The organism is Paenibacillus sp. LRG-1 (assembly GCF_057220305.1).
Window position 1 is genome coordinate 57,672 of sequence record NZ_CM170126.1, and the last position, 57,671, is coordinate 115,342.

Genomic DNA, 57,671 nt, shown 5'->3' on the forward strand with positions numbered 1-57,671 from the left:
ATCAGGCAGGATGGGTGTTTGGCGACCTGAAGCCGCAGAATATTTTGGTCAATGCCTATGGAGAGGCTGAATTAATTGACTACGGTGGGGTGTCTCTTGCTGGTCGGAGTGTTAAACAATTTACAGAATGGTATGACAGGGGATTCTGGAATGCTGGCAGCCGAAATGCCGATTCCCAGTATGACCTGTTTGCCTTCGCTCTTCTAACGATTCATATATTGGAGAGTGAATCGTTAAAGGCGGCTGCGAGCAGGCTGCCACAGTTGCGTAATACGGCAGAATTGACGGTCATCATTCGCCGCAGCCGTGTATTACGCCCCTATGCCGAATGGCTACTGGGTGCAGTGCGTGGAGAATATTCCGATACTCGTGCAGCGGCCCGATCTTGGTCACGTTTGGCTTCCGCACATGTCAGGCAATCGTCGGTCAAAAGAGGGAACCCACGCTGGCTGGGATATGCTTTCACGGTATCGCTTTTGCTGCTTGCCGGAGCGCTCTGGATTGCGTTAAGGTAGCAGCATGACTTACATAAGATAACAGATGATCATCATTTTTACGGTCGGGAGAAAAGAGGGTCGTGAATGGGAACAACAAAACCGACCGGTGTTGTACAGGAAGTGCTCGCCTTGGCGCGAGATCATTCACTGTGGAGCCCCGGAGACCGCATTGTGGTTGCTGTATCCGGTGGGCCGGATTCGGTGGCCCTTTTGCACATTTTACATGAAATATCCGTTATACATATGCCTTTACAACTCGTTTGCGCTCACGTTCATCATGGCTTCAGACCAGAGGAATCGGATGCGGAGGCTGAAGAGGTACGCAATATTGCCCGAAAGCTTGAACTTCCATTTGAAATGACTCGGGTGGATGTACCCGCTTATATGAAGGAGAGCGGGAAGGGACCACAGGAAGCAGCTCGCGAGCTGCGCTACAGCTTTTTACATGATATGGCTACAAAGTGGGAAGCACAGCATATTGCAATGGCCCACCACGGCGACGATCAAGCCGAAACGGTTCTCTTGCACTTGCTGCGTGGTAGCGGCCCAGCAGGTTTGGCGGGTATGCGTTTGGCGCGCAGGGAAAAAAATGTGCAACTCATTCGCCCGCTGCTACGTATGTACAAGGCTGACCTGATTGAGTTTTGTAACTTTTATGGTCTTTCCTATGTGATAGACAGCACTAATTTATCATCCAAATACCGTCGTAACGCCATTCGCATGGATGTGCTTCCTTTTTTGGGGCAATATAATGAGCGACTGACACCGTCCCTAAACCGGCTGGCCGAAACGATGGCTGACGAAAATGACTTTATGGAGGCATCCACACTGTCGGCATACGAGAAAATGGTGCGCTTGGATAATGGCAGGTACATGTTTCCCATCGCTTCATACCGTAAGCTATCCGTTGCTTTACAACGGAGGTTGATTAAACTAATATTAAATTATCTGCCTTCGGACAGTGAAAATTTTGATTTTCGTAAAATTGAGACCGTTCGACTAAGACTTCTCCAAGAGGCATCGTCTACATGGAGTTTGGATTTGGGAGGCGGTGCGGTTGGAGTCCGCGAATATGACCAGGCGGTTTTGTTTGACCGTACGCAAGTCGTTATGGGCGAATGGTGCTATGGACTAAGTGTATTGCCTATTTCCGGTGAGCTAGAGTTGCCTGAGGCAGGTGGTATACTTCGGTGGCGAAGGGCTTCCTATTCGGATGCGGACCATCCGGTGAATAAGGAGGAAGCGTGGTTCGACGCAGATCAATTGAGTCTGCCTTTGACTGTACGCTCGCGATTACCTGGAGATACCATGTATGTAATGGGATTAAACGGAAGAAAAAAGGTTAAAGATATTTTTATTGATGAAAAAATACCTCCTTCAATGCGTTCCGTTATTCCCATCGTCTGCGACCACTCTGGGGCTATTCTCTGGATTCCGGGCGTACGACGTTCTGTACATGCCGCGGTGCAAAAGCACACGTCTTCGGTTATATATATGTCATGGCAAAGACGAGAGAGTCCGGGGCACCGGTAATTGCGCAGGAACGGCTTTCATAGTATAAACTTAGGAGGTTTACACCGTTGCAGAATGATATTCAGGAAATATTGATCAGCGAAGAAGAAATTCAGAGTAAAATTAAGGAATTGGGTGCACAGCTCAGCGTAAAATATGAAGGGAAAAATCCATTGGTGATTTGCGTGCTGAAAGGTGCGTTTATCTTTATGGCTGATTTGGTTAAATCCATTACAGTGCCGTTGGAGCTTGATTTCATGGCTGTATCAAGTTATGGAGCATCCACAAAATCCTCAGGTATCATCAAAATCATTAAAGATTTGGACGCATCTGTGGAAGGACGCGACGTTCTGATTGTCGAAGATATTATCGACAGCGGCCTGACGCTGACGCATTTGATTGAATTGCTTAAAAACCGTAATGCCAATTCGGTATGTGTCGTAACCTTGTTCGACAAGCCTGCACGCCGGACAGTTAATCTTGAAGCAGATTATACTGGATTTACGCTTCCAGATGCGTTTGTTGTCGGCTACGGTCTGGACTATGCCGAGCACTACCGGAACCTCCCATACATAGGGATTTTAAAGCCGGAAATCTACACCAGCTAATCTCAGCCTCCAGTCCTAGGACTAAATAAGGCCCTTTGTTGAGAAGGACTTACAGGCTATGGTAAAATAACTTAAGTGTCTCGAGAGGAGGTAGGGGATGAATCGGTTCATCCGGAATTCTGGTTTTTATTTGATTCTTTTTTTAGTTGTGGTGGGTATCGTTCAGTTTGTTAGCAACAGTAACGAAGCCTCCGATCTCCCTAGATATGACCAATTACGGCAAGAGGTTAAAGCTAATAACATCTCTAAAGTAACGGTCCAATTTGACGGTTACGCCTATCTTGTAACCGGTGCATATAAGAAGCAGCCGGCTAATGCTAAATCGACCAATTTTTCCGTATATGTTCCACCAACGGATCAAGCACTAAGTGAACTGGTGAATGCCAGCGAAACGAACGGGTTTGAATACGTGCAGAAGAAAATGGAAGGCGAAAGCATTTGGCTGACGTTTTTGACTTCTATCATTCCTTTGGTGATCATGTTCCTGTTGTTCTTCTTCCTGTTTAATCAGGCACAGGGCGGTGGCGGCAAAGTTATGAACTTCGGCAAGAGCAAAGCCCGTCTGTATAACGAAGAGAAGAAGAAGGTTACGTTCGAGGACGTGGCAGGGGCTGACGAAGAGAAGCAGGAGCTTGTCGAAGTCGTAGAATTCTTGAAGGACCCACGCAAGTTTGCAGCTGTGGGCGCTCGTATTCCAAAAGGTGTTCTGTTAGTGGGCCCTCCAGGTACGGGTAAAACACTCTTGGCGAGAGCTGTTGCAGGCGAGGCCGGAGTACCGTTTTTCAGCATCTCGGGTTCTGATTTTGTAGAAATGTTTGTCGGGGTCGGTGCTTCCCGTGTTCGTGATTTGTTCGAGAACGCGAAGAAGAACGCACCTTGTATCATTTTCATTGATGAGATTGATGCCGTTGGACGTCAACGTGGCGCCGGATTGGGTGGCGGACATGATGAACGTGAGCAGACGCTCAACCAATTGCTCGTAGAGATGGATGGATTCGGCGCAAACGAAGGTATCATCATCGTAGCCGCTACAAACCGTCCGGATATTTTGGACCCGGCGTTGCTTCGTCCAGGACGTTTTGACCGTCAAATTACGGTTGACCGTCCAGATGTTAAAGGCCGTGAAGCAGTTTTGTATGTACATGCTCGCAACAAGCCATTAACGAAGGATGTTAAATTGGACGTAATTGCGAAACGTACAACAGGCTTTACAGGCGCTGATCTGGAAAATCTGTTGAACGAAGCTGCCTTGTTGGCGGCTCGTCGTAACCGCAGAGATATTTCGATGCGAGAAGTAGATGAAGCCATCGACCGTGTTATCGTAGGTACAGAAAAACGCAGCCGCGTAATCAGTGACCGCGAGAAACGAATTGTTGCTTATCATGAAGCAGGCCATACGATTATTGGTTTCTTCTTGGAAAATGCCGACATGGTTCACAAGGTAACGATTATTCCACGTGGACGTGCAGGCGGATATGTCATCATGCTTCCGAAGGAAGACCGTATGCTGACTACCAAGCAGGAATTGCTGGACAAAATCACTGGATTGTTGGGTGGACGCGTATCCGAGGAACTGTTCATTGGTGAGATCGGAACGGGAGCTTATAGCGACTTCCAGCAAGCGACAAGCATTGCACGCAGCATGATTGTAGAATATGGTATGAGTGAGAAGCTTGGTCCGATGCAGTTCGGTACTTCGCAAGGCCAAGTATTCCTTGGACGCGATATCGGTCATGAGCAGAACTACAGTGATCAGATCGCTTATCAGATTGACCAGGAGATGAATCGCTTCATCACTGAATCTTATGAGCGTGCTAGAGAACTCCTGACCAAGTATTCCAAAGAGGTTCATTTGATTGCTCAAACCTTGCTGGTAGAAGAAACCTTGGAACTTGAACAAATCAAACGTTTGATCGAGACAGGTTCTTTGGATGGTGGCACGACTGAGGGAGAAGGAACACCGGAAAATGGTGAGCCTGTGATCGACAACATTGGAGACGTCCGTGTACGTATTCAAGGTAAGGATGACGAGCCTAAGAATACAACGGATCAACCGAATGATATCCCTAATCTGCAAAAGCCAGAGGATGATAACAATTCGGGCAACTCCGGTGGTACTCCACCGACAACAACCTAATCATCCGATGGATAGTTGAATAAGCGTATATGTAAGCTCCGGGGAACCAGGTATTATGGGTTTTCCGGAGCTTTTTAAATGGAAGATTATTGCTAACGTGATTTGACAGACACCGGAACGTTGTGTACATTTATTGTTAAATAAACGGCTGTCGTCTTCTTAGCTTATAAAAGCCAACAGCCGCTGCAATCGACTTTCTATCATTTTGAACATATACGTGAGCGCATACTGTAGAACCTATGGTGTGCGCTATTCTTCTGTGAAATCAGGTGAAGGCATGATTCCAAGGTATCTAGTTGATTTTGATGTAGCGGAATTGACCCGATTGGAGGCCGACGTGTTAATAATCGGCTCGGGCATTGCGGGCTTATATACGGCGATTAAGGCTGCGGAGAATCGGAAAGTGTTGCTGATTACCAAGAAGACTTTGATGGAAAGCAACACGCGTTATGCTCAAGGCGGCATCGCTGCTGTCACATCGGACGAGGATACACCAGCTTATCATATGGAAGATACCCTGATTGCTGGTGCAGGTCTGTGTGAATCTGAGGCGGTCAGTACGCTTGTCCATGAAGGTCCAGTTGGCATTCAGGAGTTAATACGTTTGGGAACGGCTTTTGATCGTGTGGATGGTGAACTAGCGTTGACACGGGAAGGAGCGCATAGTCATCGGCGTATTTTGCATGCAAATGGAGATGCTACGGGTTATGAAATTGTTCGTGCGTTGTCAAAGCAGGTTGCTGCCCATCCCGGTATCGAAGTATGGGAAGAGTGCATGGTAATTGATCTGCTGACGGAGCATGGTGAGTGTATTGGGGCCCTCGTCCAAAAGCCAGGTGGGGAAAGGTCGTATATAACCGCTAATGCAACGATTTTGTGCTCAGGAGGTAGCGGGCAATTATACCGGTATACGACCAATCCGGATATTGCAACCGGGGATGGTATCGCTATGGCATATCGTGCCGGGGCGATTGTACGGGATATGGAATTCATACAGTTTCATCCTACGGCGTTGTGCCATCCGGGCGCTCCAAGGTTTCTAATTTCCGAAGCCGTACGGGGAGAAGGAGCCGTGTTACGCAATATTCACGGAGAACGCTTCATGGACAAGTATGATTCCCGGCAGGAGCTTGCACCCAGAGACATCGTAGCTCGTGCTATCATTCATGAGATGGAACGCACCCAAGCTGCGTTTGTATACCTGGATATTACACACGAGCCGCCAGAGCGGGTGAAGCAACGTTTTCCAACAATTTATCGGACATGTCTGTCATTTGGTTTGGATATGACGACAGACTGGATCCCCATTGCGCCTGCTGCCCATTATATGATGGGTGGTGTCCAGACCAATTTACACGGGGAAAGCTCCATTGCGCGTTTGTTCGCCTGCGGGGAAACCTCTTCTACAGGAGTTCACGGAGCTAATCGTCTGGCGAGCAATTCGTTATCTGAAGCTATTGTATTTGCCAGCAGGATTATTGAGCGACTGCATTCATTGCCACCGCTGGTCGGCCATACATTGATATCTTATAGCGATAACCGTACAGAGTTCCCGGCTTCATCCGTCACGGAGCAGCGGCATAAGCTGCAAGAAGCAATGGTTCGTTATGCTGGAGTTCGTCGGCACGGCGAGGGGCTGAAAGCAGCATTAGACGAGATGCAAGGGCAAATGCCTATTTTTGAGGCTGTGATCGCTAGCCGGGAAGAGATCGAATTTGCCAATTTGCTCACCTGTGCTTTATTAGTAACAGATGGTGCGCTGCTGCGTGAGGAGAGCCGGGGAGCGCATTATCGCGAGGATTTTCCTGAGACAGATGATAGCGTCTGGCGAAAGCATGTTCAGCAGAGACGTGAGCAAGGGATAACGGAGGAGTACGTTCATGACATCTAACAGCGAGCTTTATGGAGAGTTTAGTGGATATCAGGAAGAACTGACAGCACAAATTCGCAGCTGGCTGCGAGAAGATACGGGCTCTGGCGATGTGACCACGCGCTGGACGATTGAGCAGGGCCACCAATCCAAGGCTGTCATTCATGCCAAGGAGAGCGGCGTGGTTGCCGGTTTACCCGTGGCTGCCCTTGTATTTCAGGTAGTGGACCCTTCCTTGTCGTTCACTCCGCTGGTGACGGACGGACAGTGGATTGAAAAGGGAAGCGTTTTGGCGGAAGTGAATGGAAGTACTCATGCAATTCTGACCGGAGAACGACTGGCGTTAAATTTGCTCCAACGGATGTCTGGCATTGCCACGCGGACTCGGGCTTTTATAGATCAATTGCATGGTTTGTCCACTCGCTTGGTGGATACACGTAAAACAACACCGGGACATCGGTTGCTGGAGAAGTATGCTGTGCGTGTAGGCGGTGGCTCGAATCATCGCTTTGGCCTGTACGATGCTGTTATGATTAAGGATAATCATATTAAGGGTGCAGGTGGGATTGAACAGGCTGTAAGTCGAGCGCGCGCTAATATACCGCATACGATGACGATTGAAGTAGAGACGGAAAACATGAAACAAGTTCAGGAAGCCCTGGAAGCTGGGGCGGATATCATTATGCTGGATAACATGTCTGCCCCAGATATGAAGGAAGCCGTTCGGTTCATTCGGGAACGGGCACCACATGTCAAAACAGAAGCCTCGGGCAATGTATCGCTGGATACAGTGCGTGAGATGGCTGAGAGTGGCGTAGATGTGATCTCTGTAGGCAGGCTGACATACTCTTTTCATAACCTGGATATCAGCCTTGACCTTAACGCAAAGAAAGATAGGTGACACCCATTGATTCTTGTAGTGGATGTAGGTAATACCAATATTGTTCTGGGGATATACGAAGGGCGGGAGCTGTTACACCATTACCGGATCAGTACCTCCAGACAGGCAACCGCAGATGAATACGGCGTACTCATACATAATCTTTTTAGTATGGGTGGCGTATTAAAGGATGACATCCAGGGAGTTATTATTTCCTCTGTCGTTCCGCCGTTGGTCCGTGTATTAGAAGAAATGTGCGATAAATACATAGGCAAAACGCCGTTAATCGTCGGACCGGGAATCAAGACTGGTCTTAACCTGCGTTATGAGAATCCGCGTGAAGTAGGTGCGGATCGGATCGTGAACGCTGTTGCGGCTGTCGAACGGTTCGGCGGGCCGCTGGTTGTGGTGGATTTTGGGACAGCGACGACGTTTGATTGTATTGACGATAAGGGAAACTACTTGGGCGGTGTCATTGTGCCGGGTATCGGGATTTCGACGGAGGCATTGTATCAACGGGCTTCCAAGCTACCCCGCATCGAGTTGGAGAAACCCAAAAAGGTTATTGGTCGTAATACGGTTCATGCCATGCAAGCTGGGATTATCTTCGGTTATGCTGGGCAAGTGGATGGCATTGTGCGGCGCATTAAGGAAGAAATGCAGGCGGAGCCTACAGTTATTGCTACCGGAGGTCTTGCAGAGCTAATCGCATCAGAGGCGGAGAGCATTCAAAAAGTGTTGCCGATGTTGACGCTCGAAGGATTGCGCATCATTTACCAACGTAACGCCGAATAAAAAAGTGGGTATAAGCTGCCGCTGAGTCCAACCGAATGATTTTATCGGTTTGGATTAGCGGCGTTTTTCGTCTATACTGAAATATGTTACGTTTTTGAACAATTCGCGTGATCTGTCGATGCAGGTTGTTTATATAATAGGAAATTATGCTTCAATGATGAGCAATACTAACGAAAATAAGCAGCATAGCTGTCCTGGTGAATAGGGAGGATATCAATATGGAAAATAAGCAGGATCGACTTATTCGTGGCACAGCCATGGATGGGAGGGTTAGAGCTTTTGCTGTTCGGACAACTCAATTGGTAGAGGAATTGCGGAGAAGACACGATACGTATCCAACGGCTACCGCTGCTTTGGGGCGAACCCTCACAGCAGGTGCTATTATGGGTTCTATGCTAAAAGGAAAAGAGCGATTGACCATTCAAGTTAAAGGTGATGGACCGATTGGGCAAATCGTCGTTGATGCCAATGCTGTAGGGGAAGTGCGAGGTTATGTTACTGAACCGCATGTGCATTTGCCAAGCAATAGTATGGGCAAACTGGATGTAGCGGGTGCCGTAGGTACAGAGGGGTTCATTCATATCATCAAGGATTTGGGGTTAAAAGAACCGTATCGCGGCAGTACTCCGATTATTTCCGGTGAACTGGGTGAGGATTTTACCTATTATTTTGCCAAATCGGAACAGACCCCGTCAGCGGTGGGCTTGGGTGTGCTGGTAGATACGGATAACACGGTTATTGTGGCCGGTGGATTTATCATTCAGTTGCTTCCAGGCTTGAATGATGATGAGATTACTGCGATCGAAAATGCAGTCAGCTCCATTCCACCCGTTACTGCTTTGCTGGATCAAGGGTTGGAACTTGATGAAATGCTGCGCTGGATGCTGCCGGACGTTCGGATTCTCGATGAATTGGATATCCATTTTCAATGTGAGTGTTCACGTGAGCGCGTGGAAAAAACATTGATCAGTTTGGGAGAAAGCGAATTAGAGCAGTTAATTGAGGAAGAAGGACAGGCTGAGGTCGTATGTCACTTTTGTAATGAGGCTTATCAGTTTAATAAGGATGAATTGCAAAATCTGTTAGATCAAGCCAAATCCTAACCGGATGGGCGGTGCAAGCGATGATTACACGGGAAAAAGGATTATGGACAGCTGTCATTATTCTGACCGTTAGCGTCGCCGCCTTGGGTGGTCTTATCATGCTTCGGGGGCTGTCAAAGCCGGGTGATGTAAGCAAGGATGACGGCGATCATACTGTGGCGGAGATGGGTCAGGAAGGCATATCGGAGGAACAGTGGGTAGCGGAACTGAAAAAGCGATATGGAACCAATACGCTGTTGCAAATGTTGAATCGTAAAGCCGTGCAGGCTGAAACCAAGCGTCTCGGTATCAAGATCACCCAAGAGGATTTACAGCAGGTGCTGGAGCAGGATAGTAAAGGGTATGACTCAGATCAAGCCTACTTTGATGAAATGCAGCGACAGTTTGGCTTAGATCCGGTTGACTTGCGGAATGAAGCGGAATACCGGATTGGTTTGGAGAAAATAGCCACGCAGGGTATTCAAGTTCAGGAAGCTGAGATTGACGAGTATTGGGAACAGCACCCTGAGGAATTTGCCGTCGGTAAGCAGATCCAATTGGCAGCTCTTTATGTGGATAATGCGGAGGAAGCAGAAGCGTTGCTAGATCGGGTCAAGCAGGGGGAGAGCTTCGATGTGCTGATTCAAGAGTATTCAGGTAAGCCTTTTGGCAAGGATAGCAGCGGGCATTTGGGATGGGTGGATGAATATGATCCATTGCAACCGGAGGCGATCATGAAGGCGGCGAGAGAGCTAAGCTCCGGGGATGTTGCAGGTCCGATCTCTGTTAACGATGGCTATGCTGTCATTTATGTACAGGATGTCCGGTTGAAGAATTCTCCGGATAAGCAGCAGATCCGGCAGCAAATTCGCCGATCTCTTGCGCTTGCACAGGCCGCTCCTTTGGAAGAGGTCGAGAAGAGTCTACGTGATAAATATGGAGCGCGTATTTTATCTGGAAAAGATGCATCCTCCGCTGCTCTGTAACGTAGTGAAAGAATATTGGTTTGAAGGAAGCACGATGCTGATAACGCGTGTTGACAGCATCGCGGCTTACTCACTCGTATTGACATTGGAATTGAAGATTGTTATGATTAGCGTATAAAACCCACTATTTTTATCGGAAATTAAATGAACGGTACAGAATTAAAGTGATTGACTAAGAATGATCTACAAAATGATTTCGCAATTTTTAATACATCATCTACAGTCAGGGAGGAATTATCATGGCTAAAGTTGTTAATAACATCACCGAACTTATCGGGGAAACTCCCCTCGTTCGGCTCAACCGGATCGTACCGGAAGATAGCGCCGAAATTTATTTGAAACTGGAATATCAGAACCCAGGCTCCAGTGTAAAAGATCGTATTGCGATTAGCATGGTAGAAGAAGCTGAACGTGAAGGTCTGCTTAAGCCAGGCGGTACGATTATTGAAGCAACTAGCGGTAACACAGGAATCGGCTTGGCTATGGTTGCTGCTGCGAAGGGCTATAAGGCAGTAATCGTTATGCCAGAAACGATGAGCATAGAGCGTCGTAATTTGTTGCGTGCTTATGGAGCCGAACTTGTGCTAACACCAGGATCAGAAGGCATGAACGGGTCCGTTAAGAAAATGGAAGAATTGCTGAGTGAAAATCCAGAATATTTTGCTGCTGAGCAGTTCAAGAACAAAGCTAATATCAAAATTCACCGTGAAACGACCGGTCCTGAGATTGTGGAAGCCATTCGTTCCATTGGCGGAACTCTGGACGCTTTTATAGCTGGAATAGGTACTGGCGGAACCATTTCTGGTGCCGGAGAAGTGCTTAAGAAAGAATTCCCTGATATTAAAGTTGTGGCTGTAGAGCCTGCCTCTTCCCCACTGTTAGCAGGCGGTAAGCCAGGACCCCACAAAATTCAAGGACTTGGTGCCAACTTTATTCCTGAAATTTTAAACCGCGATATCTATGATGAAATTATTCATGTAGAAAACGATGAAGCTTTCGAGGTAGCACGTAGAGTGGCCAAGGAAGAGGGCATTTTGTCCGGTATTTCATCTGGCGCGGCTGTTCATGCGGCTTTGAAACTTGCTAAGCAATTGGGCAAGGGTAAACGGATCGTTGTCATTGTTCCAAGTAATGGAGAACGTTACCTGAGCACACCACTATACAATTTCGAGCTGTAATTATGTCGTAATTGTGTATACTATACGTAAGGATTCCCTCATTTCCCTGTTGCAGGGGGGTGGGGGTTTCTTTTTAAGGAGAGAATATAGACTTATTGAAAAGTAGGGAAGGGGAAGCACACACGGATGAAATCGACAGCTAGAGTGACGGAGACGCAGTGGCAGGTTTGGCAGGAGGAAGGCTGGAGCATACTTCCCTATATTGCTGAGTACCCATTACCCGTGGGGGGGCTACCGTCATCGTGGCGGAAGGCTTGGGAGGATTCGTCTCCATATGCCTTTTTGCTGGAGAGCGCTAAAGGTGGGAGGTACACCTATCTGGCCTTAAATCCGGTTGCTATATTGGAGGGCAAGGGAGAACATGCAGTTTGGACTGATTTGCAAAGCGGGAAACATGGAGATATGCATGGTCAACCTTTGAAAGTCATGAGCAACTGGATCGCTCCTTACCGTGCGCCGCGTGTACCTGGCATGCCTTTTTTCTCTGGAGGATTTGCGGGTTATCTTGGCTACGATGTAGCTCGCTCGTTGGAGCGTTTGCCATCTCAAGCTGCAGACGATACAGACATACCTGATTATGTATGGATGAGGGTGGATGAGCTATGGATTTACGATCACGAAAAATCCTCCATATATTGTGCTGTTCATATGCCCGCTCCTGCGCATTCCGATAAAGTCAGCAGTGATACCGATTTGACCAATCGCGTTATGCTGGATGGGCCGAATCCTATACTTTGCGAGCATTACGCGGAAGCTGCCCAACGTGCAGAACGTATGCTGACTCAGTGGAATAACATCATAAATGCAGGAGAGATTGATCCTGCGTACCCTCGTCGTTGTGCTAGGCTCGCCGAAGAAGGGTTAGAGGCTGCTCATCTTGAATCTGAAGGCTGGACAGCGGCATTCAACCAACAAGATTTTGAACAAGCCGTGAAACGTGTGCAGGAATACATTGCCCAAGGGGATGTATTCCAGGTCAACTTATCGATTCGTCAGCAACGTGCGCTTACAGCCCTCCCTGAAAATATATATGAATGGCTTCGTCTGCTGAATCCTTCCCCTTATATGGGTATGCTGCGTATGCCAGATTTACGGATCGTTAGTGGCTCGCCGGAATTGTTGGTGAAGCTGGAGGATGGACGTGTGAGCGCCAGACCAATTGCAGGTACGAGAAGAAGAGGGCTAACACCGGATGAAGATGCCGCTATGGCAGCAGAGCTTCTATCAAGCGAAAAAGAACGCGCCGAGCATATTATGCTCGTCGATCTGGAGCGTAACGATATCGGACGGATTGCCGAATACGGATCGGTGCATGTGCCTGAACTGCTGACGGTCGAATACTATTCGCACGTTATGCACCTGGTTTCTCAGGTTGAAGGAAAATTAGCCTCGGGTCGTACAGCTATAGATGTAATTGCTGCTACCTTTCCAGGCGGAACCATTACCGGGGCACCCAAGGTGCGCACCATGGAAATTATTGAAGAATTAGAGCCCGTTCGTCGGGGGCCTTATACAGGGTCCCTTGGATGGATTGACTATAACGGCAATATGGAATTAAATATTATAATAAGAACACTAGCTGTTAAAGGCAGCACTGCCTATTTACAGACAGGTGCGGGGATCGTCATTGATTCAGACCCGTACAGGGAATATCGGGAATGTCGGAACAAGGCTAGAGCTGTCATGAAGGCGGTACAATGTGGTGAAGAAGAAGCCGCTTTGAGCAGAAGCGGTATCACAGGAGGGTGAGTCGTATGATTTTGGTGATTGATAATTATGATTCGTTTACGTACAATCTTGTTCAATATTTAGGTGAACTTGGCGAAGAAGTAACCGTAAAACGGAACGATGAGATTGATGTGAAAGGCATAGAAGAGCTGGCACCAGAGCATATTTTGATCTCGCCGGGTCCATGCACGCCGAATGAGGCAGGGATATCACTGGATGTGATCAGCCATTTTAAAGGTCGCATTCCGATTTTTGGCGTTTGCCTCGGCCACCAGGCCATCGGACAGGCTTTTGGCGGTAAGGTTATCCGGGCTGAACGACTCATGCACGGTAAAACATCACCGATTCTTCATCACAATACGTCAGTATTTGAAGGCTTGCCTTCTCCGTTCACAGCAACCCGGTATCACTCATTGCTGGTGGAGCGCGAGAGTCTGCCTGAGTGTCTAGAGATTACCGCGGAAACCGCAGAAGGTGAAATTATGGGTTTGCGGCATAAAGAATTTGCCGTAGAAGGAGTTCAGTTCCATCCAGAATCCATTATTACGGATTATGGGCATCAACTGTTACGCAATTTCCTAAAACGCAAGGTAGGCGTCTGATTCATGAAATATATCGGAGTCAACGGCGTCCTCACGGAAGCCGCAAAAGCCGTGATTCACGTAAGTGATCACGGCTTTTTATACGGAATGGGCTTGTTTGAAACATTCCGCACCTACAAGGGTGTCCCATTCTTGCTGGATCGGCATCTACATCGACTGCAGGAAGGTTGCCGAATGCTCGGCATTCCTTTTCAACCGGATGAGGAGCAACTTACGAGACACATCCAACATCTGATGGTGGCGAATGGACTGGATGAAGCCTATATCCGTTACACCGTATCAGCTGGCGAAGAGGTGCTAGGATTGCCGACAGGGGACTATACGCGTCCTAATTATATTCTGTTCGCTAAACCGTTGCCCTCTACCAATACACAAACCGGGCAATCCACTTCCCCATCGGCGCTTCAGTTGTTGCGAACTCCCAGAAATACTCCAGAGGGTGAGGTTCGCTTAAAGTCGCTCCATTATATGAATAATATTCTTGCAAAGCGGGAACTTCAGCAGTATGCCGAGGCTGTCCGTTATAAGGCTGAAGGAATGATGCTTACGGCGGATGGTTTTCTGGCAGAAGGAATGGTCAGCAATCTGTTCTTTGTGCGGAACAATACGTTGTATACCCCTGACTTGTCTACAGGGATTCTGCCAGGCATTACGCGTGAATTCATTTTAGAGCTGGCGGATCTGCGAGACATTCCTTGTGAGCAAGGCCTGTACCGCTGGGACGAGCTGAAACAGGCTGATGAAATTTTTATGACCAACTCTATACAAGAAATACGGCCCGTGGATTTGTTGTTGGAGCCGGGAGGAGCAACGAACCATTTATCGGTTCCCTTGACGCAGCCCAGGTCCATAACAGCTTTGCTGTTGCACGATTATAGACAGAAAGCAGGGATCAAGTGAACATACCGACCCTTTATCAACGTAGTTACCGAATGGGGGATGCCGAGCTTACGCTCGGACATTCCACACAGATCATGGGTATACTGAATGTGACCCCGGATTCATTTTCCGATGGAGGATTACATTATAGTCCCGAGATTGCTGTTTTACATGCATTGAAGCTGGTGGAAGATGGAGCGGATATCATTGACATTGGTGGGGAGTCTACTCGCCCGGGTCATGATCCAGTAGGTGTGGAAGAGGAGCTGGCTCGGGTCATTCCGGTCGTTCAGGCCATCCATCGTATCGCACCGCACATTCCGTTATCTGTAGATACTTACAAAGCCGAGGTAGCCAGGCAGGCACTTGAGGCTGGCGCACATATCATTAATGATGTGTGGGGGTTTAAGGCAGACCCCGATATGGCACGTGTAGCTTCGGAATTCGATTGCCCGGTCATTTTGATGCATAATCGTCATGACCGTAACTATAGTGATTTAGTTTCTGATATGCTGTCCGATTTAAAAGAAAGTATCCGATTAGCGCTGGATGCGGGGGTACGTGAGGAACAGATCATTTTAGACCCAGGTATCGGTTTTGCCAAGGATTACGATGAAAATATTCATGCCATGACTTCTCTCGATACATTGAGTCAGCTGGGCTTTCCGCTGTTATTGGCTACGTCGCGCAAAAGGTTTATTCGTACAGCACTGGATTTGCCTGTGAATGATGTGGTGGAGGGCACGGCGGCTACCGTTGCCTTTGGCATTGCTCAAGGGTGCCAGATTGTGCGTGTACACGATGTGGCGCAAATCAAGCGCACCGTACGTATGTGTGATGCGATGGTGTACGGGTCTAAAAATGCACTGAGTTATGGTGGTTAGAAGACGCTTCATGAATGATTTGATCCTGCGATCGCTGTTGCAACGGGATTCTTTTGAATTGGTAAACATATGACTGTTAGAATCCCGTTGCAAAGGCGAGCGCTTCGCTTCTCCGGATTCAAATCCTTCATTCCGCTACAACGCGCCATAAAGTCACTGTATTTTTAGGGAGTTATTTATTGTGTAAGGTGAACAGAAGAATAGATCAAGTAGAACGAGAACGGAGTAGGCGGAATGGTGCTGTACAAGCAAAGCGGTCGCTTTAAAAGCTTTCCGTAGGAAAGCTCGCTTCGGAAGCATCACTTCCCCGAATTTCTACTTTTATTATAGGTTTTATTCAAGAAATCTGGGGCAGTGGCGATGGGGAGCACCATCCGACTGCGCAGTGGCACGATACGAAACTTTTAAGTTGAGCTTATTGAGAAAATCTAATAAAAAACAGGGGGGGATACCCACGATGGATAAAATGGTTTTGCATCGTATGGAGTATTACGGATATCATGGCGTTTTTCCAGAGGAGCGCAAGCTGGGACAACGTTTCTATATTGATTTGGAACTGGAGCTTGATCTGCGTGAAGCGGGTGAGCAGGATGCTTTGGACAAAACGGTTAATTACGCCGAGGTGCATTACACCGTTAAAGATATTGTAGAAAAGGAATCTTACCAATTGATTGAAGCTTTGGGCGAACGTATTGCATCTTCCCTACTGGACACTTATACTAGTGTCAATGCACTGACTGTCAAAGTCACAAAGCCGCATCCGCCGTTTGATATTCATTTTCAAGGCGTGACGGTTGAGCTTTATCGCGCAAGAAAGTAGGAACGATACATGAATGCACATTCGACCTCTGAGGCATCAGAGGCTTATATTGCTTTAGGGGCTAATTTGGGGGAGCGCGAGCATACCCTGTATGAAGCCATTACGGTGCTGGACGAACATCCGGGTATACGGGTGCTTCGGTGCTCCAGCCTGTACGAAACAGAGCCTGTTGGGTATCTGGATCAACCTTCTTTTTTGAACATGACGGTAGCCGTATCTACAACACTTGCTCCAGAGGAGCTTCTGGTATATATGCTGGAGGTGGAGAGTCGTCTGGGGAGAGTAAGACACATTCCTAATGGGCCACGAACCATTGATCTGGATTTGTTATGGATGGAAGCGGCGCAACTGGCTACACCGGATTTGGAGCTTCCTCACCCTCGTATGTTGGAGCGTGCTTTTGTGCTGGTTCCTTTGGCTGATATCGTTCCGAACCAAGATCCGTCCGGTCTGTACAGTATCGTGCATACTGCATTGAATTCTGTGGATGGAAAGGACGGCATACAGCTTTGGAAAACATGCAGCTGGCGCAACGACTCCGCGCCTTTCGGAAGCTAAAAGGGTTCACACAGCAGGAGTTGGCAGAACGTACTGGTATATCTTTGACTGTATTAGGTGCTGTGGAGCGAGGCAATCGTAGAGTAGACCCAGACATGCTGAACATCATCGCCCAAACGCTAGAAATTGAAGTCCGGGAACTGACGGAATGACGATAAGTATACGATATAAAAGAAGGAATAAAGGGGTGAACAGATATGTTGAAAATCGGCGATATTGAAATGAAAAACCAAGTCGTCTTGGCACCCATGGCAGGCGTGTGCAATCCTGCTTTTCGCTTGATCGCCAAGGAGTTCGGTACAGGCTTGGTATGTGCAGAGATGGTTAGTGATAAGGCCATCATTCACGGCAACAAGCGTACACGTGAGATGCTGTTTGTAGATGAGCGCGAGAAGCCGCTTAGCTTGCAAATTTTTGGAGGCGACCGCGAATCTTTGGTGGAAGCAGCGAAGGTGGTAGATCAGGAAACGAATGCAGATATTATTGATATCAATATGGGCTGCCCGGTTCCCAAAGTGACCAAATGTGATGCAGGTGCTCGTTGGCTGCTCGATCCAAACAAGATTTATGAAATGGTATCGGCGGTAGTGGAATCGGTAAGCAAGCCGGTTACCGTGAAAATGCGTATTGGTTGGGATAGCGAGCATATTTATGCCGTAGAGAACGCTCGCGCTGTTGAACGTGCCGGAGGTCAGGCCGTTAGCGTACATGGCCGTACACGGGAGCAACTGTATACGGGACATGCGAATTGGGATATTATAAAAGAAGTTAAAGAAGCAGTTTCCATTCCTGTAATTGGGAACGGTGATGTGGCATCACCGGAAGATGCCCGCCGCATGCTGGATCTGACCAATTGTGATGGCGTTATGATCGGACGCGGTGCTCTGGGGAATCCGTGGATGCTCTACCGTACGATTGAGTACTTGCAATCAGGTGAGCTGTTGCCCGATCCTTCACCGGAAGAAAAAATCCGCATTGCCATTCTGCATATGGATCGTCTGGTTGCATTGAAGGGTGAAGCGGTAGCTGTCCGTGAAATGCGCAAGCATCTGGCTTGGTACCTCAAGGGGTTTAAAGGTTCTGCACGTATTAAGGATGTCATTATGGAAGAAACAAAGCGCGACGATATGGTACGTATTTTGGATCAATTTGTATCTCAATTGCACATGGTAGAAAACGATGAGCCTTCTACAAGTGCTGCTTCTCCTGCTGCTGTTGCGCAATAAGGAAGCTGTTCCGGCCTGCGCACGCGATTGACTTTTCCAATTGCTTGCCCTATAATCGTTCAGTATAAAATCTTGATGTATGCTACAAATTGTGTGCAGCTCTCAAGACAACAGCAGGAAATGTTCTCATTCCCTCAGAGTGGCATATTATGTTTTGAAAGCGTGCATTCCGATGCACTTTTAAACTTTTCCCATGACAGGAGAATCGGTTAAGATGAGCGATAAAGAAGTCATTCTGACACAGGAAGGTCTTAGAAAGCTCGAAGATGAGCTTGAGAACTTAAAGTCTGTCAAACGCCGCGAAGTGGCTGAACGGATTAAGGTAGCCATCGGGTACGGAGATATTAGTGAAAACTCCGAATATGAGGATGCGAAGAATGAGCAGGCCTTTATTGAAGGCCGTGTAATTACGTTGGAAAAGATGCTACGCAATGCCCGCATTATCAATAGTGATGAAATTGACACCGATGTTGTGGGAGTAGGTGCAACTGTGACCGTTGAAGATTTGGAATTCGGAGATATTACAGAGTATGCTATCGTAGGTTCCGCCGAATCCGACCCGCTACAGAATAAGATTTCGAATGAAAGTCCGGTTGGCAAGGCAATTCTCGGTAAGAAAAAGGGAACTGTTGTGGATGTCACCGTTCCAGCAGGCGTTATTCAATATAAAATCGTGGATATCAAGAAATAAGACACGGACTTTGGAATTTAATGTAAAAGCTTCCTTGTGGAAGCTTTTTTTCTCTACACCCGGACGGACCCCGGCCCGTCTATTCATATTGAAGGAGCTGATTTAGCACCATGTCGGATGAAACTACTAACCAGGAAACACAAGAAAATCGCGAGGAATTAAGTGAACTATTACAAATTCGTCGTGCCAAATTGGACGAGCTTCGCGCATTGGGCATTGATCCTTTTGGACGCAAATACATACGCACGGCTGAAGCGGGCGTACTACTGAGCAAGTATGACAGTTTGACTAAGGAAGAACTGGAAGAAAAGAATATTGAAGTTAGCATAGCAGGCCGTATTATGGCTAAACGTGTTATGGGAAAAGCCAGCTTTGCTCATATACAGGATCTTAGCGGACGTATTCAAATTTATGTTCGTCAAGACACGGTACCTGAATCCAAATATAAAGCATTTGGTATTTTGGATCTGGGTGATATTGTTGGTGTTAAGGGTGTGCTCTTCAAGACCAAAACGGGCGAAACGACAATCAAAGTGCTGGATATTGAGGTCTTGTCCAAATCCTTGTATCCATTACCAGAGAAATATCATGGCCTGAAGGATGTTGAATTGCGTTACCGTCAGCGGTATGTCGATTTGGTTATGAACCCTGAAGTACAAAAAACGTTCATTACACGGTCCCGTATTATTCAATCCATGCGTCGTTATCTCGATTCGCTCGGCTATTTGGAAGTTGAAACCCCAACATTACATTCCATTGCTGGCGGGGCGGCGGCGAAGCCATTTGTTACGCACCATAATGCATTGGACATGCAGCTTTATATGCGTATTGCTATTGAACTCCATTTGAAACGACTAATTGTCGGCGGAATGGAGAAAGTATATGAGATCGGTCGTGTTTACCGTAATGAAGGTATTTCGACCCGCCATAACCCTGAGTTTACGATGATTGAGCTGTATGAAGCGTATGCTGATTATAAAGATATCATGCAATTGACGGAAAACATGGTTGCACATATTGCGCAGGAAGTACTGGGCACACAGCATATTCAATATCAAGGCCAGGAAGTGGATCTGACGCCGCAATGGCGCAGAGTCTCCATGGTTGATGCTGTTAAAGAAGTAACAGGCGTAGACTTTAGCGTGCAGATGAGTAATGAAGAAGCTCATCGCCTTGCGAAAGAGCATAAAGTTTCGGTTGAACCGCATATGACATTTGGCCATATCCTGAATGCATTCTTTGAGCAGTTCGTAGAGGAAACGCTTATTCAACCTACCTTTATTACTGGACATCCGGTTGAAATTTCGCCGTTGGCCAAGAAAAACGAACAAGATCCGCGGTTTACGGATCGCTTCGAGCTGTTCGTGGTTGCTCGTGAGCATGCGAATGCGTTCACTGAGCTGAATGATCCAATCGACCAGCGCCAACGTTTTGAAGCACAATTGCTGGAACGTGAGCACGGTAACGACGAGGCGCATGAAATGGATGATGACTTTATCCGCGCCTTGGAATACGGGATGCCACCAACAGGTGGACTGGGCATCGGCATCGATCGTTTGGTTATGTTGCTGACAGATGCGCCTTCCATTCGCGATGTGCTGCTTTTCCCGCATATGCGTAACCAACAGTAGAATAACATAACATTATGAATATAGAGGATCAGCCGGGCTTCCCGTGTCTTGTTCCTCTTTTTCATAAGAACGGATGGAGAGAATACTCTAATGAAACGCAGCGTCAAGCTTAGTCGGTTCGCATCGCCTCCTTTTATATTGGTCATCGGATATTTATTGATTATTGCATTGGGTACTTTGCTACTGATGCTTCCTGTTGCCAATCATAGTGGTCATGCTCCGCATTGGATTGATTCGCTTTTTACGTCCGTCTCAGCCGCTTGCGTCACAGGACTGGTCGTTGTTGACGTCGATTCAACGTATACGATGTTTGGCGAAACCGTCATTTTGGTGCTGATGCAGCTAGGCGGGCTGGGGTTTATGACCTTAGCGACCTTGTTTGCGCTGTTGTTGGGGCGGCGATTATCGTTAAAGGATCGGTTGCTGCTTAAGGAGGCTATTAATGCCGATAGCATGGAAGGGATCGTGCGTATTATTCGCAAGGTGCTGATCTTTTCCTTTACCATTGAGGCGATAGCTGCCGTCGTCTTAGCTTTGCGGTGGATGCGAGAGATGCCTGTCGGACAAGCGATATATTATGGAATATTCCATTCCGTATCCCTCTTTAATAACGGGGGATTCGATCTGTTCGGGACTAGCTTCCAACAGTACGCTGGAGATTTTGTTTTCAATATGATTGCATCTGTGCTCGTTATATCAGGAGGCTTGGGTTTCCTTGTACTTAGCGATCTGTTCGATTTTCGCCGTACCCGGAGACTGTCTCTACACTCCAAAATGGTGCTTAGCGTGTCGGGAGTGCTCATTGTGGTTGGTGCGCTGGTTTTATTTGTTTTTGAGTTTACCAATGCACGAACCTTGGGTGCGCTGAACTGGGAAGGCAAAGTATATGGAGCTGTCTTTCAATCGGTCTCCACGAGATCATCAGGTACGAGCACAGTCGATATCAGCGGGTTAAGGCAGGCAAGTCAGTTTTTTATTATGTTGCTGATGATTATCGGTGCTTCTCCGGGCTCCACGGGAGGAGGAATTAAAACGACTACGTTTCTGCTTATGGTAGGTGCGCTAATCGCCGTCATGCGAGGACAGAAGGAAATTGTGTTTTTCCGTCATAGGGTCCCCAAAGATATCATGATGCGGGCGCTGACCATTATTGTACTGGCCCTATTTATATTCTCGATTGTGGTTATACTGCTCTTAATGACAGAGGATGCGCCATTTCTCTCCCTTGCATTTGAGGCTGCTTCCGCAATCGGAACGGTAGGGTTGTCTGTAGGAGTGACGCCAGGATTGTCTGACGCAGGCAAGCTGATTATTTGTGTGACTATGTTTATTGGTCGGATTGGTCCTCTTACGATTGCCTATGCCATTCGTCCACGCTCGACCAAGACATTGTACCGTCGTCCCGAAGGTCATATTGTAATTGGATAGTGTATCTGTAAAAAAAGATGTACCCGTGCTGATTAGCATAGGTACATCTTTTTTCATTTCAGATTATCATAATTCTTTATGGGTAGCATATCATGTAAAATGCCCATTTTGAGAACAAGACGAAATGGGCTGAACAGATACTGATTTTCGCAGAAAAAAACGGCTATTTGTTTCCTTTTATGTAATTATAGACAAAATACTAGGAATATTATGTATAATATTGTATGATAGTGGGCATGAAAGGGGGATAGTTGAGGTGAATACCAATTTCTAATTTGAAAGGAATCATCTATTATGTATTTATTTATCATTAGTGCAGAAGTTTTATTTTGGGTTTTTGTTGTTGCAGGGTTAATCGCAAGGTATATGTTTGGCTTGAAGAAATTAGGCGGTCTTCTTTTACTATTTACCCCCATTATTGATATCCTGTTACTGATTGCGGTGTTCATCACGGTGAAAAGTGGCATGGAGATTACGACTGCTACTGGCTTGGCGGCCTGTTATTTTGGTATTACAGTAGCATTTGGTCATAGGTTAATTAAGTGGGCGGATGTACGGTTCTCCCATTGGTTTGGTAAGGGACCCAAGCCTGAACGTAAGTATGGTGCTGCTCATGCAAAAGAGGAACGGATAGGTTGGTTGCTTCACCTTTTGGGCTGGGCTATAGGTAATGCTTTGTTGCTCGCCATCATTGTGTATGTTGATGATCCGCAGCGTACGGTGTCTTTGGAGGGCATTATGCAAACATGGGCGATCGTTCTGGCAATCGACTTTGTTGTCTCCTTTAGCTATACTTTAGCTCCCAAAAAACAAAAGCGTAGTCTATAGAGGTTAAGGCTTTACACTTAGATTAGATAAAATCTGGCTGGTCACTCAGGATGTTCAAATCGGAAGACTCATTGTTGTTGAAAATGAAGTGGTTACTTCCGGTAGTGGGGTGAGTCCGTCGTCGAAATGTAAATATTTACAAAAATATGAGGATTTTATGTTTAACTCACTTTGACAGTCACCTTATTTTTGCCTCGCTATCTTTTTTCACACACATGTATCCCTTTCGATTTGAACACAGACCACCAGAAGCAACACAACTATTTTTTGTGAGATGACAGACAGCATGCAAGATGTGTTACACAAATTTTAAAATAAATTTTGTGATTTGCCTAAAACGTCGCCTATCCAAGTTTGGCAATTAACGCGATAATATTCCAGGAAAGATTACATATGTCTATAAATGTAGACATACGCAGTTAAGTTGTTATTTTGTTTAAAAATGTAAAAAAAGAAAGGTGGTTTCTGTGGCAGTACTACTGAGCGGTAAGAACATTTTGATTATGGGCGTGGCTAATAACAGGAGTATTGCCTGGGGGACAGCTCAATCTTTAGCTGCTGAAGGAGCACAGCTCATTTTTACTTACGAAAATGAGAGGGTTGCAGAGCGGGTACTAAAGCTCGTTGAAACCATTCCAGGAGCACTGGTCTGTCCTTGTAATGTTCAAAGCAATGAAGAGCTTGATGCATTGGCGGATTTTCTAAAAGAAAAAGTAGGCGTATTACATGGTTATTTTCACAGTGTCGCCTATGCTAAGGCTGAGGATTTGGATGGCTTGTTCGTTGACACTTCTCGTGAGGGATTCGCCGTTGCACAAGAAATCAGTGCCTATTCTCTGGCTGCTGTCTCCCGTCGAGTATACCCACTGATGACAGAGGGTGGAAGTATCGTCACCATGACGTATATTGGCGCAGAACGAGCGATCAAAAATTACAACGTTATGGGTGTGGCGAAGGCTTCACTGGAAGCCAGCATGCGCTATCTGTCGAATGATCTGGGCACATATGGCATTCGCGTAAATGCGATTTCCGCTGGTCCGATACGGACCTTGGCTGCCTATGGCATTAAAGATTTTAACACAATGCTCAAACATATTGAAGAAACTACGCCCCTACGCAAGACGGTTGATACGTCGGAAGTCGGAGATACGGCGTTATTCCTATTTTCCCATTTATCGAGAGGCATTACGGGTGAAGTTATCCATGTAGATGCTGGATACCATATTACGGGGATGTAAGGAGGGAACGTTGTGCTTATTACGCATACGGATTGCCGTATTATCTCACCTGAAGGAGTTATGACTAGGGAGCGTCTGGAGCGAGACGTTACGATCTTCTCCCGGATGTTGACGCTCAGAGGAATTCCCGAAGACGGTAGAGTGATTCTGAAAGCGGCCAATTCCTATTGGTTTGTTGTGTCTCTGTTCTCCCTGTGCAATATTGCTGTTTCGGTGACTGTGGTGGACGAGCAGACTGTGCTCGATGAGGTGGCCCAAATCTATGATGAAGCGGGTGCCTGTTGCATCCTTACGGATTCCGATTTAGAACTTCCTCATGCTCTCGTTATTCTGATTCAAGATCTGATTCAAGAAGAAGCAGTACACCCGGATTGGGTGGGAGAGCCAAAGCTTGAAGCCCTCGACTTTAGCAAGTGGTGCGAGAGGTCAGATGCGCTCATTCTGTATTCTTCAGGTACGACGGGCAAACCCAAGGGAATCGTGAAAGCTGGTTCAGCTTTTATGGAGAATATCAGGCATTCCATACACGCCATGAACTACCTACCGTCTGACCATATGCTCCCCGTTGTGCCTTTTTCTCATTTTTATGGAATCTCACTTATCTTCTCCTGGTGGTTAACTTCATGTTCTCTCATCATCTGCAATCCAAAAAACCTCTGGAGCGTCATTGCAAGTATTACGAAAGACCGGGCGACGGTCGTAGACGCTAACCCCTCTGCTTTTTACACCTTGTTGCGTATGCTAAACCGAAAACCCGAACAACTGGAAATGGTCAAGGAAGCTCCGGTGCGCATGTGGTGCGTAGGCGGTTCCCCACTTACCCAGGACCTTGAAGAGAAATTTAACAACATATTTGGACAGCCCCTGCTGAATGGTTACGGCCTTTCTGAACTGGGCAACGTTACGCTGGGGACGCTAGAGTGTCCGAAGGGTTGTGGCCTACCATTACCTGGTGTGGATCTGAAAATACTAGATTCTACAGGCAACCAGCAGGCGGACGGTATCGTAGGCGAAGTGTGGATACGCAGTGCTGGATGCATGGAAGGTTATCTAAATCGTCCAGACCTGACGCAATCCGTTCTACAGGACGGCTGGTTCAAGACGGGGGACCTGGGCTATCTGGATGACGGAATGCTGTATGTCATTGGTCGCAGCGGTAAGACGGTCAACCGGATGGGCTACATGGTATCTCCGGTCTATATTGAGGACCGAATTGGTTCGCTAGGCTACCGATCCTGCGTGATTACCTTGGAGGATGAGGCTAAAGGGACATTGCTTGTCGCATTCATCGAAAGTGATTCCTCACAGGTCGTGCCTGTGCTCCGCAAAGAGATGAGTCAGGTACTCCCTTCATACATGTTTCCCGATCTTTTGCTTCCGCTCGATCATTTTCCTTTAAATCGCAATGGAAAAGTAGATCGTCTGGAGATGGAGCGTGTTGCTCTAGAGAAAGCTGCTTCTCGCAAAGCATAACAAGATATATACCAAAACTGCATACAGGAAAGGGAGAATGTGCCATGAGTATAAATCCAGAACTGGCAGAAAACACACTGTTTCTGAAAAGGCATGAATCTATTCTGAAATGCCTCAATTATTTGATTGAAAATCGGCAGGAAGTGATGGATATTCTCACGCAATTTTCATCCTATCGGGCCGCCAATGCAGAAATTGACTCCACGATCCTCACACTTCAAGGTGCTCTGCAAGAAGTGCAGACCTATCAGCCAAGCTGGCAACGATCTATGGCTGTATTCATGCCTTCCAACGTCATTTTGTACTCCTATGCATTATACCTCTTGATTCCGTCCCTGTACGTTGAAAATATAGACTTTCGCCCTTCTTCTCACGTAAACGAGTACGTCAACATGCTGCATGAAAAGCTTCAGGCTGTACACGGATTACCCATCTATATTCGTAAGGTCAGTCAAAGGGTTTTTATGGAAAATTCGGTTATGCCAGCTGATATTGTGGTGTTCACCGGGAGCTATGTCAATGCGGAGAAGATCAAAAAACAAATCCGAAAAGACCAACTCTACATCTTCTATGGACAAGGGATCAATCCTTTCGTCATCGGACCCGATGCTGATCTGGAACTGGCGGTTACCGATGTAATCCGAATGAGACTGTTCAACTCAGGACAGGACTGCCTGGGACCCGACATCATTCTGGTACATCAAGATGTGACAGAGAGCTTCAAAAACCTGCTGATTATGCGGCTTGACCAACTTGTGTTTGGAGCCAACGATGATCCGAACGCAAACTATTCCCCTATTTTCTATAAAGATGCGCTGAACTCAGTTTCTGAATATTTTAATACGAACGATAAGTTTATTATCTACGGCGGTGGCATTGATTTCCGTACGAAAAAGATGGAGCCAACGGTTGTATATAGCGAGCTAGATCAGGATTTGGAGATTATTGAGTATTTTTCACCGGTCTTCAACGTGGTTAGCTACCGAGACGACGAGCAGCTGATCAAGCGTATTTCCTCCAGTTATTTCAGTGAACGAGCAATGGGTTGCAGCTTATACGGGTCTAGTCACCTGGCGGACGTTCTGCGAAAGAAGCACACGCTGACCATTAATCAGACGCTTGAGGATGTGGATCAAGGCAATAAGCCTTTTGGTGGCTATGGCACGATGTCGAACTATATTTTTTACGATTTCAAGCTCATTTCGAAGCCGATCTTGATTTCAGAAATTGTCGCAGAATATTTGTCGGAAAAGAGGAGTTTGGTATGACTGCGAGCTTCTTTCCCTGGGATGCCATCATTGGCTACTTAAAATCGGCTGGGGTTCAGCATCTCTTTGGATTACCAAGTGATGATCTCAAAATCGTATCGTCACTCCCCTCATCCGGTATGGATTTTATTCTGTGCAAAGATCAACGTAATGCTGTGTTTATGGCAGCAGGTTATGCGCTCACCACCAACCAGATGTCCGTATGCGTTGTGGGGAAAGGCCCTGCGCTCAGTAATACACTTACAGGGCTACTGGAGGCCAAGAACCTGGGCGCTCCGCTCCTGCTTTTGGCGCTTGGCACTGGCGGAGACAAGCTGGGTACCCGATCCTTTCAGGAAGCCGATCAAATCTCACTCGTGAAGCCGCTCGTAAAATGGGCTTATCGTGTCGAGCATGTGGATCGGCTTGTATGGGCGATGGAGCGGGCTGCCTTTTTGGCTATCAATGGAGCACCGGGTCCCGTCTATATCGAACTCCCTGAAAACCTGATGGACCAGCCTGTGCCAACAGGGCTTCAGTTTACCCCACCAGAAAAGCTGTCGTGCTCTCCGTCTCGTCGGGAGTTGGATGCATCGTGGGAAATTATTGAGAACGCCCGCAGACCACTCATTCTAGTCGGAGGCGGCATGAAGTCAGGTACAGGTGATGTGATTGAGCGGTTCGCTAACCAACATGGAGCGGCCTTGTTCGCAACCGCCTCGGGACGGGGTGTAGTTGATGAAGACCACGAACTCTTCTGTGGTGTTGCAGGACTCTATACAGATCTCAGTCTAAGACAAATCTGGAAGGAATCTGATGTGGTGATCACACTGGGCAGTCGATTGGAAGAAACGGCTATCTTCGAGTGGGATATTTTGCTACAGGATACACCTTTGATTCAAGTCAATGTAAATCTGGAGGATTTTGCACACGAATACAAGGGTATCAAGGTGCTCGGTGATGGATATGCAGCGGTGGAGCAGTGGCTTGAACGACGTGGGCAGGAGCCTGATGGAGTGTGGCTTGAAACGATTGGGAGTTGTAAACAGGAGGCTTTTTCTCACAGGGCTATTTATCTGGAAGAGCTGAAAAAGACCCCTGGAATCCACGTTCCTGAGCTGTTGGACATGATTCAGACGGAGTTCCCTGAAAATCTAGTGCTTCTTCAAGAGAATGGATTGCAGGATATGTGGTCCTATTTTTATCCATATTTTCGCTTTGCCCACGGTTCTCTTTCGATTGTTCCTAGTGATCAAACGAGTCTTGGATTCGGTGCGGCGGCTGCTCTGGGAGCAAGCGTGGCAACACAACGTCCAGTAGTGGCACTTGTAGGTGACGGTGCGTTCAATCTCTTTTGTTCGGATTTTATGACGGCGGTGGAGTATCAAATACCGTTAATCTATATCGTACTCAATAATGGTGGCTATGGTTGGTTGCAGAATCAGATGAATTATAAACATCTCACAGGGCAGTCCCTCCCGTTTGTTTCTGAGGCGGCCAAGACAGGAATTCAAATTCCTCAGTATGAGTTTGTGGAAAGCCTTGCAATTCGGAGTAAGGGAGAGGCACGGGAACAGCTTCAGCTTGCTTGGCAAAAGTATCAGGAGAACAAGCTTGTGGTCGTCGAGGTATATGCTGATCTTGCGGATGTGCATGAAAAAATCAGTCATGTGTATGGCGACTTTCCTCTCTACGAGCAACAGGCTTCCAAGAATTAATTTCAACGAAGGACGTGGATACAGTGAGAAGACGTGTTGTAGTGACTGGACAGGGAGTCGTAACGCCGGTCGGGCTTAATCTTACGGATTTCTGGAATTCACTGTTGGAAGGAAAAAGCGGAATCGGACCTGTCACTGCTTTCGATACAGCGGACATTCCGACAAAGATCGGTGCACAGGTTACGGGCTTTGACCCATTGCAATATATGAGCAAGAAGGAAGCTAATAAAGTCGCACAGTTCACTCAGTTTGCTTTGGCGGCTGCCCGGCAGGCAGTGGAGCAATCAAAATTAGTGATTGATGAGCGGAATGCAAGTCGCGTGGGGGTTATTGTCGGTTCTGGAGCAGGCGGCCTCGACGTTATAGAGGAGAACTATGGGAAATTAACAAAGCTTGGTCCCAAAAGAGTTTCTCCTTATTTTGTTTCCTCGATGATGATTAATTCAGCACCTGGTGAAATCTCCATTGCTATTGGAGCCAAGGGGCCTTCTTTTGCTGTGGTTACGGCTTGTGCCACAGGAAGTAATGCCATTGGTGAGGCATTACGTACGATCCAGTACGGCACGGCTGATGTTGTGGTTGCCGGTGGAGCAGAAGCCAATTTTAGTCAGCTTGATCTGGCATCTTTTGCGAATATCCATGCTCTCTCCAGACGTAATGAAGAGCCGCAGAAGGCTAGTCGTCCGTTTGATGTGGATCGCGATGGATTCGTCATCGGTGGAGGAGCAGGAGTTTTGGTGCTGGAGGAGTTGGAGTATGCTTTGAACCGCGGAGCCACCATTCTGGCCGAAGTTGTGGGTTACGGATGCACAACTGATGCGTATCATATCACGGCTCCAGATCCCTCTGGCTCCGGCCCGGCAGAAGCGATCAACATCGCACTGCAGGATGGCGGCTTAACACCGCAGGAAATCGACTATGTCAATGCCCACGGTACGAGTACGCCATTTAATGATCGTATGGAGATTAACGCTATTCAAAAAGTATTCGGGGAGCATGCCACCCAATTGGCGATATCGTCTATTAAATCCATGACTGGCCATTTAATGGGCGGTGCAGGGGCAGTCGAATTAATTGCGACTGTGCAGAGTATGATTCACAGCAAAGTACCACCGACACTCAATTGCGACAATCCTGAAGCTCCTGAATTGAATTTTGTGCCGCATGTATATCAGGAACGCGAGGTCCGCGCGGCGATTAGCAATTCATTTGGTTTCGGAGGGCACAACGTCTGCCTTGCTGTTCGCAAGTGGGAAGGGGAATAAGCCTGTGAGCGAAGAGCTGATCCATATCCCGGATGTGCTTCCGCACCGGTACCCATTTCTTCTGTTGGATGGCGTGACCGGGTACGAAACGTCGCAATGGGCGAAGGGATACAAGCTTGTCACCTGGAGTGAGTGGTTCATTACTGACACTAACCCATACATGCCTCCTATGTTGATTGTGGAGTCGCTTGCACAATTAGCGGCATTCGCTGCGATTGATAAAAAAGGAATTTCATACCTGACTAACCTCAATGGAATTCGATTCCACAGCTTGGCCAAGCCTGGGGACCGAATTGATCTTTATTTTGAAGTGATCAAGCGTCGGCGGGGCTATATTCTTGGAAGCGGTCGGGCTTCCGTAGGGGATCGATTGGTGGTTGAGGCGGAAGAAATTGTTTCACTGGATCAATGACAGGGTGGAAGCGCACGTTAAACTGTCCTTTTGTCCTCCTGACTGCCAGGTGCAGCGGGAGGATATTCACATCATGGAATAGGAGTGAATGAGATGAATGACATGCAGTTATATGATTTAACAAATGCGCAGAAGCGTATATGGTATACCGAATTACTCTACCCAGATACGTCAGTGTCACAGCTTTCCGGTACAGCTAAGATGAAGGGGCACATCAATATTGCTGCCTTTATGCAGTCCATTAATTTGATTATCAAACAGTATGATGCGTTCCGCATCCGTATTACCTCAGTGGATGGAGTGCCTCAGCAGTACGTCGTTCCTTATGAAGAGAGACAGCTGGAGTGCCTGGATCTTAGCCACTATGAAAGTGTATCTGAGGTGGAAGCCTTACTTGAGCAACACAAAAGCAAGCCCCTGCCCCTGTTGGATTCTGAGCTCTTCCAGTTTTTAATTGTGAAGATTAGCGAGGAAGAGTATTGGATTAATATCAAGATGCACCATATTATTTCTGACGGAATATCAATGGTGGTCTATGGCAATCAGCTGACAGCATTTTACATGGAGTTAATTCAAGGAAATGAACCGAAGCTGGGCGACGATTGCTCGTATATTCAATATATTGCTGATGAGAATGCATACGAACTTTCTGACAGATACCAAAAGGATAAGGCTTACTGGCTGGATAAATTTTCTGATTTGCCTGAGCTTACGGGTTGGAAGTCATATAATCCGTTATCTTTAAGCACCCACGCCGTTCGGGAGCATTTTACCGTACCAGAAGTGCTATATCACGAGCTGCAAGCATTTTGCCAACAGAACAGGATTTCTTTGTTCCAGTTCTTCATGGGTGCGATGTATATCTACATACACAAAATGACGAATCAGCCGGATGTGGTGATTGGCACTTCGTTCGCTAACCGGGGGAACAAAAAAGAGAAGCAAAAGATAGGTATGTTTGTCAGCACCGCTGCTGCCAGAACATACGTCAAAAAGGATATGGATGTGTTGAGCTTCCTGCAGGATGTAGCCAGAGATCAGATGTCAGTCCTGCGGCATCAGAAGTATCCGTACAATCAGTTAATTCAGGATCTTAGAGAAATGCATGGTAACAAGGATATTCAGCGGCTTTTTGGCGTTTCAATGGAATATCGTCTTATCAATTGGGTTGATTTGGATGATGTGCGCATTTTGACGGATTATGATTTCTGCGGGGACGAAGTGAACGATTTCGTGCTTCATATCGTGGAGATCCTGGATGAAGGCGAACTGGTACTGGATGTCGATTATCGGACGGAGCTGTTTGAACGCAGTGAAGTTAAGGACATGGTTTCCCAGTTGCTTACGATCGCCGAGCAGATCATTCATTCACCTCAGCTTTCTATCGCAGAGGTAAACTTATTGGGTGAACCAGAAGAGCAATCCATTTTGGCTCTTTCGGAAGGCGCTGCAGTCGATTATCCACGTGAGAAGACCATCCATGGCTTATTCGAGGAACAAGCCGAGCGCACGCCAGATCACGTAGCCGTTCAGATGGACGAGCAGAGCATTACATACCTAGCTCTAAACGAGCAGGCTAACCAGCTTGCGAGATATTTGCGCTCCGAGGGAGTAGTTGCAGATACGCTCGTAGGGATTATGGCTGACCGTTCCTTGGAGATGGTCATTGGGATGTTGGCCATTTTGAAAGCAGGTGGTGCCTATGTACCGATTGACCCTGATTATCCCGAGGAACGTATTCATTATATGCTGGAGGATTCAGGGGTCCGTCTGTTGCTCACCCAAAGTCATCTATGGGAGAGCACCACTTTTGACGGAAAGCTTGTGAGTTTGGACGAAGCTACAACGTATACAGGAGATGCTTCCAATCTGGAGAGTATTTCGGGACCAAGCCATCTGGCCTATGTTATCTACACGTCGGGTACGACCGGCAAGCCAAAGGGCACGCTGATTGAACACAAAAATGTAGTTCGACTGCTCTTTAACGATAAAAATCTATTTGATTTCAGCTCTCAGGATACGTGGACGCTATTCCATTCGTTCTGTTTCGATTTCTCCGTTTGGGAGATGTACGGAGCGCTTCTTTACGGAGGGAAATTGGTGATTGTTCCATCTCTCACAGCCAAGAGCCCAGCAGCTTTCCTGGAGTTGTTGAAAGACAACCAAGTCACCATTTTAAATCAGACGCCAACGTATTTTTATCAGGTGCTACAGGAAGAGTTAACGCACTCTTCGACAGAGCTTGGCCTTAGAAAAATCATTTTTGGTGGAGAGGCCTTAAGTCCATCTCTTCTGAGAAACTGGCGGGTCAAGTATCCTGATGTGCAGCTGATTAATATGTACGGAATTACGGAAACAACAGTCCATGTCACCTACAAGGAAATCACGGAACATGAGATTGAAGCGGGGAAAAGCAATATTGGCAGAACGATCCCCACACTTAGCGCTTATATTCTCGATGAGCAAAGACGGCTGCAGCCTGTTGGGGTTCCGGGAGAGCTATACATTGCAGGGGACGGTCTTGCCCGTGGGTATTTGAATCGGCCGGATTTGACGTCTGAGAAATTCGTTGAGCATCCGTATCGGGCGGGAGAGCGGCTGTACCGAACTGGGGATCTTGCTCGTTGGTTGCCTGATGGCAATATTGAATATTTGGGACGGATCGACCATCAGGTCAAAATTCGCGGCTACCGAATTGAGCTTGGCGAGGTAGAAGCCCAAATTCTCAAGGCTCCGAACGTACGAGAAACGATTGTCCTCGCACGGGATGACGAACAGGGCCAAAAATTGCTGTGCGCCTACTATGTAGCCTCCAGTGATCTTTCGCCGGGGGAATTGCGGTCTCAGCTGGCAGCGGAACTCCCCGCTTACATGATTCCTTCTTATTTTGTCCGGCTGGAGCAAATGCCGCTTACGCCAAATGGCAAACTGGATCGCCGTGCGTTGCCGGCTCCTGAAAGCAGCGTACAATCCGGCGAGGCTTATTTGGCTCCGAGAACTGCTGTGGAAGCTCAGATGGTACTCATCTGGCAAGATATCTTGGGAGTTGCCCGCGTCGGTGTCAGAGATAATTTCTTTGAAATTGGTGGTCACTCTTTGCGGGCAACAGTGCTCGTTTCACGGATTCACAAAGAATTGGGATGTAGCATTTCGCTGCGTGAGGTGTTTCAGTCACCTACGGTCGAATCCTTGGCGCAACTTGTGAAAAAACACATTCCGACCCTGTACGAATCCATCCCGCGGGCAGCGGAAAGCGAAGCTTACCCAGTGTCCTCAGCGCAAAAGCGGTTATACGTGCTGAGACAGATGGACGGGGGAGAGCTTAGCTACAATATGCCAGGGGTCTTCACAGTGGATGGACCATTGGATCGCACGCGGCTGGAGTCCGCGTTCCAGGCACTGATCCAGCGTCATGAATCCCTGAGAACCGGCTTTTATATGCAGGATGGAGAGCTTGTTCAGCGTGTGCATAGGAATGTGCCGTTCGCGTTGAACTACACAGAGGCTTCGGTGGAGGAGACGGATACGCTCATTCACAGCTTTATTCGTGCCTTTGATCTGAGCCAGGCTCCATTACTGCGTGTTAGCTTGGTGAAGCTCCAGGAGGAGCGTCATCTGTTGCTGTTTGATATGCATCACATCATTTCAGATGGGGTTTCTATTCAAATATTGATACAGGAACTTACTCATTTGTATCAAGGAGAACAGCTACCAGAGCTGCACATCCAATACAAGGATTATGCCGTATGGCAACGGGAACAGTCAGAGAATCAATGGCAAGATCTTGAGAAATATTGGCTGCAATCCTTTGAAGGAGAGTTGCCGGTATTGGATTTGCCTACAGACTTCCAACGACCTTCGGTTCGGAGCTTCGAGGGTAGCCGAATTGATTTTACATTGGATGAGTCTGGAAATAAGGCGATACAAGAGCTTGCATCCCGTACAGGTACTACACTGTATATGGTATTGCTGGCCGCTTATTCGGTACTACTGCACAAATATACAGGACAAGAGGACATCGTCGTAGGTTCTCCAGTAGCCGGAAGACCGCAGGCTGAGCTTGAGGGCATCATCGGAATGTTTGTCAACACACTGGCCTTGCGCAGCTACCCGGCAGGAGATAAAACCTTTCAGGATTATCTTCTGGAAATCAAGGAAACGGCGCTCAAGGCGTTTGAGCATCAGGATTACCCTTTTGAAAAATTGGTCGAAAAGCTGGGCGTAGGACGTGATGTCAGCCGCAATCCGCTCTTTGACACCTTATTGGTATTACAAAATACCGAGCAGGAAGAGCAGGATATGGACGGAGTGCACTTTACTCCTTACTTGATGGACACCGTCACAGCCAAGTTTGACCTGTCCCTCAATGTAGAGGAGAAGGGATCAAAATTAGCCTTTGGCCTCGAGTATAGTACGGCTTTATATCGGCGTGAAAGTGTAGAGCGACTTGCAACGCACTTGCTCCGGGTTCTGCATGCAGTCTCGGCCAATCCTCAGTTGCAACTGGCCGAGATTGAAATGATCACACCGGAGGAGAAAGTACAAATCGTTGAAGTATTTAACGCGACATCGGCTCCTTATCCAAGGGACAAGACCATTCATGAGCTGTTCGCAGAACAAGTCAAGCGTACACCAGAGCAGACGGCGCTTGTATTCGGCGATGTCCAGCTAACGTACCTTGAATTGCAAGACAAGGCGAGCCGACTGGCCCAAACACTGCGTCGTTTGGGAACGTTGAGGGAGCAGCCTGTGGCCGTGATGGGGGGACGAAGCATCGAGATGGTCATTGGTATGCTCGCGGTGCTTCAGGCAGGTGGAGCCTATGTGCCGATTGATCCTGATTACCCGGAAGATCGGGTTCGTTATATGCTTGATGATTCCGACGCCAAGCTATTATTGGTGCAAAAGGGCGAGCTTATAAGTGTAGACTACGGTATACCGATTGTCGATCTTAGCAGTGAAGAGGCTTATGCTGCTGAGCCTGCCCAGCCGGAGACGGCTCAGGGATCGCAGGGGCTTGCTTATGTCATCTATACATCGGGTACGACGGGGAGACCGAAGGGCGTTATGGTTGAACACCGGAACGTGGTCCGTCTGGTCAAAGAGACCAATTATGTGGAGCTGAATGAATCCACACGAATTTTGCAAACAGGAGCCGTAGCCTTTGATGCTTCTACATTTGAGATATGGGGAGCGTTGCTTAACGGTGGGCAGCTCTATTTTGTAGAGAATGACGACATTCTGATTGCTGATAGGCTCAAAGCGGCTATTGCCAAGTACGGGATTACAACATTGTGGCTTACGTCACCCCTTTTCAATCAGCTTTCCCTGCAGGATGAGTACCTGTTCAGAGGGCTAAAAGCATTGTTAGTCGGCGGTGACGTACTGTCTCTATCTCATATGAATCGTGTAATCGAGGCTAATCCTGATCTTGTCCCTATCAATTGCTATGGTCCGACAGAGAATACGACCTTCTCCACCACCTACAAGATTCCAGATCGTGCCGAAGGGGGTGTGCCGATTGGTCGCCCAATTAGTAATTCGACCGTTTATGTGGTCAATGGATCCCTGCAATTACAGCCTATTGGTGCTTGGGGTGAACTCATTGTCGGCGGTGAAGGTGTAGCGCGCGGATATCTCAATCGTCCTGATCTCACAGCAGAGAAATTTGTTCCTAGTCCTGTGAAGGACGGAGAACCCTGCTACCGAACTGGGGATTTAGTACGCTGGCTTCCAGATGGTAATTTGGAGTTTAAAGGAAGAATTGATGAGCAGGTCAAAATACGTGGTTACCGCATCGAACTCCCTGAAATCGAGGCCCAACTGGCCAAGGTGGAGTCGGTAATCGACGCCGTAGTGGTCGTTCGCGCGGACGAGCTTGGCGAGAAGCAGCTTTGCGCTTATTATGTGGCGGATCGTACGCTCACGGCAGGCGAAGTACGTCTTTCCCTATCGCAGGTACTTCCAGGCTATATGATTCCATCCTACTTTATCCAGATGGATCGTATGCCATTAACATCAAACGGAAAGGTGGACCGCAGGTCTCTGCCGGCTCCTCAAGTAGGCGCGCATACAGGACGGAAGTATACAGCTCCTCGTACACCGGCTGAGGAAGCTTTGGCATCTGTCTGGCAAGGGGTGCTGGGTGCCGAACAGGTGGGTATCCATGATAATTTCTTTGAATTGGGTGGAGACTCCATAAAAGCTATTCAGGTGTCGTCACGGTTACTGCAGGCCGGCTATCGGTTAGAGATGAAGCAGCTGTTCAAATCGCCAACCATTGCCGAGCTAGGCGCTGAAATACAAACGGCTGTGCATATGGCTGAACAGGGAGTTGTGCGTGGAACGACTCGCTTGACTCCAGTCCAACAGTGGTTCTTTGGACGGAAGCAGGCAGAGCCTCATCACTTCAATCAAGCGGTTATGCTGTATCGTGAACAGGGATTTGAGGAAAAGGCCTTGCATCAGGTGCTAAGAAAACTCGCTGAGCATCATGACGCCCTTCGCATGGTTTTCCGTCAGACAGAGCATGGCTACGAAGCTTGGAATCGTGATCTTGAAGAAGGAGAGCTTTATAGCCTGTTCACCGCTGATTTACGGAATGAATCCGATCCGGCTGCAGCCATTACATCGCTGTCGGATGACATTCAGCGCAGTATCAATCTGGCAGAAGGTCCGCTGCTGAAGTTAGGACTTTTCCATTGTCAGGATGGAGACCATCTTCTGATCGTGATCCACCATTTGGTGGTGGACGGAGTATCCTGGCGGATTTTGTTCGAGGATATTGCAGCAGGCTATGAGCAGGTGATTCAAGGACAAGCGCTGACATTCCCGCAGAAGACGGATTCCTTCCGTGACTGGGGAGACGCCCTTGCTCGTTATTCGGAAGGTCCTGAAATGGAGACTCATCGGGAGTATTGGAGGGAGCTGGAGAATCAGCCACTCGAACAGTTGCCGAAGGATGAGGCTGTGGAAAGCCTTCTTTTACAGGATAGCAAAGTAATAACAGCACAATGGACTATAGAAGAAACCGACCAATTGTTGAGAAAAGCCCATCGTGCTTATCAAACAGAGACGAATGATCTGCTATTGACTGCTCTGGGCATGGCGGTATCCAAATGGTCTGGCATCGGAAAGGTTGCTGTGAATCTGGAAGGACACGGTCGTGAGCCGATTATACCGAATATCGACATCACCCGTACCGTCGGCTGGTTTACAAGTCAATATCCGGTGATTTTAGACTTGGGGGATAACCCGGAAGTGGCCTCCTTGATCAAGTCTGTGAAAGAAGGGCTGCGCCGAATTCCGAACAAAGGTATTGGCTACGGGTTGCTTAAAACGATGGCAAGTCAGTTGGATGAAGACAGCTTCAGCTTGCAGCCTGAGATTTCTTTTAACTATTTGGGGCAATTTGATCAGGATTTGCAAGGCAGCTCGTTGCAGATTTCTCCTTATCCGACCGGAAGCGCCCAAAGCTTGTTGGAGGAACCAGCCTATACGCTAGATATCAATGGCATGGTGACGGACGGAGCCCTGACTCTGACGATTACTTATAACGGAAAACAGTATAAGTTATCTACGATGGAACAGCTCGCTGGATATATTGAAGAAAGCCTGCGAGAGCTTCTCCAGCATTGCGTAACCCAAGAAAAAACCGTATTGACACCAAGCGACGTGCTTGCGAAGGGTCTAAGCATTGCCGATCTGGAGGAGCTTTCTAAGCAGACCAGCCACATAGGCGATATTGAGAATGTATATAGTCTGACGCCGATGCAGAAGGGCATGCTGTTCCATGATATGTTTGAGCCGCATACAGGTGCTTATTTTGAGCAGGCTGCCTTTGACTTTAAGGGTAGCTTTGATCCGACTGCATTCGGACACAGTCTGGATGCCGTGGTGGAGCGTCATGCCATCCTGCGCACGAACTTTTACAGCGGATGGGGCAGCGAGCCTTTGCAGGTTGTATTTCGACACAGAGGCGCTAAATTGGTGTACGAAGACCTGCGTGAGATGAATGCATCGCAGCGCGAAGCTTACCTGAAGACATTTGGTGCTAAGGACAAAGCACAGGGCTTCAACCTAGCTGAAGACGAGCTTCTCCGTGTATCAATTTTACAAACAGATGAAGAGAGCTTCCGCCTCTTATGGAGCTTTCACCACATCGTCATGGATGGCTGGTGTGTTCCGTTAATTACGCAGGAGGTATTTGAACACTATTTTGCCCTCCTGGAAGGAAGAGAGCCGCAGCTGGCAGAGGTCCATCCGTACAGTCGATATATCGAATGGCTGGAACAGCAGGATGAAGCAGTTGCGTCCAACTATTGGAGCCGATATCTGGCCGGTTACGAGCAGCAGACGCTTTTACCTCAAGTCGGTGGAGCAAGTAAGGGAGAAGGCTATGTAGCAGAAAAGCTGAATTATCCTCTCAGCAGGGAATTGACTGAGCGCCTTGAAAAGGTGGCCAGGGATGCTCATGTCACGATGAATATATTGCTGCAGTCCCTCTGGGGCATTGCGCTTCAACGCTACAACGGTAGCCGGGATGTCGTGTACGGAAGTGTAGTATCAGGCCGACCAGCAGAAATTCCGGGCATTGACCGGATGATCGGTTTGTTCATCAATACGATTCCCGTTCGTGTGAAGACAGAGGAGAATCTCCCCTTCACCGTTCTGATGAAGCAGCAGCAGGAACAATATATGGCTTCTCATATGTATGACACCTACCCGTTGTTTGAGATTCAGGCTCAGACGGATCAGAAGCAGGATCTAATCTCCCATATTATGGTGTTTGAGAACTATCCTGTGGAGGAGGAGGTAGAGCGTCTGGGTGGTGGCGAGGCTGCCTTTGAGATTGAGGAAGCGGAGCTTCTTGAGCAAACGAATTATGATTTTAATTTAATTGTCCTCCCTGGCGAAGAGATGAGATTGCTGTTCCAGTACAATGCACTTGTTTATGACCAAGTGACAATTGGGCAAATCAAGGGCCATCTGGTTCACCTTATGGAACAAATTGTAGAGAACCCTGCTATTTCCGTGGATGCACTAGAATTAGTCACGCCGCAGGAGAGAGAACAGATTCTGAACGTATGGGGAAATACAAAAGGCATTTACGAGCACTGTAACACGTTCCACGGGCTGTTGGAGGAACAGGCGGGACGAACGCCGGATGCGACTGCCATTTGGTTCGAGGACGAGAGTCTGACCTATGCCGAGCTCAATGCAAAAGCCAATGGACTGGCCAGAAGGCTCCGTACTCAGGGAATCAAGACGGGAGATCTGGTGGGACTGATTGCTGAACGGTCGCTCGAAATGATCGTTGGGATCTACGGCATTATGAAAGCCGGGGGTGCCTATGTTCCAATCGATCCAGAGTATCCGAAAGAACGAATCAGTTACATGCTTGAAGATTCCGGGGCGAAGCTAATCCTTACACAGGCCCATTTCTTGGAGCATCTCGGATGGACGGAAAATGTTTTGCTGCTGGATGAATCATCGACCTATGATGCCGACACCTCGAATTTGGAGGATACTGCTGGCCCGGATGATCTGGCTTACGTGATCTATACTTCAGGTACGACCGGTCAGCCTAAGGGCGTATTAGTCGAGCATCGGGGACTACCAAATCTTTCAGACGTATATGGGGCACACTTCGAAGTTACACCGCAGGATCGGATCGTTCAGTTTGCAAGCCTGTCGTTTGATGCATCGGTTTCGGAAATTTTAACGGCGCTGAGCCATGGGGGTGTTCTGTGCATCCCTTCTACAGAAGATATTTTAGATCATGCCCTGTTCGAGCAGTTCATGAACGATAAGGGGATTACGGTAGCGACTTTGCCACCCGCTTACGCTATCCACCTTGATCCAGAGCGTTTGCCAACACTGCGGTGCCTGCTAACCGCTGGATCGGCCGCATCGGTCGAGTTGATCGAAGAGTGGAGGAAGCATGTACGTTACTCTAATGGCTATGGCCCAACGGAGGACTCCGTATGCACCACAATCTGGTCTGTCCCGGACAGTGAGGAAGCAACGGATATTGTATCTATTGGACGACCTATTGCTAACCATAGTGTGTACATCTTGGATGACCATTTTAGATTGCAACCTGTCGGTGTAGCTGGAGAGCTATGCATTTCGAGTATCGGATTAGCACGGGGGTATCATAATCGGCCTGAGTTAATGGATGAGAAGTTCGTGGACAATCCGTTTGCTCCAGGAGAGCGTATGTATCGGACGGGTGATCTGGTTCGCTGGTTACCGAATGGAACCATCGAGTACTTAGGCCGAATAGATCACCAAGTCAAAATCCGCGGCTACCGTATCGAGCTAGGCGAGGTAGAAGCACAAATGCTCAGAGTGCCGTCCGTTCAGGAAGTCGTAGCCTTGGCTGTAGAGGGCGAAGACGGCTACAAAGATCTAGTTGCTTATTTCGTAGCTGCTCAGAAACTTGAGGTATCCGAGCTTCGGGCCGTCCTGTCGGAGATATTACCTGGATATATGATCCCTTCCCGCTTCATACAACTGGAGGATATGCCTCTGACGTCGAACGGAAAAATCGATCGAAAAGCGCTGCAGGGCGAGCGTGGATGGGCAGCGGCTTCATCTGAGGCTCCAAGGACACCTGTGGAAATTCAATTAGCCGAAATCTGGCAAGAGGTGCTGGGTGTAGAGAGCGCGGGAGTGAAGGATAATTTCTTCCATTTTGGAGGTCATTCACTGCGTGCAGCCCTGCTAGTCTCACGAATTCGCAAGGAAATGAATCGCGAGATTAGTCTGAGAGCAGTGTTCGAGTCTCCTACTATTGAAGGATTGGCTCGTGCCATTGAGGGCTATACACCGCTGAATTTCGAAGAAATTCCTACAGCGGGAGCGAGAGAGCATTATCCATTGTCCTCGGCCCAAAAACGACTGTTTATTCTAAGTCAGCTGGAAGGTGGAGAGCTGAGCTACAATATGCCGGGTATCCTTACCGTTGAGGGAGCTTTGGATCGGGAACGGCTAGAGCAGGCATTCCGTCGTCTAATTCATCGTCATGGTTCGCTGCGTACTCGTTTTGTGACCGTGAACGGTGAACCTGTACAGCAGCTCCTGACGGATGTTCCGTTTACTGTGGAATATGCGGAGTTGAGCGAGGAAGAGGCAGGAGCTACCCTTCAGCAGTTTGTCCGTCCTTTTGATTTAGGTGTAGCTCCATTGCTGCGGGTCGGCCTTATTCGAATTGCACATGAGCGCCATTTACTATTGTTTGACATGCATCATATTGTCTCAGATGGGGTTTCTATGAATATTCTCATAGAAGAGTTTCTCCGCTTCTACCAAGAGGAGGACGTATTCCCTGAACTACAGATCCAGTACACAGACTATGCTGTATGGCAGCAAGAGCAGCTCGGAAGCGAGCGTCTTAAGGCCCAGGAAGCTTACTGGCTGGATGCTTTCCGCGGAAGCTTGCCAGTGCTGGATTTGCCAGGGGATGAAGTTCGTCCTGCGGTGCGAAGCTTTGCGGGCGATCGAATCGACTTCCAAATTGATTCTTCTCTGAGTGCTTCACTTCAGGAGCTGGCTACCCGAACGGGTTCCACTCTGTTCATGGTACTGTTGGCAGCCTATACAGCGCTCTTGCACAAGTACACAGGTCAGGAAGATGTCATTGTCGGTTCACCTGTGGCAGGAAGATCCCATGCGACACTCGAAGGCCTCATCGGTATGTTCGTCGGCACAGTGGCACTTCGTACTTATCCAGAAGGAGAGAAGCCTTTCGAGGCTTATCTGCAGGAAGTGAAGGAAACAGCGCTGCGGGCCTATGAAAACCAGGATTACCCGTTCGAGGAGCTGGTAGAAAAGCTGGAGCTTCAGCGTGATTTGAGCCGTAACCCGCTATTTGATACCATGTTTGTCCTGCAAAATATCGAGCAGGGAGAACAAGAAATAGAAGGATTGCGCTTCACTCCTTACGATAATGTACATCCGGCTGCCAAGTTCGATCTCACGCTGACCGTGAGTGAAGCAGACGGGGTATTGAACTGCACGCTTGAGTACGCGACTGCGATCTACAAACAAGAGACTGCCCAGCGGATGGCAGGCCACTTTGTACAGCTTATTCGGGAAGCCGTCTCCAATCCGGGAATGCCGTTGTCATCCCTTGATATCGTGACACCTCAGGAAAAATCAAGGCTGATGAAAGCGCCGGACGAAGCCAAGGCAGATTATCCTCGCGACAAGACGATCCATGCGCTGTTCGAGGAACAGGCTGCACGTACTCCGAATGCGGTGGCAGTCGTATGTGAAAATGCAGCCCTGTCCTACAGCGAGCTGAACGAGCGGGCCAATGGACTTGCCAGAATGCTAAGGGAACGTGGTTTGCAACCAGACGGTTTGGCTGGAATTATGGCGGATCGTTCCCTTGAAATGGTGGTCGGGATTTTAGCCATCTTGAAGGCAGGCGGAGCCTATGTCCCTGTAGACCCTGAATATCCAGAGGACCGCATTCGCTTTATGCTTGAGGATTCGGGAGCCAAGCTACTGCTGACACAAGCGCATCTGGAGCAACGTGTCTCCTTCGCTGGGGACATCGTAAGTCTGGATAAAACGGCTTCCTATAAGGAAGATGTCTCAAACCTGCAGCCTGCAGCCGGACCGGAGCATCTTGCCTACGTCATCTACACATCGGGCACGACAGGCAAGCCAAAGGGAACGCTGATCGAGCATAAAAATGTAGTTCGCTTGCTCTTTAATGATAAAAATATGTTTGATTTTGGTCCTCAGGATACGTGGACACTGTTCCATTCATTCTGTTTTGACTTCTCTGTATGGGAAATGTACGGAGCATTGCTGAACGGAGGACGGTTGGTCATCGTTCCATCGCTTACCGCGAAGAGTCCAGATCGTTTCTTGCAATTGCTTAAGGATCAGAAGGTCACCGTTTTGAACCAGACACCGACGTACTTCTATCAGTTGCTACAGGAAGAGCTTGGTCATCAGGCGGCAGAACTGAGCCTCCGTATGATTATCTTCGGTGGGGAGGCATTAGCCCCGGCCCTGCTCAAGGAATGGAGAACGAAGTATCCGCAAGTACAACTCATTAACATGTACGGCATTACCGAAACGACCGTGCATGTAACCTACAAGGAAATTACAGAGTTGGAAATTGAACAGGGTCGCAGCAATATCGGCACCACGATTCCGACACTGCGGGCGTACATTTTGGATGAACAACGCCGTCCACAGCCGATTGGCATTCCAGGTGAACTTTATGTGGCGGGCGTAGGTCTGGCGCGAGGCTATCTGAACCGACCGGAATTGACGGAAGAGAAGTTTGTCGCTCATCCGTTTGAAGCGGGCGAGCGCATGTACCGCTCGGGTGACTTGGCACGCTGGTTGCCGGATGGAAGCATGGAGTATTTGGGACGGATTGACCATCAGGTAAAAATCCGTGGTTACCGTATTGAGCTGGGCGAAGTGGAAGCGAAGCTGCTCCATGCTCCGTCTGTAAGGGAGGCCGTTGTGCTCGCCCGGGAGGATGGAAGTGGACAAAAAGTGCTTGTCGGCTATTTCACTGCCGATCAGATGCTGACGGTAGGCGAGTTGAGAAAAGCCTTGGCTGCCGAACTGCCGACTTATATGATTCCATCTTACTTTATGCAATTGGAACAGATGCCTTTGACACCCAATGGCAAGCTGGATCGCAAAGCGCTTCCGGCTCCAGAGGCCAATGTGCAGACTGGGGCGGTTTATGAAGCGCCGAGAAACGCAGCTGAGGAAGCTTTGGCTTCCGTATGGCAAGGTGTGCTGGGAGCGCAGCAGGTCGGCATCCATGATCATTTCTTCGATCTGGGTGGTGACTCCATCAAGGCGATTCAAGTGTCCTCGAGATTGTTCCAAGCTGGATATAAATTAGAGATGAAGGATCTCTTCAAATATCCGACAATTGCCGAGCTAAGCCCGTATCTTCAGGCAGCTGGACGTATAGCGGAACAGGGCGAAATTAAAGGTGCAGCAGAGTTAATGCCAATTCAGCGTTGGTTCTTTGAACGCCATACAGCGGAGCCGCACCATTATAATCATGCCGTCATGCTCTATCGGAAAGACGGCTTTCATGAGGCTGCACTCCGGTTGACAATGGACCAAATTGCGATCCATCATGACGCGCTGCGCATGGTTTTCCGGCCTACAGAAGCTGGATACGCAGCTTGGAATCGGGGAACGGACGAAGGCGAGCTCTACACATTGGACATTGCCGATATGCGGCAGGCGGAAGACCAGACAGCTGCGGTTCAGGCCCAAGCCGATGCCATTCAGGCAAGCTTTGACTTGGAAGGTGGCCCACTGTTCAAGCTAGGCCTGTTCCATTGTGACGATGGCGATCATTTGTTGATTGTCATTCATCACCTCTTGGTTGACGGCGTATCCTGGCGCATCCTGTTTGAGGACATTGCAGCGGGGTACGAGCAGGCATGGAATGGACAAGCAATCGTCCTTCCACAAAAGACCGATTCGTATCTTGTATGGTCTGAGCAAGCGACGAAGTATGCAGCAGGGCCTGCTCTGGACAAGGAGCGTGCATACTGGCAGCTGATCGAGGAGGCGATTTTGGCTCCACTGCCGAAGGATGAGGATCAGAAGCCGGGCACCATTCGGGATACTGAATCGGTTACGGTAACGTGGTCTGCGCAGGAAACTGACCTGCTGTTGCGACAAGCGAACCGGGCGTATCATACGGAGACGAATGACTTGCTCTTGACTGCTCTGGGGGCAGCCATTCAGCGCTGGACAGGCATGGAGCAGATTCTGGTCAATCTTGAAGGACATGGACGGGAAATAATCGTACCAGACCTGGATATTACCCGTACCGTGGGTTGGTTCACAACCCAGTATCCAGTTCTGCTGAACCTGCAAGGCAGACAGGAAGTATCTGCGCGAATCAAGCGCATCAAGGAGAATTTGCGAGAGGTTCCGCATAAAGGAATCGGCTACGGTCTTCTGAAGTATATGGCACCGGAGAAAAGTGTCGGATTCGGCGTGGAGCCGGAAATTTCCTTCAATTATCTTGGGCAGTTTGATCAGGATTTGGAGGGTAATGCCCTTAGCCTATCCACACATTCAGTTGGTAAAGCGCTCAGCGATCTCACACCACAGCAATATGCTCTGGATGTGAATGGCATGATTGCCGAAGGCCAGCTATCACTGACGATTACGTACAGCAGCAGGCAGTATCGTAAGGAGACGGTGAGTCATTTTGCTGAATTATTACAGTCAAGCCTTAGTGAGGTCATCCGTCATTGTGTAGCTCAGGAGCGTACACAGCTTACACCAAGTGATGTTCTGTTCCAAGGATTAACATTGGAGCAGCTTGATCGACTCACGGCGCAGACGGCTCATATCGGAGAGATTGAGGATGTGTACAAGCTGACGCCAATGCAGAAGGGAATGCTGTTTCACAGCCTGCTGGAGCCGGACTCCTCTTCATACTTTGAACAGGCAACGTTTGAGCTGCGTGGTAGCTTCGATGTAGATATCTTCTTCGAGAGCTTCCAGGCTTTGGTGCAACGACATGCCATACTACGTACCGGCTTTTACAACAACATTGCTGATGTACCGCTGCAAGTTGTCTTTAAGCAACGGTTAATCCCTCTGCACTACGTAGATTTGCGCGACGCATCTATGCAGGAACAAGAAGCCCGAATCAAGGCTTATATTGCTGAAGATATGGTTAAGGGGTTCAGCTTGTCAGAAGATCCGCTGATGCGAGTGACCGTCTTGCAGAAGGATCAAAGCTGTCTTGTATTGTGGAGCTTCCACCATATTGTCATGGATGGCTGGTGTATCCCGATCATTACACAGGAGCTGTTCGATTATTATTCTGCCAAGAAACAGCAAATACAGCCTGTCCTGCCGCCAGCTCAGCCCTATAGTCGTTATATCGAGTGGCTTGATGCACAGGATGATCAAGAAGCTTCAACGTATTGGAGCCAATATCTCGAAGATTATGACGGGAATACTGTATTGCCGGAAGGTAAAACGAAATCTCAAGCCAAAGAGGCGGGCTATGTTCTGAATGAGCATGTTCTCCATCTGGGTGCATCCTTGACCGGTAAAATGGATGTTGTTGCGAAGCGCAATCACGTGACAGTCAACACACTCATGCAGACAGCTTGGGGACTGATTCTCCAACGTTATAATGCCAGCTCGGATGTCGTTTTCGGCGGCGTTGTGTCGGGTAGACCTGCTGAGATTGCAGGGATCGAAAATATGGTGGGTCTGTTCATTAATACAGTACCTATCCGTATACAGTCATCCAAAGACGAAGCCTTTGTCGAGGTGATGAAACGTACACAGGCACAGTCATTGGCTGGTCGTGCCTACGACACCTATCCACTGTATGAGATTCAGGGGAAAACAACCCAAAAGCAGGACCTGATTTCTCATATTATGATCTTTGAAAATTACCCGCTCGACGAGCAGGTGGAGCAATCGGGGAATCAAACGGAGGACAATCTCGAAGTCGCCAACTTCACCATGTTTGAACAAACCAACTATGACTTTAACCTGGTTGTAATCCCAGGCGAAGACATCAAGGTCTGCATTCGCTATAATGCTTCGGTTTACGAGCAAGAAAGCATTGCACGAATCGGAGGACACTTGTTGCAGATGCTCGACCAGGTGGCTGCTCGTCCGCAGGCGACGATACAGGAACTGGAGATTGTAACATCTGAGGAACGGATGAACCTGCTTGACTGGGGCGGCAAGGCCCATACCTATCCAAGTGATCAGGGGCTGCACACCTTGTTTGAGGAACAGGTGGTCCGTACGCCGGATAAGATTGCGGCAGTAAACGGCGACATCCAGATCACGTATCGGGAGCTGAACGAGCAGGCGAACAGACTAGCTTCCACCTTGATAGACCAAGGACTACGGAGTGAACAAGTGGTAGGTCTGTTGGCAGATCGGTCTGTAGAGCTGCTTGTCGCCATCATGGGTGTACTCAAAGCGGGTGGAGCCTATGTACCTATTGATCCTGAATATCCGCAGGAGCGGATTCAGTATATTCTGAAGGATTCTGGCGCTGAAATTCTGCTCACACAGAGCCACCTGACTAAGTTGGCCTCTTTTGAGGGAACGGTTATGGAATTGGATTCCCCGCACATCTACGGAACCGAGGTGGATAATCCCAATATTCCTGTTGGAGGAAACGATCTGGTGTACTTAATCTATACCTCGGGTACAACCGGAAATCCGAAGGGAACCATGATTAACCACAAAGGGATCGTGAACTACATCTGGTGGGCCAATAAGGTCTATTGTGCTGGGAAACCAACGGATTTCCCGTTGTATTCATCCATTTCGTTTGACTTGACGATGACATCAATGTTTACTCCGTTAATAAACGGAGGAATAGTGCGGATTTATGATGGTATAGATAAAGCGGAGGTTGTTCAGCATATTTTGCGCGAAAATGCGGTCGATATTCTCAAGCTGACGCCAACGCATCTCAGTCTGATAAAAGACATGACCATTCCAGCGGAAAGTCGTATTCAGCAACTCATTGTGGGCGGAGAAAATCTGACCACACATTTGTCCAAAACGATTACCGACCTCTTTGGTGGCAACATCAAAATCTACAATGAATACGGTCCGACCGAAACCGTCGTCGGCTGCATGATTCACCTGTACGATCCTGCGAAGGATACACGGGAATCCGTACCGATTGGGTTGCCGTCCGACAACATATTCATCCATATTCTGGATGATCAGCTTCGTCTCGTACCGTTAGGCGTGGAGGGCGAAATGTACATCGCCGGGGACGGGGTAGCCCGTGGATATCTGAACCGTCCTGAGCTTACCGCAGATAAATTCATTAGAAATCCGTTCGCTTCGGAAGGAAATATGTATCGCACTGGGGATTTGGCTCGTCGCCTTCCTAATGGAGACATTGAGTACATTGGACGCATTGACCATCAAGTTAAAATACGGGGCTATCGTATTGAGCTTGGTGAGATTGAGGCCAAGCTGCTGGACATTCCACTTGTCGAGGAAGCTCTCGTTGTTGCGTGGGCAGATGCTCATGGGCAGAAATCGCTGTGTGCTTACTTCGTAGCTGATCGCGAAATGTCTGTCAGCGAGCTGAGAGACGAACTGTCTGCCGGACTGCCTGCATATATGATTCCGTCTTACTTCGTCCAACTGGACGTGATGCCTCTGACACCGAATGGCAAGCTGGATCGCAAGGCACTGCCTGAACCGAACTCGGGTATAAAGGCGGGAGCAGACTTTACCGCTCCGCGGACGGATGTGGAGAACATTTTGGCTTCAATCTGGCAAGGTGTACTCGGCGTGCCGCTTGTCGGCATACATGATAATTTCTTTGAGCTTGGAGGTGACTCGATCAAATCCATTCAAGTATCCTCAAGGCTTCTCCAAGCAGGCTATAAGCTTGAAATGAAGGATTTGTTCGGTTATCCGACAATTGCAGAGTTGGCGCAGCGCGTTAGTGTGGTCAGCCGAATTGCGGATCAAAGCGAGGTACACGGAGCGGTAAGACTGGGGCCTGCCCAGCACAGATTCTTCCATGAACAGTCTATGGATCTGCATCACTTTAATCAGTCGGTCATGTTGTACCGACGGGATGGCTTCAATACCGATGCGCTCGCCGAGGTTGTTCGGAAAATTGCAGAGCATCATGATGCTTTACGACTGGTGCTCCGCCAAGGAGAGCAGGGGTTGGAGGCCTGGAACCGGAGCGTGGGTGAGGGAGAACTCTATAGTCTCCAAATCCATGACCTGCGGGATGAAACAGACCCCGCTTCAGCGATAGAAGCAGGTGCGGAAGCCATTCAGCGTAGCATCTCTCTGGAGGATGGACCTCTCTTTAGACTGGGTCTGTTCCGCTGTGTGGAAGGCGAACATCTGTTGATCGTTATTCATCATCTGGCTGTGGATGGCGTATCCTGGCGTATTCTCTTTGAGGACCTGCAGGAAGGCTACGAGCAGGCAGTACGTGGAGAAGCGGTCAAGCTTCCACAGAAGACGGATTCGTACCGTGCATGGGTTGAGGGAATCACACAATTTGCAAACAGCCCGGCGGCTGAACAAGAACTCAGCTATTGGGCAGAGGTAGAGGGAGATGGCTTTGTCCCTCTTCCCAAAGACAAGGTAGACGGCGCTCTTCTCATCAAAGACAGTGAGGCTGTCACGGTGAGATGGTCACCAGAAGAGACAGAGCAGTTCCTGAAAGAAGCGAACCGCACTTACAATACGGAGGTTAACGATCTGCTCCTGACGGCTCTGGGTATGGCTGTTCACGAGTGGACGGGAATCGAACGTGTAGGCATCCTTCTGGAGGGACATGGGCGGGAGCCTATTGTGCCGGAACTGGATATTACTCGAACAATAGGCTGGTTTACAAGTCAATACCCTGTCGCCCTTGAGATGGGAGGGGAATTGGAGATCGGCGCCAGAATCAAGCACATTAAGGAAGGCTTGCGTCGTATCCCGAACAAAGGTGTCGGATATGGTATTTTGAAATATTTAAGCGGCGGTTCGGGTGTCTCCTCCTTCTCGGCTGAACCTGAGATTACCTTCAACTACTTGGGACAGTTCGACCAGGATCTTGCAGGAGGGACGATGGAAGTATCGCCTTACTCAGTAGGACCTGAGGTCAGTGAGCAGATGGTGCAGCATCAGACATTGAACATTAATGGACTGATTGCCGAAGGACAGCTTCAACTTTCGGTCAGCTATAACCGTCATCAGTTCCACGGGGAGTCTGTGGCTAAGTTTGTTGACATTCTGAAGAACCGTCTCAGCGAAGTCATTGGACATTGCGTAAGTAAGGAAAGAACAGAACTTACACCAAGCGATGTACTCCTCAAAGATATCAGCTTGGAAAAAATCGAGGAGTTAGAAGAGCAGACACGGCATATCGGCAGTATTGAAAATATGTATAAACTGACGCCGATGCAAAAAGGAATGTTGTTCCACAGCTTGCTGGAGCCTCATTCGGAAGTCTACTTTGAGCAGGCCAAGTTTGAAATTCAGGGAGCATTCTATCCTGAGGATTTCAAACGCAGCTTAAAATATCTGATGAAACGGCATGCCATATTGAGAACCAATTTCCATGCCGGGTGGGGCGATTTCCCTATTCAGATTGTGTTCAAAGAAAGAGCGTGTGACTTCGTATACGAGGATCTGCACGAGCTGGAAGCCGATGAAATTCAAGCGCGTCTTGCAGCTTATACTGCTCAGGACAAAGCAAGAGGCTTTAATCTTGCTGAAGAAGCATTGCTGCGTGTTGCTATTCTACGTACAGCAGAAGAGGCTTACCATTTGCTGTGGAGCTCTCATCACATCATTTTGGATGGCTGGTGTATGCCGCTTGTGCTCCAGGAAGTGTTTGAGACGTATGGGGTTCTGCGTGAGCAAAGGGAACCTGAGCTTCCTGCAGCTGTATCGTACAGCCAGTATATTCAATGGTTGGAGAAGCAAGGCGAGGAAGAGGCATCCTCTTACTGGAGAGGGTACCTGGAAGGCTACGAGCAGCAGACGAAGCTGCCACAAGCCATCACACAGCCATCGGCAAAAGCAGAAGCCTACGTGTCGGAGAAGCTGGTATTCACGTTGGATGCGGAACTGACCGATCGCCTGGAACAGGTGGCCAAACAGCATCAGGTGACGATGAATACGCTGATGCAAGCAGCCTGGGGAATCGTGCTGCAGCGCTACAATAGAAGCCAGGATATCGTCTTCGGAAGTGTGGTATCGGGAAGACCTGCCGAGATTCCGGGTATCGAAAGCATGATCGGTCTCTTCATTAATACAGTTCCGGTTCGGGTACAGGCCGAGGGAAGCGATTCGTTCTCCCATGTGATGAAAAGACAGCAGGAATTATATTTGGCAGGACATGCTTATGATTCCTATCCGCTCTATGAGATTCAAGCACAGAGCGAACAAAAGCAAGATTTGATTTCTCATATTATGGTGTTCGAAAATTACCCAGTAGAAGAGCATTTGGAAGAGAAAATTGCCAGTGAAGAGGCTGAATACAAAATTACGGATGTTCAGATGTTTGAACAGACGAATTATGATTTTAACCTCATTGTGCTGCCGGGTCGTAATCTGGAGTTCTTGTACCGTTACAATGCCCGCGTCTATGATCGGGAGAGCGTGGAACGAATTCAAGGACACTTGACGAGAATTCTGACAAGCGTTGCTGTTCAACCTGCTATCCGTATTGATGAGCTGGAGCTGATCACGCCAGAAGAGAAATCGCAGATTATAGAGGTGTGGGGCGATACAGCAGCTCCTTATCCGCGTGAGCAGACCCTTCACGGTATATTTGAGGAAAAAGCAGCACTCACACCGGATTGTACAGCACTTATTTACGGTGAAACGGAGCTTACCTATGGAGAACTTCATCAGCAGGCGAACCGCCTTGCACGTACGCTGCGTGCCCAAGGGGTCAGACCGGACCAACCAGTCGGCATCATGGTCGAGCGTTCGCTTGAGATGATCATTGGCATTCATGCCATTCTAAAAGCTGGCGGGGCCTATGTACCGATTGATCCGGAGTTCCCAGAAGATCGTATTCGCCACATGCTGGAGGATTCGGGAGCGAAGCTTCTGCTGACGAAGAACCATCTCAAAGATCGTTTTCCGTTCACTGGCACGATCCTGGCACTTGATGATCCGCAGGCGTATCATGCGGATAGCTCGAATCTGGAGCCAATTGCGGGGCCGGAGCATCTGGCGTATATCATTTACACGTCAGGTTCAACCGGCAAGCCGAAGGGCGTAATGATTGAACATCGCTCTGCCGTCCATACGCTGAGTCAGTTGGAAGCTGAATATCCGATGTTGGCAGGCGACCGTTTCCTGCTCAAAACGACATTCACCTTTGACTTCTCCGTGCCGGAGCTTTTCTGCTGGTTCTTTGGACAAGGGACTCTCGTGATCCTGCCACAAGGCGTGGACAAAGACCCGATGGCACTGCTAGAGGCCGTGGATACGAACCGTATCACGCATCTCAATTTGGTGCCGTCGATGCTCAGTGTGCTCGTTCAATACTTGAAAGAAAGCGGCACCCAAGGATTCCTTGCTCTGAAATATCTGTTTGCCTGCGGCGAGACGCTGCCTGCCAAACTTGTGGAAGAGTATTATAAAGTATCTCCTTACGCAGTACTGGAAAACATCTACGGTCCTACGGAAGCAGCCGTATATGCGACTCGGTATACAACGAACCTTGAGACTGCGGCCCTAACGCATGTGCCAATCGGCAAACCGTACGCTAACGTCCAAGTATGGATGATGGACAGCGCTTCTCAGGTATCACCTGTGGGGGTACCGGGAGAACTCTGCATTGCAGGCGAAGGGGTAGCGCGGGGGTATTTCAACCAGCCGGACCTGACGGCAGAGAAGTTCATTCCTCACCCGTACAAACCGGGAGCGCGAATTTACCGAACGGGCGATTTGGCCCGATGGCTGCCAGACGGGAATATTGAGTATTTGGGACGGATCGATCATCAGGTAAAAATCCGGGGTTACCGCATTGAGTTGGGAGAAGTGGAAGCACAAATTTTGAAAGTGCCATCTGTGCAGGAAGCGGTTGTTCTTGCACTGGCTGATTCTACTGGAAGTACTCAGCTTTGTGCATACTTTGTGGCCGAAGAGGGGCTTGCAGCCGGCGTACTACGCGAGGCACTGGCCAGCGAGCTGCCAAGCTACATGATTCCGACTGCTTTCGTACAGTTGGCACAAATGCCGCTGAATCCGAATGGCAAATTGGATCGCAAAGCGCTACCGGCACCGGAAACACTTCTGCGGAGCACAGCGGAGTATATCGCGCCGCGTACGCAGACAGAAGTAGAGCTCGCTCAAATTTGGTCCGAGGTGCTCGGCGTACAGGAAATCGGGATCAGGGATCATTTCTTCGAACTTGGGGGCCATTCCCTGAAAGTATTGGGCTTGATCCAAAGGATCTCGTCCGGTATGGGCGTCCAGCTCCCACTCCAAGTCGTGTTTAATCTGCCGACTGTGGAAGAAATGGCGCATGAAATTTCCAAGCTGCAGGCAACAACTGCTGCTAATGAAGAGGAAATGGAAATTATCCGCTTCCCAGGGAAAGGAACGCTCAAAGTGTTTTGCTTCCCTCCACGGGTAGGCCACTCTCTGGGGTACTATGAGATGGCCAAGGAGCTGGAAGGGCTTTGCGAGGTGTACGGGATGGAATTTATCGGCGATCGTTTCCAGGGTCAAGATATGCTGGATCGATACATCGATGCCATCGTGGATATTCAAGCAGAGGGTCCGTATATATTCCTGGGATACTCACTTGGAGGAAATCTCGCCTTCGAGGTAGCTAAAGCCATGGAAAGCCGAGGTCACCATGTTAGCGACCTTATTATGGTAGATGCTATGAGAAAGATGTCCAAGGATGAATCGACACCGGAGGAGCTTGAAGAGATTGTCGAGATGGTACTGGACAGCATTAGGGACCAGTACAAAGCGTTCCTCGCCGATCCAGTGGACAGGGAGCGAGTCATGGACAAAATGTTGGTTTACTCCGTCTACCGCGATGAGCTTATTAACTCAGGTGAAGTTCATGCGAATATCCATGCTCTAATTGCAGAGGATGATAGTATTGGTCCGGATACATCATTAGATAAATTGTTATGGCAACAGGCGACACTTGGTCAATACAAAGAATACGAAGTCATCGGAACGCATGATGTGCTGCTTGATTCCGGTTTTATTGGGGAAAATGCTAAAGTACTGAGACAGATACTTGGCAAGGTCACAGAGGCCTCATCTAAAAACAAGCCCATTTTGTTCTAAGCTCAATCAAGCATAATAAGTGTTAGGCAGCAAAGACGCCCGGATTCCTTTATATAGAAGGAACTCGGGCGTCTTTTATTTTTTTATGCTGTTTAACATATAAAGTCCCTAATCATCTGTGTATGCTTTAGACATGGTTGACTGAAAGTGTCTTGTGTCGATGATGAGTTCACGGATGACTTGGATGACAAGCTCCGGTTGATCATGGATGATCATATGCTCGCTCTTCTTGGCAACAATAAATTTGCTGTTTGTAGAGATGTTAAGCATCTCGCGCTGTCCCATTTGCCAGCTTTGTTCGATCTGATCATTTCCGCGTTTACTAATACCGAACTGAGTCAAATCTTGTTGAATGCCCCGGGCAATTACACGTACAGGGAGGTTACCCAGATGCTGTCCCCGTATGGCATCTTCGGTAGTGCTTGCTAGATCACCCTCCTCCGCAACAGATCGAAAGTATTTAGAGGAAGCGACAATATTCACAAAAGATTTTCTATCTTGATATTCGACCCGACCCGTTAGCATTAAATTGGGGAACAGGCGAAAAGCCCCTGACTTTTCTAGGAGAATGGATATTAACGGGGAGGGATTGACTTTAGGCCGTTCCTTGGCATAGATCTCATTTGTCCGGCGAGCGTCATTTTCAGGCCTGGCATCCACCAGAACCAATCCTGCCACTTCGTCTTTGTATGTCTGCGCGTACAGTCTTGAGTACATCCCTCCAAGGGAATGGCCTACCAGAATATAAGGAGCTTGGATGTCTGCGTTTTTTAAGGCGACATGAAGCTCTCGAACGATGTTTTCCCCGGTTCGTGGAGTAGCAGCCTCCTCGCTCCAGGCATAGCCTGCCCGGTCATAGGATACAACAGTGGTGAATGATGACAGTTTTTCGGGAATATCTCTCCATGACAGGCTACTTTCCCCGCTCCCTGATTCAAGCAATATTGTTGGAGAGCCGTTACCGAGTTTACGAATATGGAGTCGATAACCCCCGGCATCGACCAATTCCCCCGGAGGTGGGTATTGTGATTTATCCTTTTTGGATGCAATCCACTCATACACAAATCCTGAGATCACGAAAAGCAGTAAGCAAGAGATGATAAGAAACACAATTCTCGTCCATGTTCGCCTTCGTTGCTTCATTAGTAAATCTACTCCTCTATACAGTTATAATTAATCATTACCTAAAGTTGCGTGAAACAAAGCTGCTATCGCATGGTTTGTTGCTAGCTCCTTATCTTTTTTACCCATCCTTTCTTTGTCAAATCATCAATATTAAAGAAAAAGCAGAATATGCACTTGAGTTGTAATGAGCAACACGCGTATTCGAGATCATTGAATGGATCTCACGTCGTTCTTGGATGCAGATAACTAAGTCCATTTAGCAAAAGTACAGAGTACACAGGATGTCATTACAACAATAATGATAGTAAAAACAATTTATTAAAAAACGGTTGCATTTAAATATGCGGAGTGGTATACTCTAATTCCGGCCAAGAAATACAATATTGCGAGCGAGTGTTACAAAAAAAGATTTAAAAAAGTGCTTGCAAAGTTGGCTCAGAGATGATATGATATAAGAGTTGATGAAGTGATAAACTGAATCGACCGAAAAAGAATGTTTGATCTTTGAAAACTGAACAACGAGTGAGTAAAACGATTTTGTTCGCAAAATCAAACAAGAGATATTTTTATCTCGTCAGTTTCAAAATGAGCTTATCGCTCTTTCTATAAACCAGCTTCGGTTGGTCTTTAATGGAGAGTTTGATCCTGGCTCAGGACGAACGCTGGCGGCGTGCCTAATACATGCAAGTCGAGCGGGGTTATGTAGAAGCTTGCTTCTACATAACCTAGCGGCGGACGGGTGAGTAACACGTAGGCAACCTGCCCACAAGACAGGGATAACTACCGGAAACGGTAGCTAATACCCGATACATCCTTTTCCTGCATGGGAGAAGGAGGAAAGACGGAGCAATCTGTCACTTGTGGATGGGCCTGCGGCGCATTAGCTAGTTGGTGGGGTAAAGGCCTACCAAGGCGACGATGCGTAGCCGACCTGAGAGGGTGATCGGCCACACTGGGACTGAGACACGGCCCAGACTCCTACGGGAGGCAGCAGTAGGGAATCTTCCGCAATGGGCGAAAGCCTGACGGAGCAACGCCGCGTGAGTGATGAAGGTTTTCGGATCGTAAAGCTCTGTTGCCAGGGAAGAACGTCTTGTAGAGTAACTGCTACAAGAGTGACGGTACCTGAGAAGAAAGCCCCGGCTAACTACGTGCCAGCAGCCGCGGTAATACGTAGGGGGCAAGCGTTGTCCGGAATTATTGGGCGTAAAGCGCGCGCAGGCGGCTCTTTAAGTCTGGTGTTTAATCCCGAGGCTCAACTTCGGGTCGCACTGGAAACTGGGGAGCTTGAGTGCAGAAGAGGAGAGTGGAATTCCACGTGTAGCGGTGAAATGCGTAGATATGTGGAGGAACACCAGTGGCGAAGGCGACTCTCTGGGCTGTAACTGACGCTGAGGCGCGAAAGCGTGGGGAGCAAACAGGATTAGATACCCTGGTAGTCCACGCCGTAAACGATGAATGCTAGGTGTTAGGGGTTTCGATACCCTTGGTGCCGAAGTTAACACATTAAGCATTCCGCCTGGGGAGTACGGTCGCAAGACTGAAACTCAAAGGAATTGACGGGGACCCGCACAAGCAGTGGAGTATGTGGTTTAATTCGAAGCAACGCGAAGAACCTTACCAGGTCTTGACATCCCTCTGACCGGTCTAGAGATAGACCTTTCCTTCGGGACAGAGGAGACAGGTGGTGCATGGTTGTCGTCAGCTCGTGTCGTGAGATGTTGGGTTAAGTCCCGCAACGAGCGCAACCCTTATGCTTAGTTGCCAGCAGGTCAAGCTGGGCACTCTAAGCAGACTGCCGGTGACAAACCGGAGGAAGGTGGGGATGACGTCAAATCATCATGCCCCTTATGACCTGGGCTACACACGTACTACAATGGCCGGTACAACGGGAAGCGAAATCGCGAGGTGGAGCCAATCCTAGAAAAGCCGGTCTCAGTTCGGATTGTAGGCTGCAACTCGCCTACATGAAGTCGGAATTGCTAGTAATCGCGGATCAGCATGCCGCGGTGAATACGTTCCCGGGTCTTGTACACACCGCCCGTCACACCACGAGAGTTTACAACACCCGAAGTCGGTGGGGTAACCCGCAAGGGAGCCAGCCGCCGAAGGTGGGGTAGATGATTGGGGTGAAGTCGTAACAAGGTAGCCGTATCGGAAGGTGCGGCTGGATCACCTCCTTTCTATGGAGAATCGTTTCCTGCAACGGAAACATTCAAATCAGCAGGTACATGTACCTGCGACCGGATATTCAATTCGGTTCATCACGTTCGTGTGAATGAAATGAATATCCTTAACTTACTCACTCGTTGCTCAGTTTTGAGAGCTCAAACTCTCAACATACTGCATGAATATCATCTACTCGGCTGAGTTAGACCGATATTCACACAGGCTACAGTTTCGATGAAACTGTATTGCACCTTGAAAACTGGATACCGAAACGAAATTGCGTTTTAGAATATTCCTTTAAGCTGATCTTGTGTAAACAAGTGAAATAAAGGTAGCTGCCTTGAATTTTATTCACATATTTGTGTTGAACCGAAATTCAAAGCA

At 48.3% G+C, this 57,671-nt stretch carries 30 protein-coding genes and 1 rRNA gene (1 of these 31 only partly in view); 30 read left to right on the plus strand and 1 reads right to left on the minus strand.

The features are described from left to right. From ACUUJN_RS00280 to ACUUJN_RS00420, 29 genes are all read left to right on the plus strand, one after another. Nucleotides 1-515, plus strand: partial view of a protein kinase domain-containing protein gene (locus ACUUJN_RS00280; protein ID WP_023986445.1) — the 3' portion only. Its footprint begins 424 nt before the window's first position; only the last 515 of its 939 coding nucleotides appear in the window; the start codon falls outside the window, past its left edge; the stop codon is at nucleotides 513-515. A gap of 66 nt (nucleotides 516-581) precedes the next feature. After that, entirely contained in the window at nucleotides 582-2,030 is a 1,449-nt protein-coding gene (gene tilS, locus ACUUJN_RS00285; protein WP_068938700.1) for a tRNA lysidine(34) synthetase TilS, read from the plus strand. A 47-nt stretch (nucleotides 2,031-2,077) separates the two neighbouring features. Then, on the plus strand, nucleotides 2,078-2,617 hold the full coding sequence (gene hpt, locus ACUUJN_RS00290) for a hypoxanthine phosphoribosyltransferase (protein WP_023986447.1): 540 nt from the start codon (nucleotides 2,078-2,080) through the stop codon (nucleotides 2,615-2,617). 97 nt (nucleotides 2,618-2,714) lie between these two features. Next, entirely contained in the window at nucleotides 2,715-4,754 is a 2,040-nt protein-coding gene (ftsH, locus tag ACUUJN_RS00295) for an ATP-dependent zinc metalloprotease FtsH (RefSeq protein WP_028542511.1), read from the plus strand. Between the two features lie 277 nt (nucleotides 4,755-5,031). Beyond that, nucleotides 5,032-6,645 (plus strand): L-aspartate oxidase, encoded by a 1,614-nt coding sequence (gene nadB, locus ACUUJN_RS00300; RefSeq protein WP_339201220.1) that lies wholly within the window; start codon nucleotides 5,032-5,034, stop codon nucleotides 6,643-6,645. After that, nucleotides 6,635-7,525 (plus strand): carboxylating nicotinate-nucleotide diphosphorylase, encoded by an 891-nt coding sequence (nadC, locus tag ACUUJN_RS00305; RefSeq protein WP_075153518.1) that lies wholly within the window; start codon nucleotides 6,635-6,637, stop codon nucleotides 7,523-7,525. The genes nadB and nadC overlap by 11 nt, the downstream gene beginning before the upstream one ends. Before the next feature lie 6 nt (nucleotides 7,526-7,531). Then, complete coding sequence (locus tag ACUUJN_RS00310; RefSeq protein ID WP_023986451.1) at nucleotides 7,532-8,299, plus strand: type III pantothenate kinase; 768 nt, start codon at nucleotides 7,532-7,534, stop codon at nucleotides 8,297-8,299. Nucleotides 8,300-8,517: 218 nt separating this feature from the next. Beyond that, the gene (hslO, locus tag ACUUJN_RS00315; RefSeq protein WP_028542509.1) at nucleotides 8,518-9,402 is read left to right on the plus strand and encodes an Hsp33 family molecular chaperone HslO; all 885 of its coding nucleotides are present in this window, start codon (nucleotides 8,518-8,520) and stop codon (nucleotides 9,400-9,402) included. Between the two features lie 20 nt (nucleotides 9,403-9,422). Continuing rightward, nucleotides 9,423-10,367, plus strand: coding sequence for a peptidyl-prolyl cis-trans isomerase (locus ACUUJN_RS00320; RefSeq protein WP_053324331.1), 945 nt, complete (start codon nucleotides 9,423-9,425; stop codon nucleotides 10,365-10,367). A 239-nt stretch (nucleotides 10,368-10,606) separates the two neighbouring features. Next, on the plus strand, nucleotides 10,607-11,545 hold the full coding sequence (gene cysK / locus ACUUJN_RS00325; protein WP_028542507.1) for a cysteine synthase A: 939 nt from the start codon (nucleotides 10,607-10,609) through the stop codon (nucleotides 11,543-11,545). A 126-nt stretch (nucleotides 11,546-11,671) separates the two neighbouring features. Continuing rightward, nucleotides 11,672-13,294, plus strand: a complete 1,623-nt coding sequence (locus ACUUJN_RS00330) for an anthranilate synthase component I family protein (RefSeq protein ID WP_340960047.1) — start codon at nucleotides 11,672-11,674, stop codon at nucleotides 13,292-13,294. A gap of 5 nt (nucleotides 13,295-13,299) precedes the next feature. Continuing rightward, nucleotides 13,300-13,875 carry an aminodeoxychorismate/anthranilate synthase component II gene (gene pabA, locus ACUUJN_RS00335; protein ID WP_013308153.1) on the plus strand — a complete coding sequence of 192 codons (576 nt, stop codon included), beginning with the start codon at nucleotides 13,300-13,302 and terminating at the stop codon, nucleotides 13,873-13,875. Between the two features lie 3 nt (nucleotides 13,876-13,878). After that, nucleotides 13,879-14,775 carry an aminotransferase class IV gene (locus ACUUJN_RS00340; protein ID WP_338533050.1) on the plus strand — a complete coding sequence of 299 codons (897 nt, stop codon included), beginning with the start codon at nucleotides 13,879-13,881 and terminating at the stop codon, nucleotides 14,773-14,775. After that, complete coding sequence (gene folP, locus ACUUJN_RS00345; RefSeq protein ID WP_023986456.1) at nucleotides 14,772-15,638, plus strand: dihydropteroate synthase; 867 nt, start codon at nucleotides 14,772-14,774, stop codon at nucleotides 15,636-15,638. Before ACUUJN_RS00340 ends, folP begins: the two co-directional genes overlap by 4 nt. Before the next feature lie 457 nt (nucleotides 15,639-16,095). Continuing rightward, entirely contained in the window at nucleotides 16,096-16,458 is a 363-nt protein-coding gene (gene folB, locus ACUUJN_RS00350; protein ID WP_023986457.1) for a dihydroneopterin aldolase, read from the plus strand. A gap of 9 nt (nucleotides 16,459-16,467) precedes the next feature. Then, nucleotides 16,468-17,016, plus strand: a complete 549-nt coding sequence (folK, locus tag ACUUJN_RS00355; RefSeq protein ID WP_076294556.1) for a 2-amino-4-hydroxy-6-hydroxymethyldihydropteridine diphosphokinase — start codon at nucleotides 16,468-16,470, stop codon at nucleotides 17,014-17,016. After that, nucleotides 16,968-17,168 carry a helix-turn-helix domain-containing protein gene (locus ACUUJN_RS00360; protein WP_175405216.1) on the plus strand — a complete coding sequence of 67 codons (201 nt, stop codon included), beginning with the start codon at nucleotides 16,968-16,970 and terminating at the stop codon, nucleotides 17,166-17,168. Before folK ends, ACUUJN_RS00360 begins: the two co-directional genes overlap by 49 nt. A 45-nt stretch (nucleotides 17,169-17,213) precedes the next feature. After that, on the plus strand, nucleotides 17,214-18,242 hold the full coding sequence (dusB, locus tag ACUUJN_RS00365; protein ID WP_023986459.1) for a tRNA dihydrouridine synthase DusB: 1,029 nt from the start codon (nucleotides 17,214-17,216) through the stop codon (nucleotides 18,240-18,242). Nucleotides 18,243-18,456: 214 nt separating this feature from the next. Continuing rightward, nucleotides 18,457-18,933 carry a transcription elongation factor GreA gene (greA, locus tag ACUUJN_RS00370; protein WP_013308160.1) on the plus strand — a complete coding sequence of 159 codons (477 nt, stop codon included), beginning with the start codon at nucleotides 18,457-18,459 and terminating at the stop codon, nucleotides 18,931-18,933. 110 nt (nucleotides 18,934-19,043) lie between these two features. Further along, nucleotides 19,044-20,564 (plus strand): lysine--tRNA ligase, encoded by a 1,521-nt coding sequence (gene lysS, locus ACUUJN_RS00375; protein ID WP_023986460.1) that lies wholly within the window; start codon nucleotides 19,044-19,046, stop codon nucleotides 20,562-20,564. A 90-nt stretch (nucleotides 20,565-20,654) separates the two neighbouring features. Further along, entirely contained in the window at nucleotides 20,655-21,992 is a 1,338-nt protein-coding gene (locus ACUUJN_RS00380; protein WP_023986461.1) for a TrkH family potassium uptake protein, read from the plus strand. Between the two features lie 294 nt (nucleotides 21,993-22,286). Further along, nucleotides 22,287-22,820, plus strand: a complete 534-nt coding sequence (locus tag ACUUJN_RS00385) for a hypothetical protein (protein ID WP_025719307.1) — start codon at nucleotides 22,287-22,289, stop codon at nucleotides 22,818-22,820. 467 nt (nucleotides 22,821-23,287) lie between these two features. After that, a complete protein-coding gene (gene fabI, locus ACUUJN_RS00390) occupies nucleotides 23,288-24,058 on the plus strand; it encodes an enoyl-ACP reductase FabI (RefSeq protein WP_013308164.1) in 771 nt (256 codons plus the stop codon). Nucleotides 24,059-24,070: 12 nt separating this feature from the next. Further along, a complete protein-coding gene (locus ACUUJN_RS00395; RefSeq protein WP_053324333.1) occupies nucleotides 24,071-25,531 on the plus strand; it encodes a class I adenylate-forming enzyme family protein in 1,461 nt (486 codons plus the stop codon). Nucleotides 25,532-25,575: 44 nt separating this feature from the next. Further along, complete coding sequence (locus ACUUJN_RS00400) at nucleotides 25,576-26,799, plus strand: aldehyde dehydrogenase family protein (RefSeq protein WP_028542503.1); 1,224 nt, start codon at nucleotides 25,576-25,578, stop codon at nucleotides 26,797-26,799. Next, complete coding sequence (locus ACUUJN_RS00405; RefSeq protein ID WP_484669139.1) at nucleotides 26,796-28,496, plus strand: thiamine pyrophosphate-binding protein; 1,701 nt, start codon at nucleotides 26,796-26,798, stop codon at nucleotides 28,494-28,496. Before ACUUJN_RS00400 ends, ACUUJN_RS00405 begins: the two co-directional genes overlap by 4 nt. 23 nt (nucleotides 28,497-28,519) lie before the next feature. Beyond that, nucleotides 28,520-29,761 carry a beta-ketoacyl-ACP synthase II gene (gene fabF, locus ACUUJN_RS00410; protein ID WP_484669140.1) on the plus strand — a complete coding sequence of 414 codons (1,242 nt, stop codon included), beginning with the start codon at nucleotides 28,520-28,522 and terminating at the stop codon, nucleotides 29,759-29,761. Between the two features lie 4 nt (nucleotides 29,762-29,765). After that, nucleotides 29,766-30,173 (plus strand): 3-hydroxyacyl-ACP dehydratase FabZ family protein, encoded by a 408-nt coding sequence (locus ACUUJN_RS00415; protein ID WP_025721676.1) that lies wholly within the window; start codon nucleotides 29,766-29,768, stop codon nucleotides 30,171-30,173. Between the two features lie 93 nt (nucleotides 30,174-30,266). Then, nucleotides 30,267-53,993 (plus strand): non-ribosomal peptide synthase/polyketide synthase, encoded by a 23,727-nt coding sequence (locus tag ACUUJN_RS00420; protein ID WP_484669141.1) that lies wholly within the window; start codon nucleotides 30,267-30,269, stop codon nucleotides 53,991-53,993. Between the two features lie 108 nt (nucleotides 53,994-54,101). Here the strand turns inward: ACUUJN_RS00420 and ACUUJN_RS00425 are convergent, their stop codons facing one another. Beyond that, complete coding sequence (locus ACUUJN_RS00425; protein ID WP_484669142.1) at nucleotides 54,102-55,136, minus strand: alpha/beta hydrolase; 1,035 nt, start codon at nucleotides 55,134-55,136, stop codon at nucleotides 54,102-54,104. A gap of 609 nt (nucleotides 55,137-55,745) precedes the next feature. Here ACUUJN_RS00425 and ACUUJN_RS00430 point away from each other — a divergent pair. After that, nucleotides 55,746-57,301, plus strand: a 16S ribosomal RNA gene (locus ACUUJN_RS00430). Nucleotides 57,302-57,671 lie beyond the last annotated feature (370 nt).

What these genes read in the sequence shown, in the direction of transcription:
- tilS (WP_068938700.1), top strand. Translation starts at nt 582, where the DNA reads ATGGGAACAACAAAACCGACCGGTGTTGTACAGGAAGTGCTCGCCTTG.
- ftsH (WP_028542511.1), top strand. Translation starts at nt 2,715, where the DNA reads ATGAATCGGTTCATCCGGAATTCTGGTTTTTATTTGATTCTTTTTTTA.
- nadB (WP_339201220.1), top strand. Translation starts at nt 5,032, where the DNA reads ATGATTCCAAGGTATCTAGTTGATTTTGATGTAGCGGAATTGACCCGA.
- nadC (WP_075153518.1), top strand. Translation starts at nt 6,635, where the DNA reads ATGACATCTAACAGCGAGCTTTATGGAGAGTTTAGTGGATATCAGGAA.
- hslO (WP_028542509.1), top strand. Translation starts at nt 8,518, where the DNA reads ATGGAAAATAAGCAGGATCGACTTATTCGTGGCACAGCCATGGATGGG.
- ACUUJN_RS00320 (WP_053324331.1), top strand. Translation starts at nt 9,423, where the DNA reads ATGATTACACGGGAAAAAGGATTATGGACAGCTGTCATTATTCTGACC.
- cysK (WP_028542507.1), top strand. Translation starts at nt 10,607, where the DNA reads ATGGCTAAAGTTGTTAATAACATCACCGAACTTATCGGGGAAACTCCC.
- ACUUJN_RS00330 (WP_340960047.1), top strand. Translation starts at nt 11,672, where the DNA reads ATGAAATCGACAGCTAGAGTGACGGAGACGCAGTGGCAGGTTTGGCAG.
- pabA (WP_013308153.1), top strand. Translation starts at nt 13,300, where the DNA reads ATGATTTTGGTGATTGATAATTATGATTCGTTTACGTACAATCTTGTT.
- ACUUJN_RS00340 (WP_338533050.1), top strand. Translation starts at nt 13,879, where the DNA reads ATGAAATATATCGGAGTCAACGGCGTCCTCACGGAAGCCGCAAAAGCC.
- folB (WP_023986457.1), top strand. Translation starts at nt 16,096, where the DNA reads ATGGATAAAATGGTTTTGCATCGTATGGAGTATTACGGATATCATGGC.
- folK (WP_076294556.1), top strand. Translation starts at nt 16,468, where the DNA reads ATGAATGCACATTCGACCTCTGAGGCATCAGAGGCTTATATTGCTTTA.
- dusB (WP_023986459.1), top strand. Translation starts at nt 17,214, where the DNA reads ATGTTGAAAATCGGCGATATTGAAATGAAAAACCAAGTCGTCTTGGCA.
- greA (WP_013308160.1), top strand. Translation starts at nt 18,457, where the DNA reads ATGAGCGATAAAGAAGTCATTCTGACACAGGAAGGTCTTAGAAAGCTC.
- lysS (WP_023986460.1), top strand. Translation starts at nt 19,044, where the DNA reads ATGTCGGATGAAACTACTAACCAGGAAACACAAGAAAATCGCGAGGAA.
- ACUUJN_RS00380 (WP_023986461.1), top strand. Translation starts at nt 20,655, where the DNA reads ATGAAACGCAGCGTCAAGCTTAGTCGGTTCGCATCGCCTCCTTTTATA.
- ACUUJN_RS00385 (WP_025719307.1), top strand. Translation starts at nt 22,287, where the DNA reads ATGTATTTATTTATCATTAGTGCAGAAGTTTTATTTTGGGTTTTTGTT.
- ACUUJN_RS00400 (WP_028542503.1), top strand. Translation starts at nt 25,576, where the DNA reads ATGAGTATAAATCCAGAACTGGCAGAAAACACACTGTTTCTGAAAAGG.
- ACUUJN_RS00405 (WP_484669139.1), top strand. Translation starts at nt 26,796, where the DNA reads ATGACTGCGAGCTTCTTTCCCTGGGATGCCATCATTGGCTACTTAAAA.
- ACUUJN_RS00420 (WP_484669141.1), top strand. Translation starts at nt 30,267, where the DNA reads ATGAATGACATGCAGTTATATGATTTAACAAATGCGCAGAAGCGTATA.
- ACUUJN_RS00425 (WP_484669142.1), bottom strand. Translation starts at nt 55,136, where the DNA reads ATGAAGCAACGAAGGCGAACATGGACGAGAATTGTGTTTCTTATCATC.